At 54.2% G+C, this 57134-nt stretch carries 54 protein-coding genes, 1 tRNA gene and 1 pseudogene (1 of these 56 running past the window's edge); 25 read left to right on the forward strand and 31 right to left on the reverse strand.

Going from position 1 to position 57134, the window contains the following annotated elements:
* The 3 genes from RHK62_RS07625 to RHK62_RS07635 all read left to right on the forward strand — a co-directional run.
* Positions 1 to 897: hypothetical protein (locus RHK62_RS07625; RefSeq protein ID WP_310453528.1), on the forward strand; the 897-nt coding region annotated here is incomplete at its 5' end.
* A gap of 155 nt (positions 898 to 1052) precedes the next feature.
* Entirely contained in the window at positions 1053 to 2066 is a 1014-nt protein-coding gene (locus RHK62_RS07630; protein WP_302679130.1) for a zinc-dependent alcohol dehydrogenase family protein, read from the forward strand.
* Between the two features lie 14 nt (positions 2067 to 2080).
* Complete coding sequence (locus tag RHK62_RS07635; RefSeq protein WP_302679131.1) at positions 2081 to 2437, forward strand: hypothetical protein; 357 nt, start codon at positions 2081 to 2083, stop codon at positions 2435 to 2437.
* A 1-nt stretch (position 2438) separates the two neighbouring features.
* On the opposite strand, the gene RHK62_RS07640 is transcribed toward RHK62_RS07635, so the two are convergent.
* Complete coding sequence (locus tag RHK62_RS07640) at positions 2439 to 3590, reverse strand: trypsin-like peptidase domain-containing protein (RefSeq protein WP_310453529.1); 1152 nt, start codon at positions 3588 to 3590, stop codon at positions 2439 to 2441.
* Between the two features lie 74 nt (positions 3591 to 3664).
* On the opposite strand from RHK62_RS07640, the gene RHK62_RS07645 reads away from it, so the two are divergent.
* The 3 genes and pseudogenes from RHK62_RS07645 to RHK62_RS07655 all read left to right on the forward strand — a co-directional run.
* Positions 3665 to 3859, forward strand: coding sequence for a hypothetical protein (locus tag RHK62_RS07645; protein WP_149817974.1), 195 nt, complete (start codon positions 3665 to 3667; stop codon positions 3857 to 3859).
* Positions 3860 to 3862: 3 nt separating this feature from the next.
* On the forward strand, positions 3863 to 4357 hold the full coding sequence (locus tag RHK62_RS07650; protein WP_206201544.1) for a hypothetical protein: 495 nt from the start codon (positions 3863 to 3865) through the stop codon (positions 4355 to 4357).
* 226 nt (positions 4358 to 4583) lie between these two features.
* A pseudogene (locus tag RHK62_RS07655) lies at positions 4584 to 4895 on the forward strand (transposase); the annotation flags it as partial.
* 114 nt (positions 4896 to 5009) lie between these two features.
* Here RHK62_RS07655 and RHK62_RS07660 read toward each other — a convergent pair.
* The 3 genes from RHK62_RS07660 to RHK62_RS07670 form a co-directional block, all read right to left on the reverse strand.
* On the reverse strand, positions 5010 to 6608 hold the full coding sequence (locus RHK62_RS07660; RefSeq protein WP_310453530.1) for a radical SAM protein: 1599 nt from the start codon (positions 6606 to 6608) through the stop codon (positions 5010 to 5012).
* Positions 6609 to 9272, reverse strand: a complete 2664-nt coding sequence (topA, locus tag RHK62_RS07665; RefSeq protein ID WP_206199462.1) for a type I DNA topoisomerase — start codon at positions 9270 to 9272, stop codon at positions 6609 to 6611.
* Positions 9273 to 9579: 307 nt separating this feature from the next.
* Positions 9580 to 10092 (reverse strand): inorganic diphosphatase, encoded by a 513-nt coding sequence (locus tag RHK62_RS07670; RefSeq protein ID WP_149821614.1) that lies wholly within the window; start codon positions 10090 to 10092, stop codon positions 9580 to 9582.
* 129 nt (positions 10093 to 10221) lie between these two features.
* On the opposite strand from RHK62_RS07670, the gene RHK62_RS07675 reads away from it, so the two are divergent.
* Complete coding sequence (locus tag RHK62_RS07675) at positions 10222 to 11628, forward strand: type II CAAX prenyl endopeptidase Rce1 family protein (protein ID WP_310453531.1); 1407 nt, start codon at positions 10222 to 10224, stop codon at positions 11626 to 11628.
* On the opposite strand, the gene RHK62_RS07680 is transcribed toward RHK62_RS07675, so the two are convergent.
* The gene (locus RHK62_RS07680) at positions 11596 to 12372 is read right to left on the reverse strand and encodes an SDR family oxidoreductase (RefSeq protein ID WP_310453532.1); all 777 of its coding nucleotides are present in this window, start codon (positions 12370 to 12372) and stop codon (positions 11596 to 11598) included. The genes RHK62_RS07675 and RHK62_RS07680 overlap by 33 nt on opposite strands.
* 67 nt (positions 12373 to 12439) lie before the next feature.
* Between RHK62_RS07680 and RHK62_RS07685 the strand changes: the two genes are divergently transcribed.
* On the forward strand, positions 12440 to 13330 hold the full coding sequence (locus tag RHK62_RS07685; protein ID WP_206199465.1) for an alpha/beta fold hydrolase: 891 nt from the start codon (positions 12440 to 12442) through the stop codon (positions 13328 to 13330).
* Here RHK62_RS07685 and RHK62_RS07690 read toward each other — a convergent pair.
* The 8 genes from RHK62_RS07690 to recN all read right to left on the reverse strand — a co-directional run bounded on the left by RHK62_RS07690 (position 13327) and on the right by recN (position 21166).
* The gene (locus tag RHK62_RS07690; RefSeq protein WP_302677839.1) at positions 13327 to 14280 is read right to left on the reverse strand and encodes a heme o synthase; all 954 of its coding nucleotides are present in this window, start codon (positions 14278 to 14280) and stop codon (positions 13327 to 13329) included. The genes RHK62_RS07685 and RHK62_RS07690 overlap by 4 nt on opposite strands.
* Positions 14281 to 14297: 17 nt before the next feature.
* Positions 14298 to 15218, reverse strand: coding sequence for a heme A synthase (locus RHK62_RS07695; protein WP_399378062.1), 921 nt, complete (start codon positions 15216 to 15218; stop codon positions 14298 to 14300).
* A 145-nt stretch (positions 15219 to 15363) separates the two neighbouring features.
* Positions 15364 to 15933, reverse strand: a complete 570-nt coding sequence (locus RHK62_RS07700) for a hypothetical protein (protein ID WP_310453534.1) — start codon at positions 15931 to 15933, stop codon at positions 15364 to 15366.
* 63 nt (positions 15934 to 15996) lie between these two features.
* The gene (gene csaB / locus RHK62_RS07705; RefSeq protein WP_310453535.1) at positions 15997 to 17016 is read right to left on the reverse strand and encodes a polysaccharide pyruvyl transferase CsaB; all 1020 of its coding nucleotides are present in this window, start codon (positions 17014 to 17016) and stop codon (positions 15997 to 15999) included.
* Positions 17013 to 17735, reverse strand: a complete 723-nt coding sequence (locus tag RHK62_RS07710; RefSeq protein WP_310453536.1) for a CbiX/SirB N-terminal domain-containing protein — start codon at positions 17733 to 17735, stop codon at positions 17013 to 17015. The genes csaB and RHK62_RS07710 overlap by 4 nt, the downstream gene beginning before the upstream one ends.
* Positions 17705 to 18973: a histidine--tRNA ligase gene (gene hisS / locus RHK62_RS07715; protein WP_302677843.1), complete on the reverse strand. Its 1269-nt coding sequence runs from the start codon at positions 18971 to 18973 to the stop codon at positions 17705 to 17707. The genes RHK62_RS07710 and hisS overlap by 31 nt, the downstream gene beginning before the upstream one ends.
* A 41-nt stretch (positions 18974 to 19014) precedes the next feature.
* On the reverse strand, positions 19015 to 19380 hold the full coding sequence (locus tag RHK62_RS07720; protein WP_206199471.1) for a resolvase: 366 nt from the start codon (positions 19378 to 19380) through the stop codon (positions 19015 to 19017).
* Between the two features lie 67 nt (positions 19381 to 19447).
* A complete protein-coding gene (gene recN / locus RHK62_RS07725) occupies positions 19448 to 21166 on the reverse strand; it encodes a DNA repair protein RecN (protein WP_310453537.1) in 1719 nt (572 codons plus the stop codon).
* A 154-nt stretch (positions 21167 to 21320) separates the two neighbouring features.
* On the opposite strand from recN, the gene crtR reads away from it, so the two are divergent.
* Genes crtR through RHK62_RS07740 form a run of 3 tightly spaced genes read left to right on the forward strand, consistent with a single transcriptional unit; the run spans position 21321 to position 24473 of the window.
* Positions 21321 to 22205 carry a beta-carotene hydroxylase gene (gene crtR, locus RHK62_RS07730; protein ID WP_399364977.1) on the forward strand — a complete coding sequence of 295 codons (885 nt, stop codon included), beginning with the start codon at positions 21321 to 21323 and terminating at the stop codon, positions 22203 to 22205.
* Positions 22206 to 22219: 14 nt separating this feature from the next.
* Positions 22220 to 23179 carry an ABC transporter ATP-binding protein gene (locus tag RHK62_RS07735; RefSeq protein ID WP_302677845.1) on the forward strand — a complete coding sequence of 320 codons (960 nt, stop codon included), beginning with the start codon at positions 22220 to 22222 and terminating at the stop codon, positions 23177 to 23179.
* Positions 23180 to 23234: 55 nt separating this feature from the next.
* A complete protein-coding gene (locus RHK62_RS07740; RefSeq protein ID WP_310453538.1) occupies positions 23235 to 24473 on the forward strand; it encodes an endo-1,4-beta-xylanase in 1239 nt (412 codons plus the stop codon).
* 2 nt (positions 24474 to 24475) lie between these two features.
* Here RHK62_RS07740 and RHK62_RS07745 read toward each other — a convergent pair whose 3' ends face one another.
* A complete protein-coding gene (locus tag RHK62_RS07745; RefSeq protein ID WP_310453539.1) occupies positions 24476 to 26128 on the reverse strand; it encodes an aldehyde dehydrogenase family protein in 1653 nt (550 codons plus the stop codon).
* A gap of 151 nt (positions 26129 to 26279) precedes the next feature.
* On the opposite strand from RHK62_RS07745, the gene sufC reads away from it, so the two are divergent.
* Both sufC and sufD read left to right on the forward strand, forming a co-directional pair.
* Positions 26280 to 27062 (forward strand): Fe-S cluster assembly ATPase SufC, encoded by a 783-nt coding sequence (gene sufC / locus RHK62_RS07750; protein ID WP_286626523.1) that lies wholly within the window; start codon positions 26280 to 26282, stop codon positions 27060 to 27062.
* Complete coding sequence (gene sufD, locus RHK62_RS07755; protein ID WP_310453540.1) at positions 27059 to 28345, forward strand: Fe-S cluster assembly protein SufD; 1287 nt, start codon at positions 27059 to 27061, stop codon at positions 28343 to 28345. The genes sufC and sufD overlap by 4 nt, the downstream gene beginning before the upstream one ends.
* Here sufD and RHK62_RS07760 read toward each other — a convergent pair.
* The 12 genes from RHK62_RS07760 to RHK62_RS07815 form a co-directional block, all read right to left on the reverse strand.
* Positions 28342 to 28965, reverse strand: a complete 624-nt coding sequence (locus RHK62_RS07760) for a Crp/Fnr family transcriptional regulator (RefSeq protein ID WP_302677847.1) — start codon at positions 28963 to 28965, stop codon at positions 28342 to 28344. The genes sufD and RHK62_RS07760 overlap by 4 nt on opposite strands.
* Positions 28966 to 29050: 85 nt before the next feature.
* Positions 29051 to 29563: a flavodoxin FldA gene (fldA, locus tag RHK62_RS07765; protein ID WP_302677848.1), complete on the reverse strand. Its 513-nt coding sequence runs from the start codon at positions 29561 to 29563 to the stop codon at positions 29051 to 29053.
* A 333-nt stretch (positions 29564 to 29896) separates the two neighbouring features.
* Positions 29897 to 30445 (reverse strand): PepSY domain-containing protein, encoded by a 549-nt coding sequence (locus RHK62_RS07770; RefSeq protein WP_310453541.1) that lies wholly within the window; start codon positions 30443 to 30445, stop codon positions 29897 to 29899.
* A 51-nt stretch (positions 30446 to 30496) separates the two neighbouring features.
* Positions 30497 to 31171 (reverse strand): Fe2+-dependent dioxygenase, encoded by a 675-nt coding sequence (locus RHK62_RS07775; RefSeq protein WP_310453542.1) that lies wholly within the window; start codon positions 31169 to 31171, stop codon positions 30497 to 30499.
* A gap of 128 nt (positions 31172 to 31299) precedes the next feature.
* A complete protein-coding gene (locus RHK62_RS07780) occupies positions 31300 to 31521 on the reverse strand; it encodes a hypothetical protein (protein ID WP_206199482.1) in 222 nt (73 codons plus the stop codon).
* A 138-nt stretch (positions 31522 to 31659) separates the two neighbouring features.
* Positions 31660 to 33063, reverse strand: coding sequence for a HAMP domain-containing sensor histidine kinase (locus RHK62_RS07785; protein WP_310453543.1), 1404 nt, complete (start codon positions 33061 to 33063; stop codon positions 31660 to 31662).
* Positions 33017 to 33706: a response regulator transcription factor gene (locus tag RHK62_RS07790; RefSeq protein ID WP_149818035.1), complete on the reverse strand. Its 690-nt coding sequence runs from the start codon at positions 33704 to 33706 to the stop codon at positions 33017 to 33019. The genes RHK62_RS07785 and RHK62_RS07790 overlap by 47 nt, the downstream gene beginning before the upstream one ends.
* 50 nt (positions 33707 to 33756) lie before the next feature.
* A complete protein-coding gene (argJ, locus tag RHK62_RS07795) occupies positions 33757 to 35016 on the reverse strand; it encodes a bifunctional glutamate N-acetyltransferase/amino-acid acetyltransferase ArgJ (protein WP_206199484.1) in 1260 nt (419 codons plus the stop codon).
* Positions 35017 to 35097: 81 nt separating this feature from the next.
* Positions 35098 to 35685, reverse strand: a complete 588-nt coding sequence (locus tag RHK62_RS07800) for a Uma2 family endonuclease (protein ID WP_302677852.1) — start codon at positions 35683 to 35685, stop codon at positions 35098 to 35100.
* Positions 35686 to 35691: 6 nt separating this feature from the next.
* Positions 35692 to 38727: a phosphoenolpyruvate carboxylase gene (gene ppc / locus RHK62_RS07805; protein WP_310438346.1), complete on the reverse strand. Its 3036-nt coding sequence runs from the start codon at positions 38725 to 38727 to the stop codon at positions 35692 to 35694.
* A gap of 102 nt (positions 38728 to 38829) precedes the next feature.
* A complete protein-coding gene (locus tag RHK62_RS07810) occupies positions 38830 to 40329 on the reverse strand; it encodes a DUF3352 domain-containing protein (protein WP_310438345.1) in 1500 nt (499 codons plus the stop codon).
* 26 nt (positions 40330 to 40355) lie between these two features.
* The gene (locus RHK62_RS07815) at positions 40356 to 41360 is read right to left on the reverse strand and encodes a phosphoribulokinase (RefSeq protein ID WP_149818046.1); all 1005 of its coding nucleotides are present in this window, start codon (positions 41358 to 41360) and stop codon (positions 40356 to 40358) included.
* Between the two features lie 210 nt (positions 41361 to 41570).
* Here RHK62_RS07815 and RHK62_RS07820 point away from each other — a divergent pair, with 210 nt between their 5' ends.
* The 5 genes from RHK62_RS07820 to RHK62_RS07840 all read left to right on the forward strand — a co-directional run bounded on the left by RHK62_RS07820 (position 41571) and on the right by RHK62_RS07840 (position 44223).
* Entirely contained in the window at positions 41571 to 41753 is a 183-nt protein-coding gene (locus RHK62_RS07820) for a 50S ribosomal protein L32 (protein ID WP_024124949.1), read from the forward strand.
* Between the two features lie 3 nt (positions 41754 to 41756).
* Positions 41757 to 41930: a hypothetical protein gene (locus RHK62_RS07825; RefSeq protein ID WP_149818048.1), complete on the forward strand. Its 174-nt coding sequence runs from the start codon at positions 41757 to 41759 to the stop codon at positions 41928 to 41930.
* 24 nt (positions 41931 to 41954) lie between these two features.
* Positions 41955 to 42737, forward strand: coding sequence for a 2,2'-beta-hydroxylase CrtG (gene crtG, locus RHK62_RS07830; protein ID WP_206199488.1), 783 nt, complete (start codon positions 41955 to 41957; stop codon positions 42735 to 42737).
* A 71-nt stretch (positions 42738 to 42808) separates the two neighbouring features.
* The gene (locus tag RHK62_RS07835; RefSeq protein ID WP_302676411.1) at positions 42809 to 43594 is read left to right on the forward strand and encodes a hypothetical protein; all 786 of its coding nucleotides are present in this window, start codon (positions 42809 to 42811) and stop codon (positions 43592 to 43594) included.
* Between the two features lie 110 nt (positions 43595 to 43704).
* Positions 43705 to 44223, forward strand: coding sequence for a (2Fe-2S) ferredoxin domain-containing protein (locus RHK62_RS07840; RefSeq protein ID WP_206199490.1), 519 nt, complete (start codon positions 43705 to 43707; stop codon positions 44221 to 44223).
* On the opposite strand, the gene RHK62_RS07845 is transcribed toward RHK62_RS07840, so the two are convergent.
* Positions 44200 to 46437 carry a heavy metal translocating P-type ATPase gene (locus tag RHK62_RS07845; protein WP_310453544.1) on the reverse strand — a complete coding sequence of 746 codons (2238 nt, stop codon included), beginning with the start codon at positions 46435 to 46437 and terminating at the stop codon, positions 44200 to 44202. The two genes, RHK62_RS07840 and RHK62_RS07845, sit on opposite strands and share 24 nt — an antisense overlap.
* A 138-nt stretch (positions 46438 to 46575) precedes the next feature.
* Between RHK62_RS07845 and RHK62_RS07850 the strand changes: the two genes are divergently transcribed.
* The 3 genes from RHK62_RS07850 (at position 46576) to RHK62_RS07860 (ending at position 48191) form a co-directional block, all read left to right on the forward strand.
* Positions 46576 to 47175 (forward strand): Uma2 family endonuclease, encoded by a 600-nt coding sequence (locus RHK62_RS07850; protein WP_302677856.1) that lies wholly within the window; start codon positions 46576 to 46578, stop codon positions 47173 to 47175.
* A gap of 94 nt (positions 47176 to 47269) precedes the next feature.
* Positions 47270 to 48052 carry an ABC transporter permease gene (locus tag RHK62_RS07855; protein WP_206199492.1) on the forward strand — a complete coding sequence of 261 codons (783 nt, stop codon included), beginning with the start codon at positions 47270 to 47272 and terminating at the stop codon, positions 48050 to 48052.
* A gap of 67 nt (positions 48053 to 48119) precedes the next feature.
* A tRNA-Thr gene (locus tag RHK62_RS07860) sits at positions 48120 to 48191 on the forward strand.
* Positions 48192 to 48236: 45 nt separating this feature from the next.
* On the opposite strand, the gene RHK62_RS07865 is transcribed toward RHK62_RS07860, so the two are convergent.
* Both RHK62_RS07865 and trxB read right to left on the reverse strand, forming a co-directional pair.
* Positions 48237 to 48992 carry a sulfite exporter TauE/SafE family protein gene (locus RHK62_RS07865; RefSeq protein ID WP_302677857.1) on the reverse strand — a complete coding sequence of 252 codons (756 nt, stop codon included), beginning with the start codon at positions 48990 to 48992 and terminating at the stop codon, positions 48237 to 48239.
* A 19-nt stretch (positions 48993 to 49011) separates the two neighbouring features.
* Complete coding sequence (gene trxB, locus RHK62_RS07870; RefSeq protein ID WP_302677858.1) at positions 49012 to 50373, reverse strand: thioredoxin-disulfide reductase; 1362 nt, start codon at positions 50371 to 50373, stop codon at positions 49012 to 49014.
* A 113-nt stretch (positions 50374 to 50486) separates the two neighbouring features.
* On the opposite strand from trxB, the gene smc reads away from it, so the two are divergent.
* A complete protein-coding gene (smc, locus tag RHK62_RS07875) occupies positions 50487 to 53993 on the forward strand; it encodes a chromosome segregation protein SMC (protein ID WP_310453591.1) in 3507 nt (1168 codons plus the stop codon).
* Positions 53994 to 54114: 121 nt separating this feature from the next.
* On the forward strand, positions 54115 to 54741 hold the full coding sequence (locus tag RHK62_RS07880) for a DUF3747 domain-containing protein (protein WP_310453545.1): 627 nt from the start codon (positions 54115 to 54117) through the stop codon (positions 54739 to 54741).
* Between the two features lie 2 nt (positions 54742 to 54743).
* Here the strand turns inward: RHK62_RS07880 and smpB are convergent, their stop codons facing one another.
* Positions 54744 to 55202 (reverse strand): SsrA-binding protein SmpB, encoded by a 459-nt coding sequence (gene smpB / locus RHK62_RS07885; protein ID WP_206199497.1) that lies wholly within the window; start codon positions 55200 to 55202, stop codon positions 54744 to 54746.
* Between the two features lie 103 nt (positions 55203 to 55305).
* Between smpB and RHK62_RS07890 the strand changes: the two genes are divergently transcribed.
* Positions 55306 to 55932, forward strand: coding sequence for a bifunctional 4-hydroxy-2-oxoglutarate aldolase/2-dehydro-3-deoxy-phosphogluconate aldolase (locus tag RHK62_RS07890; protein ID WP_310453546.1), 627 nt, complete (start codon positions 55306 to 55308; stop codon positions 55930 to 55932).
* On the opposite strand, the gene RHK62_RS07895 is transcribed toward RHK62_RS07890, so the two are convergent.
* Positions 55877 to 56575 (reverse strand): DUF1997 domain-containing protein, encoded by a 699-nt coding sequence (locus tag RHK62_RS07895; protein ID WP_310438341.1) that lies wholly within the window; start codon positions 56573 to 56575, stop codon positions 55877 to 55879. The two genes, RHK62_RS07890 and RHK62_RS07895, sit on opposite strands and share 56 nt — an antisense overlap.
* A gap of 149 nt (positions 56576 to 56724) precedes the next feature.
* On the opposite strand from RHK62_RS07895, the gene RHK62_RS07900 reads away from it, so the two are divergent.
* Positions 56725 to 57134: the 5' end (the start) of a glycosyltransferase gene (locus RHK62_RS07900; RefSeq protein ID WP_310453547.1), read on the forward strand. It continues 1663 nt past the right edge of the window; the window shows 410 of its 2073 coding nt (coding positions 1-410); it begins with the start codon at positions 56725 to 56727; the stop codon falls past the right edge of the window.

Genomic DNA, 57134 nt, shown 5'->3' on the forward strand with positions numbered 1-57134 from the left:
ATTGCCAAGCGGATTTTTATTCCACTTGGATGGCTTTCGACACAAGTGGAAGTGGTGTTTAGCATCTTGGAGCACGGGAAAATTCCTGAGAACTTTTCGCTTGAACGGACTATTTTATACAAAGGCGATCCAATGGATGACTTAGACCTTTCCACGCTTGCCGAAATACTGCACAAATTTTATACCCGAACGCCACGTTCTTTACAGGATGGTATTTTTAGCATCCTAACTAATCCCAATCTCTTGGTAGAGTTTTCCGACAACTGGAAAGGCCTGTTTTACTTGCCGTTAGCCTTTCACGGTTTTGACCTAGCGCCTGCCTCTCAACCTGCACCTGCCCCTCAAGTGCATTATGACCGGGTCAAAACCGCATCAATTCAAGCTGCTACTACTAGCAGCGGCTCTCGTGCCGTTTACCACGTCGACTTAGAACCCTTGGCGTTGTGCGTATTTACGCAATCTAAGACTGCTCACTCCAAAGTTTCTAAGCTGCGTGAGCGCTTAATTGCCAAGCGGATTTTTATTCCACTTGGATGGCTTTCGACACAAGTGGAAGTGGTGTTTAGCATCTTGGAGCACGGGAAAATTCCTGAGAACTTTTCGCTTGAACGGACTATTTTATACAAAGGCGATCCAATGGATGACTCAGACCTTTCCGCGCTTGCCGAAATACTGCACAAATTTTATACCCGAACGCCACGTTCTTTACAGGATGGTATTTTTAGCATCCTAACTAATCCCAATCTCTTGGTAGAGTTTTCCGACAACTGGAAAGGCCTGTTTTACTTGCCGTTAGTCTTTCACGGTGTTGACCTAGCGCCTGCCCCTCAACCTGCACCTGCCCCTCAAGCGCTGGGATTCTTTCCCAGCCGAATTAATGGAAACACTTCCTCCTAAAAGGGGGCTTCAGGGGGGGAGATCAGTGCCTGAACCTGAGGTGGCAAGCAAGGTCGCGGAACCAGTAACAAGCATCCCTGACCTTTAGGGCGGGCAGTGTGTCAAAATTGGTGTTAAGTCGTGCACCCAGCGGAGTCAACGGAAACGCAGCAACAATGAAAGCCGTTGCCATCACAGAATTTGGTGACCCCGATGTTTTAGCGCTGCGGGAGATGCCTGAGCCGCAGATTCAAGCTGCCAATGAGGTGAAAATTCAACTGCGGGCGGCCAGTGTGAACCCCATTGATACAAAGCTGCGACAGCGGGGAACATTTTTTCCCGATCGCCGGCCCGCCATTCTCGGCTGTGATGGCGCAGGGGTGGTCGTGGCTGTGGGTGCAGCGGTGCAGCGGTTTCGCGTAGGGGATGAAGTTTATTTTTGCTATGGGGGCTTGGGCGATCGCGGCGGCTGCTATGCCGAATACACCGTTGTTCCTGAAGTTGCCGTTGCCCACAAGCCCAAAACCCTTTCCTTTATTCAGGCCGCTGCCTTGCCCCTAGCAGTGATTACGGCCTGGGAAGCCTTGGGCGATCGCGGGGCAGTCCCACCTTTGAATGTCCTCTCCACCGCAAAAACCGTTCTCATCCATGCCGGGGCGGGCGGGGTGGGGCATCTCGCTATTCAACTGGCGCGGCGATCGGGGGCAACAGTTGCCACAACGATTAGTTCCGCAGCCAAAGCCCGTTTTGCTGAACGTCTCGGAGCCACCCTTGCCATTAACTACACCACCAGTGATTGGGTACAGGCAGTCTTGGACTGGACAGAGGGCAAAGGAGTTGATTTTGCCCTTGATACCGTTGGTGGTACCACCTTTAGCGACACCTTCAAAGCGGTGCGTCCCTATGGCACCCTCGCCACCCTCTTGGAACCCGCCGCCGATACGCCGTGGAAAATTGCCCGCCAACGCAACCTCTTGATCCAACTCACACTGATGCTGACGCCGCAACTCATGGGGTTGAGTGATGCCCTTGCCCATCAGGGCAAAATCCTTGAGCAGGTGGCCACCCTCGTGGATCGCGGCGAACTAGAGGTTGTTGTCGATAAAACCTTTCCCCTCGGTGCAGCGGCGGATGCCCATCGCTATCTCAGCCAACGCTTGGTGCAGGGTAAGGTGGTACTCGTCCCATAATTGGGGATTTTCTGATGGTTGCTCAGATTCTTGCCGCCCTTCTCATCGGGCTGGAACAGGCTCAAGGGGTGCCGACATGGCTCAGCCAAACGCCCCGCAGTGATGTTTATCGGGTTTGCCGCATTTTTAACGGACGCCTTAGCTATTGTGGCCGTTGGTTCACAGGGGAAACGGTGCTGTTGCAGAACAACTTCTATCGCACCTGCCGCATCTTTAATGGACGCCTCAGTTATTGTGGCCGTTGGTTCACAGGGGAAACGGTGCTGTTGCAGAACAACTTCTATCGCACCTGCCGCATCTTTAATGGGCGCCTCAGTGACTGTGGTCGGTGGTTCACGGGGGAAGCAGTACTGTCGGAGCCTCGACGCTAACTTATTCTGGCTGCGAAGAGGGATACAATTCTGGTGGCATTGGCTCCGGTTGCAGGCTCACGGTTTGCCGGCGATCGCCCCGTTGAATCTCTAAGGTAATGGTCTGCCCTAGCTTTGTTTGCTCAACCACGCTTTGCACCTGTTGCGGGGTGGGTTGATTGAGATCGTTAATTTTGGCAATCCAATCTCCCACTTGCAGACCCGCTTTAGCCGCCGGCGAATTGGGGGCAATACCAACGATTAGCGTCCCTTGGGTTTGATTCAGTGTCCAGTTGGGCTGATCTTGACGGATTTGGGCAGCCACTTCTGGCGTCAATTGCACCATGCGAATCCCCAGATAGAGGTGCTGGGCGCGCCCCGTAGTAATAATCTGTTCAGCAATGCGATAGGCCGTATTGATGGGAATGGCAAAACCCAGGCCCTGCGCTTGGGAAATCACGGCGGTATTGACGCCCACCACTTGACCAGCAGCATTCAGAAGAGGGCCCCCGGAATTGCCCGGATTAATCGCCGCATCCGTTTGAATGAAGCTCACCCGCTTATCGGCAGCGCCAATTTCATTACTGGCACGCCCCGTTGCACTAATAATGCCGGCGGTTACGGTGTTACTTAGCCCCAAGGGGTTACCGATGGCGATCGCCCACTCGCCCGGGACAAGGGTATCCGAATTCCCCAGCTGTACGGTGGGTAAATTTTCGGCATCAATTTGAATAACAGCCACATCCGTCAGGGAATCTGCACCCACCACCTTGCCATCATACTGGCGACCATCGGGGAGCGTGACTCGCACGGCACTGGCGCCTTCCACCACATGGGCATTGGTCATAATCTTGCCATCGGGGGTAAATATAAACCCAGAGCCTTGACCTTGGCGCAGCGGCACATCTGGTATTGGAAAAGGATTGAGAAAACTATCCTCTTGACTGCGGGGCAGTCGTAGGGTATCAATGCTCACCACCGCTGGCCCTGCCTCAGCAACCACCTTGGCAATGAAATTCTCCCCCGCATTGGGTCGCTCCGTGGGGGCAAGGGGAGGCAGAGACGCCTCCGTATTAGGGGTGGGGGAGTTGCGATCGGGCAAACGCAATGGACAGCCCGTCAGTGCCACAAGGGCGATCGCCATCCCAACGAGACTCAACCGCGTGCGAACCATACTCAACTCAACTCGGCAGCAGATCCACTCTAGCCTTATCCTGAAAATAGTGAGTTTGTCGAACCTCTGCTGGCATGCTGACTGTGATTAGCTACCTCGAACAGCCCATGACCTTTGATAGTTTCTTTGGACCTGTGACCCTGCAGCCCGGTCGCAATGAAAATGTCGATGAGCGGCGCTGGCGCAACTGCAAAACCCACAATGCTGACCTGCAAGCGCTGCTCAAAAAGGGGCTTATTGTGGTCGAAGACGTGGGGGTCAGCTCATAGGCCATGACGGATGCAGTCGCTGCCCTCTTTCAGCAAGGGCAACAGGCCTTCGAGCGGGGAAACTACCAACAATCGATTGCTCTTTTAGGACAGGCGGCGGCGCTGGCGGAGGGAAATGCGGTGCGATCGGGGGAAATTAGCCTCTGGTTAGTCACGGCCTATAGTGCTGCTGGCGATCAAGGGGCTGCCGTCAGCCTCTGCCGTCAACTCCAACGACACCCAGATCATCACACGCGGCAGGAAAGTCGTCGCTTGCTGGCGATTTTGGAGGCTCCCCAACTCAAACGCCGTCCGGAATGGTACAGCGAAATTCCCGACCTATCCCATGTGGGCGATCGCGCCTACACGTCCCCCTACAGCCGTTCCCCGAAAAAGCCATCGGCTGCCACCCCAAAACCCCAAGAACCACCGCCCCCTGCTACGCCTTTACCGAATGCCTTCATCTGGCTTGCCCTCACGGGCTTGGGCGTGGTCACACTCTTGGCAGCTTGGCTATAGTAAACTTCCCACCGACTAAAGTCGGGGGCTTTCAGTATCGGAATTTAGGAACACATGGGTAGAGAGCCACGGCAAGGAAACGCTGGTGTCTATCGATGAGAGGGGGTTTGACTCTCGAGTGGAGTGTGAGTATGGGTGGTCAGCGCGAGGCGAACGAATTGATGGAGAGCGAGCGGGGAAGCGTCAGAAAAGAGAGAGTTGAGTCGCAGGACGGTATAGATACCAGAAAGACTTCATCGCCCCAATGCTGTTTTCAGGATATTTGAATGCGTTAGGGTTTGTGAGCTGGCTGAGTCAGTACTGTTTGCCGGCATTAAAGAGACCTTCGTTGTTGATGATGGATAATGCACCGATTCATCCAAAAGGGGCGATTCAGGCAGTGGTGAAAGCGGCGGGTCACGAGGTGTTATTTTTACCGAAATACTCTCCTGATTTGAATGTGATTAAGCACGACTTCAGTGCGTTGAAGCGATCGCGGATGTATGCAGGGTCAAACAGTTCGATTGATGAGGTGATTCGCAATTGTTGTGCTGGATAATGTCTTATTCTTTATTGGAATAACTATATTTGCCCACTTGTGCATCAGTGGAACCAACAACGTGTCTTTTCATCCGCCTAAAGTCACTAAAGAGGGGTATCAGCGCAGACCGGCCTAGGCGATCGCGCGCTTCAGATGCTTTTGCAGGGTTTGAGTGGGCAGGCCACTCTGGAGATGCTGCCACGGTAAGATCGTCTCCTCTGGCCAATGGGCAGTGACGTAGGCTTCAAAGTCGGGCAACTGGCCTTGCAGTTCCTTAAACGCCCGCCGATAACTGCCCAAGGAAGTGCCGTAGTGGCGTACCTGCTCAAGCAGGGGAGCAAGCCGGCGATCGCCCCGCGAAATTAAAGCTTGAATCAGCGAGTCATTATAGGATTCAGGACGAAACTCAATCCCCAATTTGGCCAATTCTTTTTTCAGGAACTTCAGGCGTTTTTCGGCCACGGGTTGCACGCCCCACCACTGAAAAGGAGTATGGGCCTTGGGCACAAAGGTACTACAGCCAAGGGTGAGTCGCAGGCGCGGCGCTGTTTTTTTCAATTGGCGAAAGAGATCCACCGTAGCTGCAACATCGGCATCGGTTTCTGTGGGCAGTCCCACCATGCCATAAAACTTTAGCCCCTTGAGGCCGCCGGCTTGGGCATGGCTGGCAGCGGCAAGAATCTCCTCAGTCTCAAGCTTTTTGTTGATCACTTGGCGCAGCCGCTCAGACCCCGTTTCGATGGCGATCGTCAGGGATTGACTGCCCCGTTGACTCAAGAGTTGGGCAAGGGATGCAGTGACCGTATTTGTGCGCACAGACGCTAAACTCACCCGCACATGGTCAAATTGTGGTTGGCCTAGATGCTCAATCAAGGCGGGAAATTCGGGATGCTGGGTAATCGAGGCACCCAAAAGCCCTAGGCGATCGGTGACCGCTAGCCCCCGCTCAATGGCAGGAATCAGTGTTTCGAGACTGGGCGTGCGAAAGGGCAAGGTCAAATAACTGGCCAAACAAAAGCGACATAGCTCTGGACAACTGCGCACCACCTCCACCATGTAAATCTTTTCCCAAGCGGCGAGGGGGGTGACCACCGTTGAGGCAGCAAGGGTATTGCCGCGATGGACTTGTTTGGTCACTGTGGCGGGTACCGTGGGCTTTCGGGGTTCAATTCCTTGAATCGGGCCTGTGGCACTGGCATAACTGACGGCATAAAGACTGGGGACATAGAGGCCGGGCACTTGGGCAAGGGCTTCCAACTGTTGCGATCGCGGGGCAGCGCGCACCTGTGCCATGGTCGTCAAAAACGGCTCAAGGAGGGGTTCGGCATCCCCCAGTAAAATCACATCGAAAAAGTCGGCAAAGGGTTCGGGATTGGCCGTCAGCACTGGACCACCGCCAAAGACCAAAGGATGGCGATCGTGGCGATCGCGCTGCCAAATGGGAATGCCCAACTGCTCCAACAGCGCCAGTAGATTGCCGTAGTCCAACTCCCACGAGAAGGAAAAGCCCACCAACTGCGGATCCCGAGGCAGTGGCTCCTGCACATCGGTAAAGAGGCGACTCACGGCCACATCAGGACGGCTGGCCAGTTGTGCCCACACTAGTTGATACCCTAAGCTGGTGATCCCAACGCTGTAGGTATTGGGAAAGCCATAGATGACCCGCAGTGCCTCTGGCCGCGGGCGGGATCGCTCAAAAAGGAGGGTTTCAGCAGTAAAGGGGGAATTCACCTAGGTTTCCGTTGACTTACGGCGGCTGGTTTTTGCGGTCTTGGTGGCCGTCTTTGTACTGGTCTTTTTGGTGGTTGATTTTGGTTTCGGGGCAGTGGCTGTTGCGCTGCGGCGGGTTTTCTTCGGTGCTTTCTCCGCCAAGAGGGGCAGGGCTTGCTCAAGGGTCATGGTCTCTGGACTCACCCCCTCCGGTAGTGAGGCATTCACCTTACCGTGGTTGACATAAAGACCATAGGGACCATCAAAGACTTGCACTGGCTCGCCATCCTCTGGGTGAGTCCCCAACACCGCGAGCACCTGCTTCTTGGCACGGCCACGACTGGATTTTGGGGTTGCCAGTAGCTCTAGGGCACGCTCTAGGGTAATCGTATAGACATCATCCTCCCCCTTGAGGGAACGATAGTCCTTCTCACCGTCGGGGTCATGGACAATGTAGGGGCCAAAGCGACCTTGATTGGCCTGAATCAGCTTGCCCGTTTCGGGATGAACTCCCAATGTGCGGGGCAGCGACAACAGCGTAATCGCCAAGTCTAGGGTAACTTCGTCGGGACTGACCCCCTTGGGTAGAGAAGCTCGTTTGGGTTTTGGATTGGCCGCTGTGGCTTCCCCCAACTGTACATAGGGGCCAAAGCGTCCCGTGAGTAAGAAGATCGGTTCCCCGGTTTCAGGATGCACGCCCAGCTTGTCGGGACCCTCTAGTTTTTGGCGAATTAATTGCTCCACTTGTTCGCGGGTGAGGCTACCGGGAGTGGCATCTTGGGGCAAGGAGGCTTTAATGGGTTCGCTGCCATTGCCATTTTGATAGACGACAAAAGGACCAAAGCGACCCACCACCACTTCGGCATTCAGTTCTGGCAGGGCGATCGCCCGGGCTTCTGTGGACTCAATTGTGCGCTCCCGCTCTTTGACCTGCTGCTCAAGGCCATTTTCACCCAAGTAGAAGGATTCAAGGTAGGGCTGCCACTGCACCTCCCCCGTGGAAATATCATCAAGGGTTTGCTCCATCCGCGCCGTGAAGTTAATGTCCACTAAGTCGGGGAAGTATTTCTCCAGCAGTGCCGTAACCGCAAAGGCAGTAAAGGTGGGTTCAAGGGCATTGCCCCGCCGAATGGCATACTCGCGGTCTTGGATCGTGCTGATGATCGTGGCGTAGGTGCTGGGACGCCCAATGCCGGCTTGCTCGAGGGCTTTGACCAGGCTGGCTTCGGTGTAGCGTGGCGGCGGCTGGGTTTCGTGACCGACACTTTCAAGGGCTTGGCAGCGGAGAATATCCCCCACCTGCATCAGGGGCAGCATCACCTCTTGGCTTTCAAGGGCGGCATCGGGATCATCCGACCCTTCCACATAGGCACGGAAAAAGCCGGGAAAATCAATGCGTTTACCGTGGGCACGGAAGAGGGCATCCCCTGCCGTAATCGAGACCGTTAGCAGGGTGACGCGGGCATCGGCCATTTGTGAGGCCACTGTGCGCTTCCAGATCAGGTCGTAGAGTTCCAGTTCCCGATCCTTAAGGCCAGTTTCTTGGGGGGTGCGAAACTGACTACCCGCAGGGCGAATCGCTTCGTGGGCTTCTTGGGCGCCCTTGGTTTTGGTGGTGTATTGGCGCGGCTGGGGCGACAAAAAGGCTTTGCCATACATGGCTTCCACACAATTGCGGGCAGCAGCGATCGCCTGTTCCGACAGATGCACCGAGTCCGTGCGCATATAGGTGATATAGCCCTCTTCATAGAGCTTTTGGGCAATGCGCATCGTCTCTTGGGCGGAGAGGTGCAGTTTGCGGTTGGCTTCCTGTTGCAGCGTCGAGGTGGTAAAGGGGGGAGCCGGTTTGCGGGTTTGTTGGCGCTCCTCCTGTTCAGTGACCGTCCATGTTTCCGTCAGCAGGCGATCGCGCAGGGCATTGGCCGCCGCCTCATCCAAAAGCAAGACCGCCTCAGGGTTGCGCACCTGTCCTGTAGCAGGATCAAAATCATTGCCCGTGGCCAAGCGTTGACCGCCGACACTCACCAAACGGGCTGGAAAGAGGGTTCCCCGTTGATCCAGCGTGGCCTTGAGATCCCAAAATTGCCCCTTGCGGAAGGCCAGCCGTTCCCGCTCCCGTTGCACCAATAGACGCACTGCCACCGACTGCACCCGCCCCGCCGACAGATGGGGAGCAATTTTCCGCCACAGCAGGGGCGACAGGGTATAGCCCACCAAGCGATCGAGGATACGCCGCGTTTCTTGGGCACGCACGAGTTGTTGATTGACATCGCGGCAATTGCGCAGGGCTTCTTGGATGGCCTCTTCCGTAATTTCATGGAAGACCATGCGCCGCACGGGCACCTTTGGCTCCAACAGTTGCAGCAAGTGCCAACTAATACTTTCCCCTTCGCGGTCTTCATCGGTCGCAAGCAGGAGTTCGTCAGCAGTTTTCAGTGCGGTTTTCAGGTCTTTGACAACTTTTTGCTTGTCCTTAGGCACAATGTAGAGGGGTTCAAAGCCAGCAGCGACATTCACCCCTAGGGTTGCCCACTCCTCCCCCTTGAGTTCAGGGGGCACATCAGCAGCGCTGCGGGGCAGATCACGAACATGACCCATCGAGGCTTCAACGCGATAGTCCGGGGGCAGAAATTTGCGAATGGTACGGGCTTTTGTCGGGGATTCAACGATGACAAGGGTGGACATAGCAGATGCTGCGGGATGGGTTTTTCGGCACTCTCAAGTTTAGCGATCGATCATAGAATTGTGTTCTCCCACCGTATCATGGGGAGCAAGGAGAAGCACTTCTTATATTGATAAGCCTAGCCTAACCAATAGGCGATGCGGAGAATCTGTTTAGTCAGCATAACGGTTTTTTTGCCCGTGAAGTCTCTTGCCGCGTTGTCTTTCTTGCCGATGGCCAAATTATTGAGGAAGGATCGCCCCAAGAACTGTTTCGTCGTCCGCAACAGGAGCGAACCCGCCTCTTTTTAGAGCCTGTGCTGGTAAGATACTAGCCCTTGTAGGCCTTGATGCATTTTTCAACAAGGGGCTGCACCGCATCCACATCCTGCCAGCCAAGAATTTCAGTCACTTTCTTTTGCAGATTCTTGTAGGTACGGAAGAACTCAGCGATTTCTTCGAGGCGGTGGGGCGCAATGTCCTTGAGGGACGTCACCTCAGCATAGCGAGGATCATCAACAGGCACACAGAGAATTTTCTCGTCGCGATCGCCACTGTCAATCATCTCCAGCATGCCAATGGGACGGGCAGGAATCACACATCCCGGAAACGTCGGCTCATCCATGATCACTAGACCATCGAGGGGATCGCCATCATCCGCCAGTGTATTGGGAATGAACCCATAATCATAGGGATAGGTCACCGCCGAATAGAGCACGCGATCGAGGGCAAAGACGTTCATTTCCTTGTCAAACTCATATTTATTCCGACTGCCCCCCGCAATTTCCACCAGCACATTGACAACACCCGGCTTGGGTTGGGCAGGAATACGGCTCAGATCAATACCCATAGAATCATGTCCACGCAACAAGTCTCCATTTAATCGAGATCGGGACATTGAAGCAAGCACTGAATTGATCCCTTGGGTCGCTTTCCGCTAAGGTTTTGGGGAGTCCCTTGTCAGCTTTGCCCTATGTCTCTAAAGCAGTTGGTGCTTGCAGCCCTCAGTGTCGTGGTCGCTGCCCTCATGACGGTGTCGTTGCTGGGCAGTTATTTAGAACCCCAAACCCAAGGGCAAATTAACCTATTTCAGACCAATTTGTCACTACAAGCCCGAGAATGGCAGGGTCTGGGAGATGCCACAACCCGCGATCGCCTAGTGGGCAATTTAGAAGCTGCCATCCAAGCCTACGAAGCGGTGCTGGCAACCCCCACACCGCAAAATCAGCCTCTGCGTCTGCAGTTGGGACTGCTCTATGCTGAAGCAGGGCAGCGCGATCGCGCCCTCAACACATGGCAACTCCTCATTAATGAGGCTCAAGGGACAACCCGCAGTACCGCAGAAGTGCTGATGGCTTTGTGGGCTGATTCCCCCCAACTGCTTCCCGATGGGGAAACGTTGATTAAAAACACCCTTCAAGGCTGGTTTCGCGATCGCGCCCTCGAACGCCTCTATGAACTGCAACAGCGATCCGACGCCCTGATGACCTTGACCCGTGCAGAACAGCAGCGCGCCCAAGCAGCCTTCTATCGCCTTGCCCTGATTGGCACAACTCCTCTGCTAGGAAGTTTGATTGGGATTGTTCTTTGGATTGTCTGGATCTATCAACACCTGCGCCGCCGCCAGCACGGGAACACTCTGCCACCCCTGACCCCCGTGACATGGGGCTGGGAAACCCTCTGGGAAGGCATGGTAATCTGGTTTACTCTCTTTTTTGCCATTAGCTTGGTGCTCATGCCCTTGGTGCGCTCCCTGATTGGCATGGGACTGCCGCTGCGCTCTGCGATGGCTCAAACGCTGTATGCCTTAGTGAGCTACGGGATGATGATGGTTGCTGGCTTGGGCTGGCTGTGGTACTTTCTGCGTCCCTTTGGTAAGCGCCCTGCAGATTGGTTATGTTGGCAAGGGGGGTTAGGGGGTGCCTTGCGTTGGGGGGTCGGCGGTTATTTGGCGGCACTGCCCTTAGTCGTGGTCAGTTCGCTGATTAGTCAAGCCCTGCTGAAAAATCAAGGGGGCGGCAATCCTTTACTGGAAATTATTTTACAAAGCCGCGATTACACCACCTTTGCCCTACTCTATGTCATGGTGGCAGTGATGGCGCCCTTCTTTGAGGAGATTCTCTTTCGGGGATTCTTCTTTCGTTCGGTGCAATCCTATTTGCCCCTCGGCACTGCCATGGGGGTGACGGGACTCCTCTTTGCCATTGCCCACCTGAATTTAGCCGATCTATTGCCCTTGACAGTTTTGGGAACCGTGCTCAGCTACATCTACTGGCGATCGCAAAATATCGGTGCAGCCATGATTCTCCACAGCATCTGGAACAGTGGCTCCTTTTTGGGCTTGCTCCTATTGAGCGGGGGGACGGAAGCGGGGTTCTAACTGCTGCACCAACCACTGGCGGGGCACCAACCGACCAGCAAGGGCAAGGAAGCGATTGGCGGGCTGACCGGGAATGACCGTGGCCACATCGGTTTGCAACGCCGCAAGGGTTTCGGCAACCACCTGTTCGGGAGTGTCCTGCCGGGCAATGAGAGCCGAGTTGCGGGTCATATCGGCACGCTCAAAGAAGTTGGTGGCAGTGGGTCCGGGACAGACGGCAAGTACCCGAATACCCAAGGGTTTAACTTCTGCCCACAGGGCTTCGCTGAAGTGGCGAACAAAGGCTTTGCTGGCGGCATAGACGGCGAGATAAGGCAGGGGCTGAAAGGCAGCAATGGAGCTAACGTTGATAATCGTGCCTTGACGACGGGGGCGCATTTCTTGGAGCACGAGATGGGTGAGTTCTACTAGCGCTGTGATGTTCACTTGGAGCATGGCTGTCAATTGCTGGCGATCGCGCTCGTCAAAGGCCCCATAATCGCCAAAACCAGCATTATTGACTAATACATCCACCGTTAGTCCTAGGGATTGAATCTGTTCATAGAGGCGGAGCGCCGCATTGGGTTCGCTAAGGTCTTGGGGAATACCTACAACCGGTACTTGGGTGCTGAGCTGCGTCTTTAGCTTTTCTAGGGTGTCGAGGTGGCGACCAGTGAGAATCAAAGCGTGCTGGCGATCGGCCAAGGCTTGGGCAAAGGCCTGCCCTAATCCCCCCGTTGCCCCCGTAATCAGTGCGGTTGCCATAAAATAAAATTGTTACGAAACTTAAAGATCGCTATTCTAAAAGTAATACATTTCGGGAATGGGCAGAATGACCTCTACGCTTTCAGCCACCGCAGCTTTTCCCACCGCAGATTGGACTTGGCGTGGCCATCACATTCGCTACAGCGTCAATGGCAGTGGTGCCCCAGTGGTGTTGGTTCATGGTTTTGGTGCCTCTATTGGTCACTGGCGCAAAAATATCCCTGCCCTCACCGCCGCAGGTTACCGTGTTTATGCCCTTGATTTACTGGGTTTTGGTGCTTCGGCAAAGCCGGATTTAACCTACAGTTTGGATCTGTGGACCGAGCTACTGGCGGACTTTTGGCAAGCCCACATTGGGGAACCCGTGGTTTGGGTAGGGAATTCCATTGGTGGTCTGCTGTGTCTGATGATGGCGGCTCGCTATGGCCACACCTGCCGTGCGGTGAGTGTTCTCAACTGTGCCGGGGGACTCAACCACCGTCCCAATGAACTGAATTGGATGCAAAGCCTCTTTACGGCCATCTTTCGCACCTTGGTTGCCTCTCCCGGCATTGGTCATTTGATCTTTAACCAGATTCGGCAGCCGGAGCGCATCCGCAAAACCCTGACCCAAGTCTATGCCAATCCCGACGCCATTACCGATGAATTGGTGGAACTACTGCATCGACCCGCCATGGATGCCGGCGCCAAGGAAGTGTTTGCCCGTGTGATTTCAGCACCGCCGGGACCGAAAATTGTGGATTTGCTGCCAGAAATTCAAGTGCCGATTCTGGTGCTCTGGGGTGAGGTGGATCCTTGGACGCCGGTGTCGGGGACTCAGCACTTTGCAGCCCATCAAGATCGCTTGCCGATTCGCATTGAGCGACTGCCCAATACTGGCCACTGCCCCCATGACGATCGCCCGGAGCTGGTGAACCCGATCCTCATTGAGTGGTTGCAACAGTTGGGACACGCCTAACTCAAGAGGCAAGCAAGGGCATCGAGGCTTTCTGGCAACTGGGGCAAGAGAATGCGATCGCCGACCATGGCAGCACACAGCAGCATCATATAGAGAATCGAGAACTTAAAGAGGCTGCGTGCCTGTTCTTTGTCCTCTGGGGCTTGGGTCAACTGCCACGCGCGGTAAATAAACCAACTACCAAGGGCGATCGCCACCACACCATAGCCCCAGCCCACGACACCACAGGGGTAGATTAACAGCAGACTGGTGGGCACCAGTGCCAAGGTGTAGAGAAAAATCTGCCGTGCCGTGACGCGATCGCCGTTAACCACCGGCAGCATCGGCACCCGCACACGGGCATAGTCCTCTTGAATCAGCATCGCCAACGGCCAAAAATGGGGCGGCGTCCAGATAAAGATAATGGCAAACAGCACCCAAGCCGCCCAACTCAGTTCTCCCGTCACCGCTGCCCAACCCACCAAGGGGGGAATCGCCCCAGCCGCACCGCCAATCACGATATTTTGCGGCGAAGACCGCTTCAGCCAGTGGGTATAGACTCCCACATACACCGCAATTCCGGCCATAGCAAGGCAGGCACTCAGGAGATTGGCAAAGACCGCCAAGAGGCTAAAGGCCGTTGTTGCCAAGAGCACTGCTAGAAACACCGCTTCCCAAGGAGCCACCCGACCCGCTGGCAAAGGGCGATGGCGCGTCCGCTCCATAATGGCATCAATATCGCGGTCATAGAGACAGTTGATCGTATTCGCTGCCGCCGCTGCACAGGCACCACTGACAAGGGTTATTAGGAGCAATTGGGGAGCCACCCGACCTTGGCTTGCTACTTCCATTGCTGCCGCAGTTGTAATCAAAAAGAGCAGAATTAAGCGCGGTTTGGTGAGTTGGACATAGTCCACTAATTTTGTCGAGAGATCCCCCGTTGAGGAGGAAAGTCTGGCTAGGAATGTCATGCGAGCCTCAAGATCGTTCAAAATTCATGCTTCAGGGAACCAGCTTGGCGATCGCGCCATGCCAATGTGGAAATGGCAACCAACACCCCCAAGAGGGTGGCGCCAATCATTTGATGGGCAACGGTGAGTGCCGGCACCTGTAGCTTTAGTTGTAGGGTGCTCCAGCCCAAGGCTACTTGCAGAGCCACCACCGGCAGAAGCGAGAAACTCAGTTGCCGCAAGAGGGGAGCCGAGGCTGGGCTACGCCAAGCAACAATCACCACCCCTAAAACGCTCAGGGTGGCTGGGACAACACCGATCAGATGGCTATTGAGGACTACACACAGGCGATCGCCATAGAGGCACTGCTGCACTGCCCACTGCGAAGACACCAAGCCCCCTAACAAACTTTGGCCATAGACACATAGCGCGGCAATCACTGCGGCAATCCGCAACCAACGGGCGCTCCCCGTACCCCGAAAGGGAGCTAAACCAACGGTGATGGCTGCCAAAAGGCAAAAGAAGAGCAGTCCTGTGCCCAGGTGAGCGGTAACAATTTCAAAGCGCAGCAACTCAGTCACCGTCAGGCCACCGAGAATCCCCTGCACAATCACAAGGCACAATGCCGCCGCAGCAGCAGAGGGCACCCAAGGGGGCAGAGCTTGCCGCCAAGCCACACTCAATCCTACAAAGGCGATCGCCATCAGCCCTAAACTGGTGGCCAGCAGGCGGTGAAACCACTCTAGGAAGATTTGCAAATCCATTTGCGGTACCAGCGTGCCAAAGCACAACGGCCAATCGGGACAGGCTAAACCGGCATCCATCACCCGTGTGGCACTGCCCACCGCCATCAAAAAGAGGGTAAAGACCGTCATCAGCAGCACGAGGCGAAAAATCCACTGGCGACGGGCACTGGGATCACTGCCTAGGGTCAAGGGTGAGACATGAAAAGGCCCCAGCACGGATTTTTCCTCGACAGCAACAACTTCTTCATGGTAAAGAAGCTAAGGGGGAGATCAGGGCTGGCGTGAAAATCTATAGCTTTTCTTTAAGTTTTCGCTAGAGTATAAATTTTTCTTGCATTTGATTGCCGAGTTTGAAGGTCTAAAACGATGGCTCTCCGGCACTGGGTTGACGCTGCAAAAAGTGGAGAAAATCCAAGAGTTCTTCATCGCTCAGTTGCTGGCGCGATCGCTTGCCATAGCGTTGCAGCAAACAAGCCCGCCCTTCGGCCTCTGTCCATCCCAAGCGTTTCATTTCCACGGTAGTTTGGGCAATTTCATCCGCTAAATCCACGGGTTCGCGCTTAGGGGGGGGCTTCTCGCTAGCCGGTTTGACCGCTGGCTTACTGCGGCGGGAATTGGCAGGAGTGGTGGGTTCCAAGAGCAGATCAGTATTGCTGGCCTCTGACCAAGGAGCTGCCTCGAGGACTGCGGGGGTGCGGGGAATCAGTTCCGCCTCCGTTTGCACAGGGAGGTGAATACCGAGAAGTTGCAGGGCACGCTGGCGAGCACTATCTTCCGCCTGTTCTAGGGTGGGGGCAGCAGCCATCCCCGTGGCTAGAATCGTGTCGCCCACAAGGAGGGTGGTTTTGACAATAAAGAGGCCGTCATGGATTTGCAATAAATCACTGACAATGCTGCCGGTGGGATAGCGGCGGTGGAATTCGCTCATGGGGTTGCCGCAATAAAACGACGCATCGAGTTGATCTTATCCTATCCTTGCTGAAGAGCTGGCCTAGAGGAGATTCAGTACTGCCTTGTGAACCGCAGCCGATTGCAGGTAGGGTTGATAGTCGGGCACGGGGGCTGTGAAGGTGTGTTGCCATTGGTGGATCAAGGCAGTGGGGTCAGGGGGCAATGCTGCTAGTTCAACCCCCGCCATACCCGTATCGGCCATGAGGTAACTCACCTTGGGATCATAACTGAGGGCAAAACAGCGACAACCCACACTAGCCGCCATGATCAGGGCATGGAGGCGCATGGCGATCGCCCCCGCCGTTGTCGCCAACAGTCCCTTCATCTCGCGGGGATCCTCACAGGACACGAGTTGCGTCTGCTCAGGGACTAATGCCCCATAGAGATCCTCAGCCAAGGGCAAATCCTGTTGGGGCTGAAAGGGCAACAGCAAAAGCGGTACCCCCGTCTCTGCCTGCCACTGCCGCAAGGCCATTTTCAGAAGCTGCCAGCGATCGCCCGTGAGGTGTCGATGGGGACGTAAACACACAGCAATGGGTGCCTTGTCCTTGGGAGGTAGCACAGGACGGGCTGACATCAGCCACACGGGATCGGCACCCTGTTGATGGGGAATGCCCCACTGCCGCAAGAGAGCCGCTGACCCAGAATCGCGCACCGTGACTGCAAGACAACGCCGCAGAAGGGCCCGTGTCCACCAACGATAGAAAGGCGATCGCAGAGGGCCAATCCCCTGTGCCCAAGCAATAGTGCGACAGCCAAAGCGCTGTGCAAGGGTCATCAAACCAAGGTAATAGAGGGGGCTGCGCCAACTGGTGACATCCTGAATGAGGCTCCCACCACCCCAAATGAAGGCTTGGCTCTGTTGTAGGGTGCGCAGCACCTTTGGCCACTGGTGGCGATCGCAGGTAGCAACGCCATAGCGGGCTGCTGTGGCTGTAGGATTGCCGCTGAGGACAACCGGTGAAACGTGGGGCGGCAACTGTTCGAGGAGCGTTGCCAAGAGGGCTTCATCCCCGGCATTGCCATAGCCGTAGTAGCCACAGAGAAAGACTTGACTCATGCGACAGGCTCCACTAGCGGCACTGCCTGAAGAATGTCTTGAAGAACGTTGATCAAGGCGGAGGTGGGTTGAATGGCTGGCACCAAGGAAACAGCGTGGTGGGGATACCTGACTTGCCATGTCGCCAGTTGGCTGTGAACCTGATCAACGGTTTTACCGCCAAAGAGAAAGTAGCCATAAATTTTGCTACTGGTATACCCCTGAGCCATCCGCGTCTCAAGGGCATGGTCTAAACTTCCCACTTCGGTCAGCAGCGCTGGACGCACACCACAGGTCTGACACAGTTCCTCAAACCAAGGGTGAACTTCAGGCCGACGACTGCCGTGGCCAAGGAGAATATCGGCGGCTGCATCGGCGATCGCCTGCCGTAACCACGCTTGAAACAGGGGTTGCCCCCCTAAGAAGGTCAATAGTTCTAAAGGTAAAGGCGAGTCAGTACTCGCGATCGCCTGCGGCAGATCCACCACCACATGGTTGCCCGGTAGTAAAAACAGGGGTAGGATGACTACCCGCTGAGCGCCTTGACGTTGCGCTTGGCCACTGAATTCCTGAATCTTGTTAGGTAGTGGTTCTTCCTCAAGGGTGCCCCAGCCCACCATTCCTAGGCGGGTGAGTTGCTGACACAAAAAGGCCATTGCCGCCTGTGGCTCAGGGGCAGGACTGCCGTGGCTAATGAGAAAATAGGCCATCATGATGGGGCAGAAAAGCGCGATCGCCAAGTTTCGCTCAACAGTTCCTGTTGCGGTACCAAGACCTGTTCCCCAGAGGCCAGCCACTTCAGCTGTACTGTGCCATCGGCCGCTTCGCTCTCGCCAATCACCAAACAAACGGTGGCACCGACGCGATCGGCGCGTTTGACCTGTTTACCAAAGGCACTGCCGCTGAGATCCATTTCTACGGTATAGCCTTGATGCCGCAATTGCTGTGCCAAAATCAGGCCTTGGCGTTCGGCAGCTTTGCCACGGGTCACCATATAAAGGTAGGGTTGATCACGCGGCGGCAACGGGCGATCGCGCAGGAGTAAAATCAACCGTTCCAGTCCCATCGCCCAACCAATGGCGGGGGTGGCAGGTCCCCCTAATTCCTCAACCAAGTGATCGTAGCGACCGCCGCCACAGACGGTTCCCTCGTTGCCCAAACGCAAATCCTGAAATTCAAAGGCGGTATGGGTATAGTAGTCGAGGCCGCGCACAAGGGCAGGATTTATCTGGTAGCGGATGCCCAGATCCTGCAAGAGGGATTGCACCTGCTCAAAATGGTCGCGCGATCGCGGACTGAGATAGTCCAACAGCCGCGGCGCTTCCTTCACAATCGCTTGGGTGTGAGGGTCTTTGCTATCGAGAATGCGCAGGGGGTTGCGGTGCAGACGCTCTTGGGAATCGGGGTCTAACTCTGCTTTGTAGGGGGTGAGGTAATCCACCAAGGCCTGACGATATTCACTGCGATCCTCGCGATCGCCCACGGAGTTGAGCATCAGGGTTAACTCCTTCAGTCCCAAGGCCTGCAAAATATCTAAAGCCACAGCAATGACTTCGGCATCGGCACGGGGATCGGCACTGCCTAAAACTTCCACCCCCAACTGGTGAAACTGGCGATAGCGACCGGACTGTGGCCGCTCGTAGCGAAACATGGGCCCTAGGTACCACAGGCGTTGGACGCCCCCTTGGCTGTGCAAACCATGTTCAATATAGGCGCGCACCACCCCCGCCGTGCCCTCTGGCCGCAGCGTCAGCGACCGTTGAGCGCGATCGCTAAAGGTGTACATTTCCTTACTGACAATATCGGTGGCTTCGCCAATGCCCCGCTCAAACAGAGGGGTTTGCTCAAAAATGGGAGTGCAAATTTCGCGGTAGGCAGCGCGATCTAAAATCTGGCGAGCAATGGTTTCTAAATACTGCCAATAGACCCGCTCAGCGGGCAAAATATCGCGAGTTCCCCGTGGTGCTTGCAAACCCATGTGTGGTCAATGCGCAAATGAAACAGACGTATTATACCTGCCTAGCTTCCTAGTAACTTCTCCACCCGCTCTAGAACCTCGCGAATGTGCTTTAATTCCCCGAGAATTTCCTTGAGGAGATCATCTGTCGGATTGGGGGGCGTGGTTTTTAATTCCACTTGGAGGGTAGTAATGCCCATCACGTCACGGGCAAAACGAGCCACTTCATTGGGGTGAAACAGCAGTGGTTCACGACGGCTTTTGCGATGCTCTGGATTGAGGCGTTGGGGATCAAAGGGGGGATTCATGGTTTCATGATTGGTGTTGACATAACGATAAATAGACGCACGGGAGCGGCGGAGAGTTTGCTGCACTTGATCAATGGTCATTAACTCATCCCCCCCGGCAGGATAGGAAGAACGCTGCATTGAGAACGGCCAAACGGTAATGTTGCTATCAAACTTATTTTACTGTAAGGATATGGACATCAAATCGTTAGGTTTTCATGCTAATTCCTTTGGCGTTAGGCGGAAAGGGGCGTTGTTGCTGTGCCAATAGGCCACTGGCAAATGACAGTGCCATTGCCGAGCGATCGCCCCCCGCTAAATCCGCAAGAGCCTGGACACGTGCCTCACTGGTTAAGTATTGCACACGAATTACCGTTGTGGCGGTACTGGGATCAATGTCCTTTTGCACCAAATAGTGATGATCAGCCGCTGCCGCAATCAAGGATTGATGGGTAACGCACAACACCTGATGGGTTTGCCCCAATCGGCTTAAACTCTCGGCGATCGCCCCCGCGACGCGGCCAGAGACCCCGACATCAATTTCATCAAAAATTAGCGTTTTCGGTGTTTGCTGTGTCGTCAAGCAGGTCTCCAACGCCAGTAAAAATCGGCTCATTTCACCGCCAGAGGCCACCTCCCCAAGGGGTTGCAGGGGTTGACCGGGGTTGGCGCTCCAGAGAAAGGTAATCTCATCACTGCCGCTACTACTGGCTTCTGTGGTCGTCAACTGCACAGTAAAACGGGCTTGGGGAAGTCCAAGGGGGCAAAGGTGGGTAAGGAGGTCTTGTTCGAGGCGTTCTGCCGCCCTTAGTCGTAATTCGTGAAGTTCAGCACTGGCTTGTTCAAGGGCCTGCCGCAGTTGGGCAACTTCTGCCGCTAGGCGCTCTTGGCTGATGGATTGTTGACTCAGGGCTGCTAATTCTGCTTGGATGCGATCGCGATAGGCAATAACACTGGCCAAATCAGAGCCATACTTGCGACACAGGCGTTGTAATTGGTGAATGCGCTGAGCTAGGGCATCGAGCGTAGCTGGATCCGCATCGAGGCGATCAGCATAACTGCGCAGTTGGCGGGCGGCTTCTTCGGTGTGGGCGATCGCCCCCTCTAACAATTCGCTCATCGGCTGAAGCGCTGGATCCCAGTCGACAATGGATTGCAGTGCCCCTTGGGCTTGCGCCAGCAACGTCACCACACTGGGTTCCCCTTCGTAGAGGAGGTAATAGGCCTGTTGGCTTTGGCTTTGCAGTTCCTGCACATGGCTGAGGCGTTGGTAATCCTGTTGCAATTGGGTCAGTTCTTCAGGGTCGTCTAGGGCAGCCGGCAGCAGTTCTTGCAGTTGAAAGTGCAGTAAGTCGAGTCGCTGGAGCCGTTGCTGTTCCTGAGCGGCAAAATCCTGCAATTCCCGTTGCCGTTGTTGCCATACTCGGTAGGCGTCTGCCACCCGCTGCCGCTGGCTCATTAAGGCCTCGCCCCCATAGCGATCGAGCCAATCCCGCTGTTGAGAAGCGCTGGCCAGTTGCACTGCCTGTCCTTGAGCTGTCAGGCGCACAAGGTGCCGCCGCAATTCCTGAAGTTGCTGGCGATTCACTAGCACACCATTGACCCGGCTGCGACTGCGAAAGGTTTCCCCCTTGAGACTAAACTCGCGGCTACAGATCACCTCATCCCCTTCAGCATCAATTTCTAGGGTGGCCAGCCAGTCTCTCACTGGGGGGGTCAGGGTGAAAATAGCTTCGATACAGCCCTGCTCTGTCCCCGATCGCAATTGCCGCGCCGAGAGCTTCCCCCCAAGGAGAGCATCAATGGCATCGAGGAGAATCGACTTGCCTGCCCCCGTTTCCCCCGTGAGGACATTCAACCCCCGCTGAAAGGTCACCTCTAGCTCCGCAACGAGGGCAAAGTTCTGAATCCGCAGCGTTTGTAGCATTGTGGCTCCACTAGAGCAACGGTTCTAGGGCCATCCTTGAGCAAAGGGCGGTGACCCACTTTTGGGATCGTGCGACTTGATTTTGTACCGCTGATTAGCCTACATAGTATGAAGGTAACATTTTGCAACAATGTGAGGAGCGACCGCGCGGATGATCACGGAGGCAGCGATCCCGGCCACGGTTCCCAAGGAATTTTTAGGTCCACCAGTGGGCTTTAATCCCACTTTAGTGATGTTTTTTGCCGCATTTGCGATCGCCATTCTATCCACTTGGGGCTACTTTCAGGGTCACTGGCCGGGCTGGGTCTCATTTGTGGCCAATATGCTGGCCTTGCACCTCATGGGCACAGTAATCCACGATGCCTCCCACAATGTTGCCCACAGTAACCGCATCATGAATGCAATTATGGGTCATGGCAGTGCCCTGATGTTGGGCTTTGTTTTCCCTGTCTTTACGCGGGTGCACATGCAGCACCATGCCCATGTCAATGATCCCGAAAACGATCCCGACCATTATGTTTCCAAAGGGGGTCCCCTGTGGCTAATCGCGCCCCGCTTTTTCTACCACGAGGTTTTCTTTTTTAAGCGGCAGCTTTGGCGGAAGTACGAACTCCTAGAGTGGTTTCTCAGTCGCTTGACGCTGGTGGGCATTGTCACCTTTGCGGCGCTTAATGGCTATTTAGACTACGTGCTCAACTATTGGTTTTTGCCCGCTGGGGTGGTGGGTCTGATGTTGGGGCTATTTTTTGACTATTTTCCCCATCGTCCCCATACCGAGCGCGATCGCTGGCACAATGCGCGGGTCTATCCCAGTCGCCTCCTGAACATTCTCATTTTTGGCCAAAACTATCACCTCATCCATCACCTCTGGCCGAATATTCCTTGGTACAAAGTGCAGCCGGCCTACTACGCCGTTAAACCGCTTCTCGATGCCCACGGCTGCAAACAAACCCTTGGTATATTGGAACCAGGGAATTTCTTGCCCTTTCTCTATGATGCTTTGGTGGGTTTGCATTTCCATCGCCCTCGTTCTTCCTGAGGTGAATCTCCGATATGCTGGCTGACGCTGCGGGCGATCGCCCCCCTGTGGTGGCGGTTGAGAACTTACAAAAGTCCTACCGTAGCGGATTTTGGCTGCGGACGGTGCTCACGCCCCTCAAGTCTGTCTCGCTGCAAGTGCACCAAGGGGAAACCTTTGGCCTGCTGGGACCCAATGGTGCCGGTAAAACCACCCTGCTGAAGATTCTCTTGGGGCTAGTGCAACCCAGTGCAGGGCAGGGTACGCTGCTGGGACATCCCTTGGGCGATCGCGCTGTGCGACAGCGGATTGGCTACCTGCCGGAAAATCCCTACTTTTACGACTATTTAACCGCTTGGGAGTTTCTAGAGTTTACGGCGGGACTCTTTGGCCTCAGTGCTGCCACCCGCAAGGAACGCATTCCTCTGCTGTTGGAAATGGTGGGCCTCAACCTCAAGGATGCCCGCAAAAAGCAAATGCGCCGCTACTCGAAGGGGATGGTGCAGCGGGTAGGATTGGCGCAAGCCCTGATTAACGATCCCGAAGTGGTCTTTTTGGACGAACCCATGTCGGGTCTCGACCCCCTTGGCCGCTACCAAATTCGCGAGATCATTCTTTCCTTAAAACAGCAGGGCAAGACGATCTTCTTTAATAGCCATGTGCTGGCGGATGTCGAGGCCATTTGCGATCGCATTGGTATTTTGGCGCAAGGGCAATTGATTTGCGCAGGCGGTGTGGATGAACTCCTTGGCAGTAGCGAAGCTTATCACGTGGTGGGCAAAGGCGGTCATGTGGATGGCCTTCAGGAATGGCTCTATTCCTTAGAAATTCAGGGCGATCGCTGGCAAGGCGTGATCAAAATTCCCCTCCAACGCTTCCTCACCCTCGTTGAAGAGATGGGCGGCAAAATCCTCCAACTGCGCCTTGCGCGCCCCACCCTCGAAGAGTTTTTTGTCGAACAACTGCGTCAACAGGGGATTCAAGTGACCCATTAGGGAGCTTGGGATAGCGACAATCCGTCTGAAGCTCTAGTGATCTAAGGGTTGATTCATGCTGAACTGGCGCCGTTTTCTCTGGTTGAGTTGCTTGGCCGCTCTTTTAGTGGTTGCCTGTGGTACCTCTGCCTCTTCTGTGGCCACTGATGCCCTCAGCCAGCAAATTGAGCAATTGCGACAGGCGCCCCTCACCGTCGTTGTTGAGAATGGCCAAGGCCGTCCGATTCCCCATGCCCGCATCCAACTGCTGCAGCAAAGCCATGCCTTTCCCTTTGGCATTGCCCTTGACACCGAGATGTTTCGCCCCTCCCCACCCGCGGCTGCGCCTTGGTACAAACAAACGGCTCAGGCAAACTTCAATGCGGCGGTTCATGAAAATGCCCTCAAGTGGTATCAATTGGAGCCAGAGCAGGGCAAGCTGGACTTTACCATGGCTGACACCATTTTCAGCTGGGTGCAGGCCCAAGGCTGGCCAATGCGGGGGCATACCCTTTTTTGGGAAGTAGAGCAGTTTAATCCCCCATGGCTGAAAACACTGCCACCAGAGCAATTGCGCGCAGCGGTGAAAAACCATGCCATTGCCGTGTGTCGCCACTATCGCGGTCGGATCAACGAATTTGATGTCAACAATGAGATGCTCCATGGCAATTTTTTCCGCAGTCGCTTGGGTGAGGGCATTGTCAAAGAGATGTTTGCATGGTGCCGTGAGGGCAATCCCGATGCGATTCTCTATGTCAACGACTACGGCATCATTGAGGGCGATCGCCTGAATGACTATGTTGAGCAGATTCGTCGTCTCTTGGCGCAAGGGGTTCCCCTTGGCGGGATCGGTATTCAAGCCCATCTGGAATATCCCTTGGATGAGGCCAAAATGCAGCGTGCCCTCGATACCCTCGCCCAGTTCAATCTGCCCTTGAAAATTACCGAAGTGAGTGTGAGTTTGGCGGACGAACAACAGCAGGCCCAGACCCTGCGCCAAATTTACCGCATTGGTTTTGCCCACCCCGCAGTCAAGGAAATTTTGCTTTGGGGCTTTTGGGCGGGGAACCATTGGCGTCCCCAAGCCGGACTCTATCGCCAAGACTTTTCCGCCAAGCCAGCGGCGATCGCCTACCGCAAACTCCTTTTTGAGGACTGGTGGACAAGGGTGACGGGTCAAACCAATGCCCAAGGCCAATGGCAAGGACGCGGCTATCTTGGTCGGTATCGCCTAACAGTGACAGCCCAAGGCCAAACCCGCACACAGGAGTTGACACTGCCTCAAGGGGGGAAAACCGTCACCGTTCGGCTATGAGCCTAGCCCCGCATCGCCGCCATCAAGAGGGACAGCCAACCCAAGGGATTGCCGCCAGCGTAAATGTCCATGACCGCCTGCGCCAGTTGGGGTAGGCTGCGATGGCCATAGAACCAAGGGGGCGTGACCGGTAACTGGAAGGGAACACGAACCACGGCTTTTTCGGGATAGTCAAACAGGAAGCTATTGTGAACCACGCCCACCCCAGAACCAATGGCCGCTGGTGTATGTCCAGGAAAGGCTCCCCAAGGGGTACAGCCCAACCCATAGGCCAAGGAAACCCATGCATTGATGGCAATAGAACCATAGCGCAGTTGGGCGATCGCCTGTTCCAGCACGTCTGCATAGCTGGCCTCAGTACGCGGATCAACGATTAGACTACAGCCGAGGGTACCCCAGAGCCACTCATTGACAAAGGGCACGGCAGTGGTGAGGTAGGCGGCGGCATCGCTAACGGGCAATTGCACCTCTGCCAACAGACCACAGAAGACCTCCTCTTGGAAAATGCGGGGATTGGCCGTGGGGGTGAGGCCTTCAATCAGGGTCCAGGGAATCGTGCCTTCGACAGCGGGACTCAGCACTGTGGCTTGGGGATAATCCGCCAGAAACGACTCATAGCGGGCGATCGCGCCCGGATAATAGGCAGGGCGAGGGGGAATCGCTTGCAGTTGTGCCTTCAGGGTGTTGAGGAATGCCTCTCGCTGCGGCCATCCCGCAGCCGTGACGAGGATTTGCGCCCCAATGCAGTTAAAGCTGGCGTTATGGACAAGGGCACTGGCCACTTGGCGGGCTTGGTAGGTCAGTTCTGCTGCTGTCCATTCGCCGGGAACGATCAACAGGGGAGTGACATTTCCCAATTCTGCTGTCACGGGTTTGGTTAGCTTCCGTTGTTGGCGGGCTTTGCGGATGGCCTGTTCTGCAGCGGTTTCCCCCCAAACTAGACGATTGTAGGTGTGGTGGGACCCAGTAATATGAATGTGCTGCGTCAATGGATGATGGCAGAGGGCTTCCCCTAGGGCGGCATCTCCTTCCACAATCTCAAGGAAACCCGCCTCAATTAAGGGCGCACAAATCTTGCGAAAACACTCCGTCAAGGGCGCCAAGAGGGGATTCATCTTCAGTAGTGCCACTCGATTGGCCGCCACCAGTTGATAGAGGGCATCCGCCAAGCACAATGATGTGATATTGCCCGCCCCCAGCACCACAGCGACCCCCGGCGGCGGTGGGTTACGGTAAGCACTGCCCTGACTTGGGGGTTGATCGGGTTGGAGCCAAACTTCAGCTTTCACCCCAAACCAAAGTAAACGCTCTTGCCAATTGCGCGGCAGAATGTCAGCGATCGCCTGACCACTGGGGGCAGTTCGCCAGCGCGGCACTGGAGGAGTTGCCTCGTGACGCAAGGCATGGAGATAGTGATCGAGCTTGAGAATTAAGCCCAAAGGGCCTGTTGTCCATTCTTCCCCTGCCCAAACCCCCTGGGGGTCAATACCTTTGATTTGACAGGCCAAGGTCACCCATTCTGGAGCATGGCGACGGGCAAGGGTCTTCATGGCTTGAAGATAGCCCATGCGCTCTCGCGGTGCGAGGCATTGCCAGCGGCTGGCCTGCTGATGGAGGCGTTCCAGTTCGGGAATGGTGGTTGTTGAGAGTGTCATAAAAGGTGGTTGATTTTCTCCTGTGGGCATGGTTTGACAGCGGTGCCGGTGTACTGTTGTCGTCAATACTCCTCTGCCAAGAAACTCAATCGCGATCGCCAGCCCGCTGCGCTACATTAAAAAATTATGAACGATGCAAGGGAGGTAAGGCGTGATTCGTCCCGACAGCGAAGTCATTTTAGAAGTTCGAGAGTTAACGGCCAGTGTGGAGGACACCCCCATTCTCAAAGGCCTGAACTTGACGATTCGCGCTGGGGAAATTCACGCCATCATGGGGCCCAATGGCTCCGGCAAAAGCACCTTCTCCAAAATTCTCGCGGGTCATCCCGACTACACCGTAACTGGTGGCGAAGTGCTCTACAAAGGCAAGAATCTCTTGGACTTGCCCCCTGAAGAGCGTGCCCGTGAAGGCGTCTTTTTGGCGTTTCAATACCCCCTTGAAATTCCGGGGGTGAGCAATCTCGACTTTTTGCGGGTGGCCTACAACGCCAAGCGCAAGCATCAAGGTCTCGAGGAACTGGATGCCTTTGACTTTGATGATCTCGTGCGACAGAAAATTGAACTGGTGAAGTTGGATGAAGGCTTCCTCAATCGCGGGGTGAATGAGGGCTTCTCTGGCGGCGAGAAAAAGCGCAACGAAATTCTGCAAATGGCTCTGCTGGAGCCGACTCTAGCCATTCTCGATGAAACCGACTCTGGGCTTGATATTGATGCCCTGCGCATTGTTGCCAATGGGGTCAACCAACTGACTCGTCCCGATAACTGCATTCTCCTGATTACCCACTATCAACGGCTGCTGGACTACATCGTGCCTGACTATGTCCATGTGATGGAGGGGGGTCGGATTATCCTCACAGGGTCGAAGGAACTGGCCCTAGAACTGGAAGCGCGCGGTTATGACTGGGTTCGCGAAGAGGAGGGGGCTGTATCATGACCATTACAGTCAACGCCAATTCCGATCAAGCGGATCTGCCCAAGGCCAGTCGCACGAATGAACTCAATGATCTATTGAACTGCGCACCGCCCCCGCGCCATGCTGAGTTAGAATCCCTGCGGCAAGCGGCCCGCGATCGCCTCCATGAGCAAACCTTGCCCACCCCCCGCGATGAGGATTGGCGCTTTACGGATTTATCGGCTGTACGGACGCGATCCTTCCAAGCCCCCATTGCCCCCCTCAATCCAGAAATTGTTGCCGAAGTGCGGCATCTGCTGTGCGAGCGCAGCTTTCCAACCGTTGCCCAAATTGTTCTGATTGATGGCTATTTTTGCGGAGAACTCTCCCGTGTGAATGCCGCTGGGGTTGAGCTATTGCCCCCTTCCCTACCAGCGATCGCGCCCCCAGAGGTCTTTAGTGATCTCAATACCGCCATGCTTGCGGATCGGGTTTGTCTGCGTCTATCGGGGACTCTCCCTGAACCTGTGGAGGTGTTCTGTGTCAGTAGTCGGCAGCAGCAGAGCGTTGTTTCACCGCGCCTCTCGGTTGAAGTGGCTGCCCACGGTCAAGCTACCCTAATTGAACGCTTTTTGTCCCTCACGGGCGATCAACAGTTCACCAACAGTGTCACGGAACTCTCCCTAGGCGCCAGTGCCCGCCTGCGCCATGTGCGGATTCAACACCAATCACCAACGGCGATTCACATTGGCTGTACAGCGGTGTGCCAAGCCCAAGACAGTGACTACGAGGGGCACGCCGTTGATTTGGGGGGATGCTTGAGCCGCCACAATTGGCAGGTGCAGATCCAAGGCAGTGGCAGCCAGACAATCCTGAAGGGACTGGCGATCGCCATGGATAGCCAAATTATGGACACCCACTCGGCAGTGTTCTTTAATGCTCCCCATAGCGGCAGTGAACAGATTCACAAGTGCATTCTTGGCGATCGCGCCCACGGCATTTTTAATGGCCGTATTGTTGTGCCACAGGTTGCCCAACTAACCGATGCCAGTCAACTGAACCGCACCCTGCTGCTTTCGGACAAAGCGCGTATTGATACCAAGCCTCAATTGGAGATTGTTGCCGACAACGTCAAGTGCTCCCATGGTGCCACGGTGAGTCAACTGGCCAGCGAGGATCTGTTCTATCTGCGCAGTCGGGGTCTAGAGGTGAGCCAAGCGCAGGATTTGCTGGTCAAGGCCTTTGCCCTTGAACAAATGACGGATCTTCAACCCGAGCCCCTGCAGCAGGAAGTGGAAGCGGCGCTCTTGGCTAAGCTACACTAACCCCTGTTCTTTGGGCAGCATGAATCTTGGCCAAGAAGAATCAGGTGGCGATCGCGCCCCCAGCGGAGCTGCTGTTGCTGACGCAGTTGGTGGAGCAAGCGGGTTACGGTTACCCGAGTAATGCCTGTGTAGCGGGACAGTTGGGCATGGGTGAGCCGCACAGGGAGACGAACACCCGCGGGGGTGCTGACGCCAATCATTTGCCCCAAAACCACTAAAACTTCATACAATCGCTGCACAGCAGTGGGATAATGACCGGCCTTCAGTAACAGATCACTGTAGTACTGCCGATACTGTTGCCCCTCGCAAATGAGGCGTGGTAAGTGGGCAGATGCGTGTACCTCAGCGGCCGTAAATGAGAGGAGGCGACTTGGGCTTAGCGCCTGTATTTCATAGCAAAGATCAGGGGAGCCACAAACGGCCATTCCCGCCGTCCCTAACCCAATAAAACAGAGGTTGCCGTCGCTGTCGACGAGGTTGATCTCAATAATCCCTGTTTGAATCAGCCAAACACGCTCCCGCAGCACGAGGGATGCATTGCGGCCTAGCTCAAAAGCTGGGTAGGCTTTCGCCACAGTTGTGGCTGGATCAATAGGTGTGTAGAGGGGGACGGACATCATTCCCATACCCAAAAACGGAATGATTACTATTATCAAAATTCAAAAGAGAGGCAACCCCGCATTCACTGAGTTGCCCCAAAACCGTCTAGAGACCAAACTCTTGCTTGAGTTGTGCGACCCACTGCTGAACGCGTTGATCCGTAAGATCGGACTGGTTGTCTTCATCAATGAGTAGACCCACAAACCGATCTCCCCGCAGCGCTTGGGAGGCATTGAATTCATACCCCGCCGTTGACCAGTATCCTACCGTCTCACCACCCCGTTCACTAATTTTTGCCTCAAGAATACCAATGGCATCGCCAAAGTTGTCAGCATAGCCCACTTGATCTCCTGCGCCAAAGTAGGCCACTTTTTTGCCAGTGAAATCAATGCTGTCTAGCTCCTCGTAAAAGCCCTCCCAGTCGGCTTGAAGTTCGCCCACATTCCACGTTGGACAGCCGATAATCAGACGATCGTAGGCCTCAAAGTCAGAGGGACTTGCTGATGCTATATCATGCAGTTCTACCACCGCAGCATTGGCAAAGGCGGACTGGATTTTCTCTGCAATCATCTGGGTGTTGCCAGTTTGGGTTCCATAAAATAAGCCAATTGTTGCCATCGATAACATCCTCGTAAATTTTTGCTGGCGTTCTCCTAGGATGTTCTGGGGCGATCGGCAGGATTGGGGAGCCTGTGAACACTGTCGTGCTCCCCTATTTATTATTGCAAATTTATTTCAACTGGAAACCTGTTTTAGAAGACTCGCTGTTGATCGTCCAAAAATTTCGAGCCTCTGTTCAGCACCGATTGTGCCCTCAATGGAGTCGTCGTAGTTGGCAATCAAAGCTCCCTTGTACTGAAGCAGCTATGGTCAAGAGGCCAACCAAGGGCAGAAGGTTCTTAGGAATCTGAGTAAGCGATCCCCACCATCTAGGCGGTGCTGCTGGCGAGATCACCCGAAGCGCTTACCGCGCATTTTCCAGCCCGTTAAAAACATCAGGAGCAAGACGCCACTGAGCGCCAAGATGTAGAGAGGCTTGAAGACGACACCCAAATAGGCTCCTTCATGGATCTGGAGTAAGACAGCCAGCTGCTGTTTTGGCAAATGCAGCCACTGTTGACTCAAGTGGTAAGCAACTCCTGTGATGGCACTCACCAAAAGCGGCAGCAAGACAACAATAGCTCCATACTGATGGATGAGTCTCAGGCTGCTGCTTGGCTGAGCCAGCCGGTGGTACTGCTTGAGTCGTCTGGGATTGATTAACCTAAAACCACTGACGGTCAGTACGACCACCCCTAAGCCCAAGCAGAGCACATAGAGCAAACTGAAGGACTCCCCCAAAAAGGCGCCCGTATGGATTGTCATCATCAATTTGCCAAAGTCTTTGGATAGTCCTAACCAACTGCGACCCAACCGATAGGCCAAGCCTGTCCACATCGTTAACCCCAAGGGCAGCCACAGCGCGATCGCGACTTGACGATGCAGTTGACGTATTTTCATTCTCACCCGTCTCCATTCAACTCAGTAGATTCCTGAAAGGAATACCTTGGCTTAAACATCTGCCCATTTGCGCAGTAAATTGGCGTGCACCTTGCAGAGCAGGTCAAACTCAATGGTTTTCCCCTGTTTTTCAAAAATGCTGCGGCGAACAGTATCCAGTTCAAACAGCAGTTCTCGTTCCAAAGGATCGCGAATTAAACTTTGCACCCATGTGACTGCTACAAGGCGAACACCCTGACTCACTGGTTCCACTCGATGCAAAAAGATGGCTGGATACGCAATCATTGAGCCCGCAGGCAACCTAAAGGACTGTTCGCCCAAACTGGTATCGAGAACCAAGGCTCCCCCTTCATAGGTACAAGGATCACTCAGAAAGAGGGTGAGGGACACATCAGAGCGACTTAACTGCTCACCGCTACCCATTAGGGCATTATCCATGTGGCTGCCATAGACCATGCCGGGTTCGTAGCGGCTAAAAAGGATGGGACGGATGACCTTAGGTTGTACATAGGCTTGGAAGAGATGATTTCTTGTTAAGGCTGCAAGCACGATTTCTGAAGCCAGCGCATACGCCTCACTGTCTTGCGCCAATTGTTGATTGTCTTTAACCGTTCTTGCATAGAGCCCGGCAGTCAATTTGCCATCTACAAAGACCCCTGACTCAAGGATGGCATTTAGGCGATGCAGTTCTTCAGAGGTTAAGACTTGATGGACTTGCAGTAGCATTGGCTTGCTTTCCTAGGGACTGACCCATAAAGACAACAACTTGGGGGGAGGAAAAACAAGGTTGACATCCTCCCCGGCCTGAAGGTTGTAGATTCCTCACCTCGGAATTCGGACTTCCTGCTCTAACTTTACGAATGGGAATAGGACCACCAGCGTCGGCGTCGATAACGACCCTCTCCACCTTCCTCGCCTTCGCCCCATTCACCTCCTTCGGCCATCAGGTAAATGCTGGAGCCAATGGTTCGGTTTTTCGTAGCAGCGACAGCAGAAGCACTGGCAGCCGGCGCTGGGAACTCATAGGACACCCCTCCCTCTTCATTACCGGCACTGAGATTGCTGCAACTCGCCATTGTGCTTGCCAATCCTAGGGAGACAAATAGGCAGAGGGCTTTTGAACCGTAACTATTCATAGGTTGCTCCTTGTTCAATGGGCTTTTACCCCATGATTGTGCTCAAGAAAAGTAACAATCTAGGGAAGGTTGCTGTACTTAGGAGCGGGCGAGGAGCTTGACTGTAAAGGTGGTTCCCTGATGCCGCTGACTCTGGACGTCTACCGTGCCCCCATAGTGCTCAACCAGCGCCTTCACCACTGCTAAACCTAACCCTGAGCCTTGGGCATGGTACAACTGTGCCTCCTGAGAACGCCAAAAGCGATTAAACACTTGGCAGATGTCTTCGGGAGGAATACCGATGCCAGTATCCTGAACCTCAACAATCGCAAACGCCCCCCTTTTTTTGAGGTTAATGGTTACAGCCCCATGGCTAGGGGTATAGTGAAGCGCATTATCCAAAAGATTGCTAAAAATCTCATAAATTTGTTCAGGATTGCCATAGACATAGGCATTGGTATCACAGTGATAGGTCAGATGAATCTGTTTTTTCTTAGCGCGATCGTACTGTAGCTCAACGAGTGACTCCAATAGCTCATCCAAGTCAACATTGACCCATTGACTCTGATCAAGTTTATGATGATCCATACGCGCTAGAAGCAATAGCTGATTGATCAAGGTATTCATCTGGTAACAGGCGGATAAAATTACTTTGAATTTATTTGATTGGGATGGTTCAAGATTCTTGGAGTATTGCTCTAGCAAGGAAATCGAAGATTGAATTGCCGTTAGGGGATGTCGCAATTGATGGGAGGCATCTGCAGTGAATTGTTTTAATTGATTGAGTGAAATGAGAATCGGTTGAAGACTTTGATTAGTTAACCAAAATGCTGCCAAAAGCGTAATCATACTAATGCCGAGGATATTCAATAGAAAGATAGATTTTAAGTATTCTAGCTCCCGATCTAACTCAGCGGTTGATTCTATGACACAGACATAGCCAATGGCTTGGCGATGAGGCTCCATTTTGTTTGCTCTGGCATATACCGGCAGAAAGAAATAGCGATATTGATCTTCTTTGACAATTGTTCCAGCGTCAGAAAGATGATTCGGTATACTCACTTTGTCCATCCTTCTGCCTTCATAAACAATTAATTTCTTATCCTTGTCATACCATTGAACACTCTGAGAAAAATGACTGGGGAAGTTTGTCATGACTTCATAGACAGACTCAAAATAATACTTGCCCATTAATTGAGAAACTGTAATTGGTTGCAAGTCTCCTGAAACATTTTTAGGAACATACCCTTTATATTTTGGTTCTTTCTTTAACTCTTCATACTCGTGCTGCAGGATTTCCAAGATATTTGCAGACTGGGTGCCTACTTCTTTTAGATGATCGTCGAGTTGATTGTAGCGGTGATAAACAATCAGAGAGTAAATTGAGAATGAAGAGATAGATAAAATTCCAGTAATCACCAAAAAGTATATAAAAAACAGGCGATGCCGCAGATTGCTAACTCGGCGATTCAAAGTTGGGATTAAGCCGATAGCCAAAACCATAGACAGTTTCAATAAAATTAGGAGGAGCCCCGCCTGCGTTTAGTTTGTGCCGCAGTCTCTTTAAGTGTACTTTAACGGCTTCTTCCCCTGGCACTTCCTCTAATGACCACGCATGATCGATAATTGCTGAGCGGCTAAGGATGCGACTGCCGTTACGCAACAACACCTCCAAAATGGCATACTCTTTGGGGGTCAGCTGGAGCTCTTGGTTGTTATAGGTGACTTTGGCTTTGTCTAGATACAGGGTGAGGGCGCCCCACCTAAGAACAGAGGAAAATGGTAACGACTGACGCCTCAGTAGGGCACGTACCCTGGCCAACAGTTCAGCCAGATCAAAGGGCTTGACTAGGTAGTCATCGGCGCCGGCATCAAGACCCATGACTTTGTCAGTACTGGTGTCTCGAGCCGTTAGGATCAAAATAGGCAGCTGGTAGGCTCTCTGGCGAAGGATTTGGCACAGTCTTAGGCCGTCCATGCGCGGTAAGCCCAGATCTAAAATCAGTAGGTCAAAGGCAGTGGCCTCTAAATACTCAAGAGCTGATTCGGCATCATGTACCACTTCAGGGGTGTAGCGCTGATGGGCTAGGGATTCGGCAATTAAGTTGGCGATGGTTTGATCGTCTTCAACAATTAAAATTTTCATTAAGGCCGGCGGCGTGGGGACACCCCTGTGTTCGTTGCCCAGCTGTAGGACTAGGTGGTGTACTCGGCATTAATTTTAACGTAATCATAGCTGAGATCACAGCCCCAAGCGACACCTCGACCACTGCCATGACCAATACTGACTTCAATCACCACCGGCTGTTCGAGGGACTGCTGGCCACTGGGATCGCTACTAGCGGCGGCTTGATTGACTAAGTAGGCATTGGCAGCGGCGCGATCGAAGGGTAAGGGTTGACCTTGGCGCATCATGGCAATTCCCCCAAGGGAAATGGCCAGATTACTGGCATCAAAGGGCACCCCAGCGCGGCCAGCAGCGGCGGCAATGCGTCCCCAGTTGGGATCCCGTCCATAGATGGCTGATTTGACGAGCATTGAACCCGCAATGGTTCTGGCCACTTGACGGGCAGCGGCATCATCACTGGCACCACTCACCTGAACTTCAATGAGACAGGTCGCCCCCTCGCCATCACGGGCGATCGCCTTGGCTAAATGGACACAGACCGCCGTTAACATTTCCTCAAGGCGGCTGGCTGCTGCGCCCGGCGCCGTAATCGCAGGGGTGCGCGATTGTCCATTGGCCAAAGCAATCACACTGTCATTGGTGCTGGTATCGCCATCAACGGTAATTTGATTGAAGGAGCGATCGCAGGCACGTTGCAGCATCTCCTGCCACAGAGGGGGCGACACAGCAGCATCACAGGTAATAAAGGCCAGCATCGTCGCCAGATTCGGGTGAATCATCCCTGACCCCTTGGCCATGCCACCAATGCGAATGGGCTGCCCCTCCCACTCGGCTTCGAGGGCAATTTGCTTGGGCACCAAGTCTGTGGTCATAATTGCCCGCGCCGCGGCATCTCCACCTGCATCACTCAAGTTCGCTGTCAGTGTCGGTAGAGCTTGGCGCATTTTCTCAAGAGGAATGGGTTGACCAATGACCCCCGTCGAAGCCACGAGCACCATCTCTGGACTTACCCCCAAGGCCGTTGCCACCATATCTGCTTGGGCGAAAACCGCCTGCCAGCCCTGTTCTCCCGTAGCCGCATTGGCCTGACCGGAATTACACAAAATCGCCTGCGCTGTTCCCTTCGTTTGTAACCGCTGACGACAGTAGGTGACAGGTGCCGCACACATGTGGTTTGTCGTAAATACCCCAGCGGCGATCGCCGGCACATCGGAAACAATCAAGGCCAAATCCAGTGCCCCCGAAGCCTTCAGTCCTGCCGCAATGCCCGCAGCTCGATAGCCTTTGGCGGCAGTCACACCACCCGTAATCTGTTGCCAGTGGCTCATAGCGTCGTCAATAAGAGAATCGTTGCGATTATATCAAGGGTCTTTCCCAAAACAGCCACTATTAACGGTTTTTGCAGAAGTCTAGGGGAAAATACGACTCAAGGGGAGCCGTTGTTCAGTGATCGGCAGGGCGATCGCTCCCGTCGCGGGCACAATTCGCCGATTCAAATACCCAAAGGTTGTCGGTGTAATTTGCGCTGGTTCACTATAGGCTTCGAGAGTGCGATCCACCAAGTTAAAAAGCCAGTAGTGGGGAATCCCTGCCTCGGCATAGAGCATCAATTTCACAGCGCGATCGTACTCTAGGGAAGAGTCCGCCACCTCAATTAGCAATTGCACTGCCGCTGCTGTCGGATGCGCCGTGGCGTAATCATCCTCCCGATTGTCAACAAGGGTAATGTCTGGCTCAGGTTCACTGTGATCTGCAATTACAATCGGCGATTGACAGCGTAGGGTTGCCCGCTCACCCACCATTGGCATTAAGACCCGCAGGAGTCGGGTGATACAGGTTTCGTGGGCTGTCCCCTTAGCCGCCATCTTAATCAGTTCCCCCCGCACTAATTCGATGGGATCATCCTCGCCCAAAAAGCCGAGTTCAGCTAAACGGTGATAGTCCTCAATGCGGAAGTGCAGCGGGGATGGTGTTAATGTGCGAGTCGTCGGGTTCATGATTGTTTAGCCCGTATTGCGCATACCTGCCGCCACACCATTGATCGTCAAGAGAGCGCCCCGCAGCAACTCACCCCGGCCATAGCGGGAGCGGAGAATCGCCCCAGAGGTGGTTTGGCTGTTGTGCTGGCGTAGCCGTTTCAGGAGAGATACTTGCAGGAACCCCAAGGGAACAATGGTGCGATTGCGCAGTTGCACCGATCGCTGCAGGGCGGGATCGCCATCGAGCAGCCGCTGATGGCCAGTAATCGTGAGCACCAATTCCGTGGTCAGGCGATGTTCCTGAGCAATCTGATCGTAGAGGCGGAAAAAGGCTTCACGGTTTTGGGGTTGGCTGAGTTCTTGGACATAGTAGCGGGCAATCTCTAGATCCACTTTGGCAAGGGTCATCTCAACTTTGGAGATCACCATGCGGAAAAAGGGCCATTTGTAGTAGAAGTAGCGCAACAGGGAGAGATGCTCAGCGGGTTTTTCCTCAAGGAATTCCTTCAGGGCAGTGCCCACACCATACCAAGCCGGCAGCAGGAAACGGGTTTGCGTCCAACTAAAGACCCAAGGAATTGCCCGCAAACTCTCAAGGGTTTTCTTACCTCCCCGCCGCGTGGGTCGGGAGCTAATTTGCAGTTGGCTAATTTCTTGAATCGGAGTAACTTCGTTAAAGAATTCAATGAATTCTGGCTGCTCATAGATGAGATGGCGATAGCATTGGCGCGATCGCGTGGCCAACTCCTCCATAATCTCGTGCCAAGGCTCAATTTCATCAATACTACTGCGCAGCAAACTCGCTTGGATCACCGCTGTCGCCACTGTTTCGAGGTTAAAGAGCGCCAATTCCGGCAACGAGTATTTAGAAGCCAGCACCTCGCCCTGCTCCGTAATCTTGATTCGTCCTTTGATCGTTTGCTCTGGCTGTGCCAAAATGGCTGCGTAGGCAGGCCCACCCCCCCGTCCCACAGAGCCACCCCGGCCGTGGAAAATCCGCAGTTGGAAGCCAAAGTTTTCCGCAATTTTTTGTAGCCGTTGCTGTGCTTTATAAATTTCCCAGTTGCTGCTGAGGAAGCCCGAATCTTTGTTGCTGTCGGAATACCCCAGCATCACTTCCTGTAAAAAGGGAGTGCTATGACTGCCTAGATAGCTGTGGCAAAAGGGGAGAGAAAATAATTCCGTCAACACCGCTGGGGCGTGCTTGAGATCCTCAACGGTTTCAAACAAGGGAATGGCCTGAAGGGTACTTGTCCCGGTGGCTGGGTCGAATAGCCCCGCCTCCTTGGCAAAGAGGAGCACCTCCAACAGATCGCTGACCTCGTGGCTCATGCTGATGATGTAGGTATTGCACAAATCCGTGCCAAACTCTTGCTGAAGTTGCCGCACCATGCGGAACGTTTCAATGATTTCATTGGTGCGATCGCTAAAGGGGAGTTCCCCCGGAATCAAGGGGCGACGGGTTGAGAGTTCACTGAGGAGCCAGCGAGTGCGTTCCGTTTCCGACAATTCCGTATAGGGACAGGGGAGAATGCCCAAATAGGCGGTAATTTCATTAAGCGCCTCAGCGTGACAGGTGCTTTCTTGGCGAATATCCAAGGCTGCCAAATTAAAGCCAAAAACCTCGACTTGGCAAATCAAATCATCCAGTTCGCGGCAGGCCAGTCCCGTTTCCTTGAGGTTGCGCTGAATTAGCAGCAGCTCCGCTAAAAAATCTTGACCATGGCGATAAAATTGACCGCTGTTGAGATCTTCGGCCTCATGGCGGCGAATACAGTAGGTTTGCAGCGCTCGGTTGCGATCGCGGGTATTTTGCAGCCGTTTGAGCACATAGGTGAGTTTCAGACGGTAGGGTTCCTGCCGATAGCGCACGGCATACTGGTCATAGACGCTAGGGAGTTGCCGTTGATCCTGCTCAAGGGAATCCAGTAAATCCGGCAGCACATCACACCAGTGCAGGGACAAACTCAGCAGATTGATCAACCGCTCAACGGACTTAATATATTCCTCAAGAACTAGGTTGCGCTGATAGCAGGCGGTTTGCCACGTTACTTCTGGTTTGACGTAGGGATTGCCATCGCGATCGCCCCCCACCCAAGAGCCAAAGCGACAGAAGCTGCAGCGGGGTGGCTGTAGCTGGGGAAAGGTTTCCTGTAGGGCTTGCCCAAGGCGGCGATAGAGCTTGGGAATAACAGCAAAAATCACCTCCTTAAAGTAGTGCAGGGTGTATTCCACCTCGTCGAGCACTTCGGGCTTAAATTGGTGCAGCTCATCGGTGCGCCACCAGAGGCGAATTTCCTCCATCAGTTGTGCCCGCAGGGTTTGGGCATCCCAATCCGTCAGGTGCGGAGAAGCCCCCTCTAGCACATCCAGTTGCTCGAGTAAGCGGGCAACCCGCCGCTGCTTATCACGAATCGTTTGCCGCACAATCTCTGTCGGGTGAGCGGTGAAGACCAGCTTAATGTCCAGTTGATCCAGCAGCTTTTGAATATGGCGCGGCGGTACATTCAGTGTATGCAGCCGCGGAAAAAGCCAAGCAAAGGAACCATACTGCTGAGTGGCGGGAATGGCTTCGTAGAGACTATGCTCTAGGCGTTCACTCGGTCCACTGCGCACATCCGTTGCATTGGCAGCATGATGGGGCAAGGGAAAGCCTTCACCACTGACACCGGAAATCGGTTCACTCATGACACTGCGGCGGCACAGTCCCTCTTGGGCAGCTCGTTCGCGATTGTATTGTTGCTCGTAGTGCTGCTCGACAATGTTGATAATTTGAAAGTAGAGGTTAAAAGCACGCGCTGCTCTGATCGCTTGATTAAGTTCGAGGGATTCAATGACCTTCAGCAGTTCCCCTTCTGGGGCATGGAGCGCATGGCCTTCTGGCGAAGAGAGAGCACCCAAGCGCCGCAATAGATCAACCAATTCTTGACCGGATTCTGCCGCCAAGACATCTACCAAGACCTCTTCCACCAGTCGCAAACGTGCCTGTAGGGTGCGGGCTGCTAAACTTTCACTTTCAATCAAGCGATCGCGATTGGTCGCATCGAGGACTGATGTCATATTTACCCCAGTCTGCAAAGATAATACTCCCTACTTTACCCAATCCTGAGCCAGGGCAGTACAACAATTGATAACAGGCGTATTAAGGATTTGTTAACAGTTCTAATCTTTTTTGCTGCTGAGAATCAGTTCTAGGTGTTGCAAGCGATCGCGCACGCCATAATTCACCAAAGTCATGCTTTGCAGACGTTCCAGCCAGCCGGCACTGATGCCATTGAGATACTGAAGTAGCGGCCAACGCTGGCTCAAGGGAGCAAATAGCTCTGGCCAACGGGCATAGACCAACCCACGAATCCCTTGCCGCTGTCGCAGGAGGTTCTCCGGCAGCCAAGACACCTTTTTGTGCTGGCTAGGGAACAGTACCGATAGGGAGGAGGCCAAGATCAGGCGATCGCCCCGTTGCTCATAGGCCGCGGCCACATCAGAGACCAAGCCTTCACTGGTCTGCGGGTCAAGAATTAATTTCACCCAAGCAGTGACGGGTTCTTTATTCAAGACCAATTGATTCACCTCATAGCCATTGGCGCGGGCAAGATCATCCAATTGTTGCAGCACAGTTGCCGCCTCTGGGGTATTGCGCGTCTGCCACCACCATTGCCACTGTTCATCGCCTTGGCGCCAAAGGGCAAGGCTAAAGCGATCGCTGGCCAAGGGAAAAATTTGCCTCGTCACGTCCAAGGGTATCTCTCCTGTCAAATCCCGCAGCAGTTGGCTGGCAATCTCATCCCCTTGGGGCGTTCTGCCAAAGCGGTAGTCTGCCAAAGCCTTGGTGAGTTGGCTATAGCCCTCTGGCAAGTGGGAACCCGCAACCACCACCGTCGGCAGCGGTTCTTGGGCACGGCGGAACTCAAGGTCAAGGGGATCAGCAGCTAGTGTCGGATCACTGGTGCGGTGCAGCAGCGTTTCCAGATGCAGCTCGTTGTTTTGCGCCTTCACGGCCAACAGCAGGCGATCGTAGGTGGGTGCCAGTTCACGATCCTCACGACTTAGGGATTGCAGGTTGGCATAGTAGAGGGCCGTAGGTTGAGCGTCTAATTGAGATCGCGCCGCTTGATAAAAGCTCAAACCCGCCAGATTGCCATCCCCAGTCACCGCTGACCCCAAGCTAGCGATCATGGTCTCCACATCGGCAGCGAGGAGCAGGCGATCGCCCAGTCGTGCCGTCACCAAATCCTTACCCACTTGGAGGGGGATATTTTGATAGACTTGCGCCTCAAAAGGATGGCTCTGCCAGTAGGTCTCTAAGAAAGCCGTTGCTGCATCTGGCCGCTTCAGGGGCAGAACCCACAACTGCCGCGGGGATGGACACACTTCAGAACAGGGGAACTGGGCAACCGTCACCCCTTCTCCCACCCAAGTACTAACCTCAGACCACGACCAACCCCAATGAGCCAGTTGGGATACCCCAAAACGCTCCCACAAAAAACGCAGCGGATCGCTACTGGGACGTTGATTGAGCTTGAGGACACTCTGGGCTTGGCGGGGGACAAAGATCAGGTCATCGCTATCGGCAGCGAAGGCTGGCTGGCCACAGGTGAGAACCAACCAGCAGAGGATAAAGACCAAAAACGATGACCATAGCGATCGATGGTGCGGTTGCATCAGTGCCCTCAATGTGGCAAGCCAAATTAGCGGTTGGTGACAGTGGCCACATCCCGCGAGGTCAAGCGCTCATAGGTCGCCCGCATTTTCAGCCCCGTCAGCACTTGGAACAGACCTGAACCATTGTCAGAACCCGGATAGTCACGGTGCTTCAGCAGCAGTTCCGTCATTTCACCATAGTGCTTGGTGGAGGTGTTGCTCAGGTGGCTTTCGATGTAGATCAGTTCATCGAGTTTTTCAAAGCGACCGTCCACTTCTAACACCGAAACGGGGTGACCATAGTATTCATCAGGCCCGTAGCTGAGGCGGATGCCCGGATAAGAGCAGGTGAGCTTACGACCGCAGGGAATCCAAGTAATCGTGGAGCCTTCATCAAAAAGATAGACTGGCTCAAAGCCGGGGATGCCTTCCCGTTGCAGCATCCGTACCCGCAGGATATTGCCGACTTTTTCCTCTTTGACCAACTGGGTCGGCAGAATTTGCAAGACCACGTCAGCGTACTGCTTTTGGGGATCGATATAGGCCATGAAGTCGGGGCGACGGGCATTGATGGAGGCAATCACGTCTTCGTAGCTGTGACCCCGCTCGGCCATGTCGCGCTTGATCTTCCAAGCAATTTTTACATCGTCGCTGATGTCGAGATAGACACTAAAGTCAATCAGCGATCGCACCCGTTCATCGTAAAGGGGATGCAGCCCTTCAATCACAATCACGTGGTTGGGATCAACCCTCTCTGGCGGGTCAATCGTCCCCGTTTCGTGGTTGTAGATGGGTTTCATGATTGATTCGCCATTTTTGAGAGCCTTGATCTGCTCATACATCAGATCAAAGTTGTTGGCACGGGGATCAAGAGCCGTAATCCCCGTTTCTTTCCGCTGCTTGCGATCCAGACTGTGATAGTCATCCAAGCAAATCACAGTCATAAACTCTTCGCCAAACAGATCGGCCAGTCGGCGCAAAAACGTTGATTTACCACAGCCGGAGTCTCCAGCAACGCCGATGAGAACCACACGGTCTGGCTTACTGCTCATAGCTGACGATTCCCTTTGCTCGTAGAAGTGGACATCCCCTGATGGGGTGGTTCAGTATTCCCTTACTGATATTACAAGGGTGGTGTCCCTCTGTGATAGTTTTTTGGTCAAAAAGAGGAACATTGCCCTCCATAGGGGGGAGCGGTGGTTGCCCTAGGGAAGCGTTTGGGATACACTAGTAGATTGCGAAAGTTAGTCCTAGGGATCATCATGGCCTGCCCCAAGAAGAAAACCTCGAAGTCCAAGCGCAGTATGCGTCGTGCGGTCTGGAAGCGCCAAGCTGCCCTTCAAGCGCAACGTGCCCTTTCCATTGGCAAGTCTATTTTGACCGAGCGCGCCCAAGGCTTCTACTTCCCTGAAGCTGAAGAAGAAAACGAAGACGAACAGGAGTAATCCATGGCCACTCCCACGGAGCCAAGCCGCACCCCAAAACTGGAAACCCCCAAGTACGGCTTTAATACTTTTGCTGAGCGGATCAATGGTCGTGCTGCTATGGTTGGTCTTGTGGCTCTTTTGTTATGGGAATATTGGACAGGAGAGGGCTTGCTCCACTGGTTGGGCTGGGTCTAGGGGACGCATTTAGCACTTTTTTGCATGATTCCCTACAACCTCAGTGACCCCCGCCTCTTTGGCATTATGGTTGGGGTCATGTTTTTGATGGTGGTCAGCCGCCTCGTTCTGGTGGCCGGCTTTTTTTCGCTTGTATATGTGGTGGCTCGCTGGACGCCCCTGAGGAAACGGCGGGTCAATTTGCGCCCCTACCAGCGGGGACAGTTTTGGCAGGAGTTTGGCTGGTCGTTGGTGACAGCGGCTATTTTTGCGTTGGCGGGGGCGATCGCCGCAGTGATGTGGCAGCGGGGCTGGACAGCGGTTTATCTGGAGTTAAATTCCCTCTGGGACTATATTTACTTTCCCTTGAGTATTGGCCTTGTGCTGCTGCTCCACGAAACCTATTACTATTGGCTCCATCGCTGGATGCACCAACCGAAAATTTATCGCCGTGTCCATCGGGTGCATCACCATAGCATTGTGGCCTCGCCCTGGACGGCCTTTTCCTTTCACCCGTGGGAAGCGCTCCTACAGGCCATTTTCCTGCCGCTGATTATTGTGCTTGTGCCGCTGCACCCCTACGCGATCGTGATTCAGCTCAGCCTGATGACGGTCTCCAGTGTGATCAACCACCTGAATTTAGAGATTTATCCCTGTGGCTTTGCCGAGCATTGGTTGGGGCAGTGGTTGATTGGCGCCACCCACCACAGTTTGCACCATAGTCAGTTTCGCTGTAACTATGGCCTCTATTTCACCTTTTGGGATCGCTGGCTGGGGACAGAGAGCCGCGATTACCTTCCCCTGTTTCGCGATCGCACCCAAGGCTGAAGAAAGAATGAATTCTGCATAGGCCAATTGGCCAAGGCGTAGGACAGTTCGTCTAGTTCAGTGGCAGTGAGATGGTCAAGGCACTTTCCTTTCCGATGATGGCGGAGCGGCAACATCCTTTAATTCAGCCGCTACTCACTTGGTCTGATGAAGCACTGATCAAGGCCTTTCAGGAGGAGCGCGATCGCGGCTGCTACTTTGTTGCTCTGTATTGTCGCTATGCCGCCCTTGTCTATAGTGTGCTGCAACACCACGGGCGATCGCCCGTACAAGTGGACTATCTGTTTGCTAAGGTGTGGCATGGGCTATTTTTTAGCCTTGACCGTTTGGAATTTACTCCTGAAGGGGTGAAAATTGGCGATGAGGAAGCTCGCTCCCTGCGCAATTGGATTGTCAACCGCACCGCTACCCTGATTCAAGAGGAACTCCCCGGCATTGAGCACATTACCTATGTCCTGCAGGATGCGCCACCGCCCCTTTGGTGCTACTTAGAAGCCAGCCTTGCCTACTTGAGTCCCCTGAGCCGCCTCGTGCTAGTGACCACCCAAACCTTTCACTGGAACCTTGAGCGCGTGCGCGCCTATTTAGAAGTTCAAGGGGAAACCTACAGCCTTGAGGAACTCAACCAGCATTTAGAAGAGGGGCTAGTACGCATCGCGGAGTATCTGCCGCCGGATATTCGCCAAATTTACTTAATGCCCGATCTCGCTTCAGAGGAACCCCCCACCGTTCAACCCACTCTCGAAGAACTCTTTCCCAATAGCGTTGAGGAAGTGGGCACCCACCTTGAGAGTAACCCGACGGACGCTAGTATTGATAACCTACTGGCAGAGTGGGAGCGGATTCTCTCCAGCTAAGATTATTTTTCCACAGGTGAATCTCACAACGATCTGGGATGCCCCCAAGACCGTCCCTTGTATGCTAGACTCAATTTGTTGAGAAAAATTTCTAACAAGGTTTGACGTTCATGGGTCTGGGTGTTATTGATTTGCCGACATTTTCCCTTGAGGGCACTGTCGAAGCGGTCTTTTATAAGAAGGGGCGACCCAAAGTCGTGATTCTAAAAACCGCCACAGGAACGGTCTGGGTTAAGCTAGAAAAGTCTCTGCGCCGTGAGTTAGCGCAACCCCCCAAGGTGGGCGATCGCCTGCGGTTAGAGGGAATGATCAGCGATAAGTACGATGGCTGGGTCAAGCAATACAAGGCCAGCCATTTAGAATTTTTAGCAACGGCTCAACCCGCAGCGGCAAAGCGTTCTCAGCCCTGTAAGGTGCTCATTTGTCAAAAATCCTCCTGCTGTCGGCGGGGTGCCAAGGAACTCTGGCAAGAACTAGAGGCACAACAGCTCCCCATTGCCCTGAAGGCGACGGGCTGTATGGGGGAATGCAAACGGGGACCCGCGGTGGTTGTCCTGCCCCACAAGAAACGGCTGACCCGCGCCAATGCCCAACAGATTCGCGAGCTAGTTTGCTCGACTGAGGCTTAGGGAATTCAGGACAACGGCAATCGAACTCACAGCCATACAAGCGGCAGCAATTCCGGGGGTGAGACTAAGACCCCATAGGGGTAATCCAACACCGGCTGCAAGGGGTAAACCGACGATATTGTAGGCCACTGCCCAAAGAAGATTCTGCTGAATTTTGCGGAAGGTGGTGCGGCTAAGGCTTAGCACAGCGAGCACATCCTCTAGATGATTGCGGGTGAGGATAATATCCGCTGCTTCAATGGCCACCTCTGTACCCGTACCAAGGCTAATCCCCACCTGAGCTGCCGTTAGAGCTGGCGCATCATTCATGCCATCCCCGACCATGGCCACGGTTTTGCCTTGGGCTTGCCAACCTTCAATAAGAGCCAGCTTTTGTTGCGGTTGGAGGTCTGTGTGAAGATGGGTTGTGGGTAAGCCTAGTGGTTCTAGGAGTTGCTGTGCGGCTTTGGCCGTGTCTCCCGTCAGCACATGGATCGCATAGCCTTGGGCTTGCAGGGCTTGAACGGTGCTCACTGCCTCTGGGCGCAGGCGATCGCGAAAGGTCACAACGGCAATCAACTGGCGATCGCAGGCCAAGGCCACATGGGTTTCCACTTCTAGGGAAGGGCAGTCAACCCCCTGATCACGCAGCCAACTGAGGCGACCCGCCTGATAGTAATGCCCCTCAATCCAACCGCTGATCCCCAGTCCGAGGGCAGTTTCCACCTCTGTCACCGTTGCTAGCTCTGTTGTCTGGCCGGTCGCAGCCCACGCCTTCTGAATTGCCACTGCAAGGGGATGGCGACTCTCGCGCTCTAAACTGGCTAGCAGATACAGCACCTCTTGAGAGGAGTGATCGCCATAGAGGTTGATCTCGGCCACTGCCAGTTCACCGGTCGTCAGTGTGCCCGTCTTATCAAACACAATTGTGTCCAACGTCTGACTGCGCTCAAGAACATCACTACCTCGAATAATTAAGCCTTTGGCAGCGGCGTGACTGGTGCCCACAAGCAGCGCGATCGGGGTGGCAAGGCCAAGGGCACAGGGACAGGCAATCACCAGAACACTCAAGGCTAGCTTTAAGGGCAATAGGGGTGTGCTATTGGTCATTTCTGGGAAGAAATGGGGGGCGATCGCGCTCCAAAAGAGAGCCGTTGCTGCCGCCAAGGCTAGCACCCCATAGCTAAAATAGCCGGCCACCCCATCCGCCATTTGCTGCACCGGTGCTTTGCGATTTTGTGCCTGCACCACGAGGTCTAGAATCTGCCCCAAAAATGAGGCACGACCACAGCGTTCCACCCGTAGGGTAACGGCAGCACCAACATTGCGACTGCCCGCCAGAACGGATGCCCCCACCCCCTTGGCCACCGGTAGAGATTCCCCTGTGAGCATGGATTCATCCACCAGGGTTTCCCCGGTCACAATCGTGCCATCGGCAGGAAAGGGTTCTCCAGCATCTACCCACAGCCAGTCCCCGACTTGGATACGACTGACGGGAATGGGCCAGCGATCGCTAGCGGTCAAACTGGGTTGCCATAGCGCCTGTTGTGGCTGAAGCGCAAGGAGGGATCGCAAGTCCCGTTGTGCCTGTTGACGTACCCGTTGCTCCAGCGATCGCCCCAGCAAAATAAAGCCAAGGATCATCACCGGTTCATCAAAGAAACACGCCCAGCCCAAGGCCGGCCAGAGCCACGCCACCGTACTCGTGAGGTAAGCCCCCAAGGCGCCAAGAGCCACCAGCGTATTCATATTCGGGCGACGTTGGAACAGGCCCATCATTCCTTCCCGCAGAATTTCCCACCCCGGTAGGACAAGGGCAATGGTTGCTAGCCCCCAATGCCAGATCATTGCCTCTAACATGGGCCAGTGCCCCGGCAGCAGATCAATCCCGTGGCCGACACTGGAGAGAACAAGGAGCACAAGGGCGATCGCCAACCTTGGCAAAGAGGTTTCCTCAGAGGCCGTGGGCAGTTCCAAAAGGGCATTGGCTTCTGCGAGGGTGGCTTGAAAGCGACCTTGGTTTAGGCTCTCGACAATGGCGCTGGGGGTCGTCTCAGCGGGGGAATAGGTGACAACGGCGGTTCCCGTGACCAGATTGACTGCCGCAGCATCTACGCCCGGCTGCTCTTTTAACTGATTTTCCAGCGATCGCACGCAGCCAGCACAACGCAAGCCGCTCACCCGCAGGATGGCTACCTCAGGGGCGTGAGAATCAACACTTGAACTTAGGGACACGTCGCACCCTCTCCAAAAAGAACTACGTTCAATCTCCTAACTGCGTCCCCACCGCCTATTGTGGCACGTTGGCTTTGGGATGTCAGGGAAAGGGCGAGCTATCCTAAAGAAGTGAGGTTTTCACGAGAAATACAGAGAATGGTGACTGCCAAGGAGACGGGCGATCGCTATTTCACACCAGAAGAATACTTCGCGTGGGAAGAGCAGCAGTTAGAAAGACATGAGTTGATTGATGGTTACGTGTATGCGATGGCGGGTGGTACAAGAAACCACAGCGATATTGCTGGTAACTTTTTGTTAATTATTAAATCCCACTTACGGGGTAAAGGCTGCAAAACCTATACTTCTGATTGTCGCGTGAATATTTTTGAGACATCGAATTTTACCTATCCCGATCTGAGTGTCACCTGTGACGATCGCGATCGCCAGAGTCCCTTTTTCATCACTTATCCCTGTCTGATTGTGGAAGTGCTCTCACCCGCCACCGAAGCCTACGATCGCGGCAAAAAGTTTGATCTCTACCGTCGTAACCCCAACCTCGTGGATTATGTGCTCGCTAGCTCAGAGGAAATGGCGATCGACATTTACCAGAAAAATGAAGGGGGGGATTGGCTGCTGCGCTGCTACCGCGCGGGCGATCGCGTTGAGTTGAGGAGCATTGACCTCAAAGTGCCTATTGAACAGTTTTATGAAGACGTTGACCTCTCTGCCCCCGCCGTAGATACCACTGCTCCGTGAAACAGCAAGCGGCTCTCCCTATGAACGCCGAGGCTATCGAAAAAGCAAAATTGGGTATTCTTTGAGAGGAGAGTAAATTCAAGGGGTACCAGACATGTTGCCGTTAACGGTGAGTCGCCTCTGGACAATTAGCCGTAATGTTTTCAATGAAACCCTGCGGGAGCGGGTTCTTTACGTCACTGCTGTTTTTGCCATTGGCCTCGCCTTGGCGGTTGTGATTTTGGGACAGGTGTCAGCAGGCACCCAAGACAAAATTAGCCTTGATGTGGGGATGGCAGGAATTTCCCTCTTTGGCTTGCTGATTGCTGCCTTTGTCGGGGGTGGTCTGCTCAATAAAGAGATAGAAAAGCGCACGATCTTAGTGATGTTGGCGAAACCCATCAGTCGCGCGGAATTTATTATTGGCAAACATTTGGGTCTATCGGCGGTTCTGCTGGTACTGGTAGCACTGATGACGCTGATTCTGTTTATTCTGATGAGCTTGAATCAGTTTGCCTATCCCGCAGGACCTTTGATGGTGACCTCTTTCTACATTGCGCTGCAACTCGCCCTCTTGACGGCAGCCGCTTTGCTCTTTGGCAGTTTCACCAGTTCCCTGATTGCCACGCTGTTAACGGTGGCACTGTACTTTATGGGGCACTTTAGTCAAAACTTGGTGATCCTCAGCCAAAAGATGGAGAGTGATGCCGTACGGCAACTGATGCAGTTTCTCTATCTGATCTTTCCCGATTTATCCCGCTTGGATTTTAAGAATACAGCGGTCTATGGCATGCTGCCCTCTGTACCAGAACTCGTGGCCAATGCCTTCTATGGCGTGATTTATACGGTAGCACTGCTGGCGATCGCCACTTGGATTTTCTCCCGTCGCAATTTTTAAGAAAAACCCACCGCCCCGCTGTGCAATTGCTCCCCCAATGGGCTATGATAAAGCTCTGGGAATTTTTGCCCGTGTAGCTCAGTGGTAGAGCACACCCTTGGTAAGGGTGAGGTCACGAGTTCAATCCTCGTCACGGGCTTTGTTTGACCAACCTCAGGGAATTTCCCATCTGCGGTGGGGGCATTTATCGCTGTCGCTGCCAGTAAATGAGTGCCAGCACAACAGCCAAAAGAACCACTGTACGGCGTAACAGCAGCGGGTTAACCGCACGGGCAAATTTACCCCCCAAAAGTCCGCCAACAATGGCAGCGATCGCCATCCCCAAGGCAACGGGCCACACCACCTCCCCCGATACAACAAAAAATGCGGCAGCGGCAACATTGATTCCAAAGGCCAAAATGTGCTTCAAGCCATTGAGGCGCGTCAAGCTTTCCCCGAGAACAATGCCCAGCACGGCGAGTAGAATCACACTCACCCCCGCGCCAAAATAGCCGCCATAGACCGCCGCTAAAAACACAAGGGGAATAGCTCCCACTTCAGATACGGCTGGCGCACTGATTCGCCGCAGTAACCAAGCCCGCACCTGCTCCTGAATCCCCAAGAGGACGGCGGCCAAAAGCAGCAAATAGGGAATCAAGGCATTAAAGAGTGCCTCGTTGGTGTGCAACAGTAACATTGCCCCTGTGATGCCCCCGGCCACCGCACTGGGAAAGAGCCAACCAAGGCGCCGTTGCTGACCCTTCAGATCCTGCCGTTGCGCCACTGTCGCCCCCAAGTAACCGGGTACCAAAGCCACCGTGCTCGTGAGATTGGCAACCACTGGCGGCAAGCCGATCGCCACCAAGGCAGGAAAACTAATCAGTGTTCCCCCACCGGCAATGGCATTGACAAAGCCCGCCGCCAGACCTGCAACGGTCAGCAGTCCGATCTCGCTGATCATGCCCCTGACTAGCTAGAGCCTAAGCAAGGTAGCGTTGGATGGTCTCGCGGTACTGACTCTTGGGTTTCATCCCCACGATCACTTCTAGGAGTTCTTTGTTCTTGAAGAGTTGAATCGTGGGTGTACTGGTAACCCCTGCTTGCTCGGCGATCGCGCTATCTTCAGTAATGTCAATTTCAATGAGCTGTACTTTGCCATCGAATTCGTCCACCAGTCGATCCAAAATCGGCTTGAGGGTGTGGCACGGGCCACAGGTAGGCGAGACATATTTCACCAGCAGCAGGCGATCGCTCTCGTGGAAAAGCTTGCGCAAGGCATAGCTACCCCGATGCTTAATGGCCTTGGGATCAAACGCCTGTTCTGGGGAGGTCGTAGGTTTCGTCGTTTCTGCGGGTTTGGTTTCGGTTTCCGTTTGGTGAAACTCCTGAATCAAACCCCGCGCCGAGAGCCAGCGTTCCGCATCAAGGGCGGCCATACAGCCACTGCCTGCCGCTGTTACTGCTTGGCGGTATTCATGGTCTTGAACATCCCCTGCGGCAAAGACCCCTGCCACATTCGTTTGTGTCCCGTGGTGGGTGACGATATAGCCCACACTATCCAATTCCAGAAAATCTTTGAAGAGTTGGGTGTTGGGGGTATGACCAATGGCGTAGAATAGGCCGCGCACCGGCAGGACGGATTCTTCCCCTGTGGCTTTATTGATAATCCGCAGACCCGTCATTAAATTGCCATCGCCAAGGATTTCCCGTGCTTCAGTTTGCCAGTGAACCGTAATTTTAGGATTGGCAAACACGCGATCCTGCATCGCCTTACTAGCGCGCATTTTGTCACTACGCACAAGAAGATGGACGTGGGAGCCATATTTAGTGAGATAGACTGCTTCCTCCGCCGCACTATCACCGCCGCCAATCACCGCCAACTCGACATCCTTGAAAATCGGCGTTGCCCCATCACAAATGGCACAGGCGGAGACCCCCTTAGTCCAATACTGCTCTTCGCCGGGGAGATGGAGTCGTTTGGCCGTGGCACCCGTACAGATAATGACGCTGTGGGCATAGACCTGCCGCTCTGCTGAGCTAATGAGAAAGGGGCGTTGACTAAAATCCACCTGAATCACATCTTCAGTGACCATTTCTGTGCCCCAGCGCTCTGCTTGCGCCTTCATCCGTGCCATCAGTTGCGGCCCTTGAATGCCTTCCGGAAAGCCGGGAAAGTTTTCCACTTCGGTGGTGGTCATGAGTTGTCCCCCCGGCAGCCCCCCAATTTGATAGCCTTCAAACATAAAGGGCTTGAGGTTGGCGCGAGCGGCATAGATGGCTGCTGTGTAGCCCGCAGGGCCAGAACCAATAATGACAACGTTTTCAATCCGTGGCGGTGTCATGGCTAAAACAAACTCGAAACGACTATGAGTTATTTGATTTTAGCTTGATTTTCCGTGGCAAACAAGGGAAGCATCTTTGGGCATAATGAAACGGTTAGGCACGCTCCTTGGCTGTGTATATCAAGCAGTTAGAACTCACGAATTTTAAGTCCTTTGGCGGCACAACCGTGATTCCGCTGCTGCCGGGGTTTACGGTCATTTCAGGCCCCAATGGCTCAGGGAAGTCGAACCTCTTGGATGCGTTGCTGTTTGCCCTTGGCCTTGCGGGGTCTAAGGGGATGCGGGCAGAACGATTGCCAGATTTAGTGAACCATAGCCAAACGCGGCGTGGCCATAGTGTGGTCGAAACGCGAGTCACGGTGACCTTTGCACTAGATGCTGAAACGGAATGGCGCGTGACGCGGCGACTGCGGGTAACCAAGCAGGGCACCTATACCTCGACCTACGCGGTGAATGATCAACCCTGCACGCTGAATGAACTGCACGACCAGTTGCAGGCATTTTGTATTTATCCCCAAGGGTATAACGTGGTCTTGCAGGGGGACGTCACCAGTATCATTTCTATGAATGCCAAGGCACGGCGGGAAATTATTGACGAATTGGCGGGGGTGGCGGATTTTGACCGCAAGATTGCCCAAGCTCGCGAAAAATTAGATACAGTCAAGGAGCGCGAAGAACGCTTTCGCATTGTTGAGCAGGAATTGATTCAACAGCGCGATCGCCTGCAACGGGATCGCCTGCAAGCGGAAAAATATCAAGCCCTACGGCTAGAACTGCAAGAGCGAGAGCAATGGCTGTTGGTGCGCCAATGGCAAGCCCAGGAAGCGCAAAAGGTGCAACTACAAACACAGATTCAGACGCTACAAAAAGAACAAGCCCAACGCCAAGAGCAACTGCAACAAAAGGCACGGGAGATGGCAGCGGCAACCGTTACCCTAGAACAACTCAATCAACAGGTGAAAGCCCTCGGCGAAGAAACGTACCTCCGCCTGCAAGCAGCGTTGGCGGATCTCCACGCCCAACAGCGGCAGTGTCAACGCCAGCAAACAGCCTACCAACAGCAGCAGGCACAGTTGGCAGAACAACTCCAGCAACGGCAAGCCCAGTACCACAGTCAACGGTTGCAGCAACAGCAACTTACTCAAGAGTTAGAACAGCAACAGGGCGATCGCCCCCCCTTAGTGACAGCCGTTGCCACCAGCCAAGCCACCCTCGACGCCCTACGGCAGCAAGCTCAGGAGTTGAATACGGCAGCCCAAGCTTGGTTTCAGGAGCACAGTCGGCGACGGCAGCGGATTGATGCCCTGATCCACGAACTGGAACCGAGTCGCAGTGAACTCTCTCGCCTTCAGGAGCGATCGCAACAATTGCGGCAACGGCAGGGGGAATTGCACCAAGCGGCCACCAGTTTAGAAGCTCAACAATTGGAATTGCAAGACGCGCTCACAAAAGCTGCAGCAGCAGTCCAACAAGAGGAGCAGCAACTACAAAACCTCGCCCAACAACTGGCCACAGCTCAGCAACAATTGAGCTTAACAGAAGAAACCTATCAACGCCTTGAGCGAGAACAGCGCCAAAAGCAGCGAGAACTGGATCAACTGGAAGCACGGCAACAGGCGGTTCAGGAAAGCCAAGGGAGTTTTGCGGCGCGGCTCATTTTAAGTGCTGATCTCCCCGGCGTGTTTGGGCTGGTGGCACAGCTCGGTCAAGTGGAACCCCGCTATCAACTGGCCTTGGAAATTGCGGCCGGGGCACGCCTAGGCAATATCGTTGTGGCGGATGACAGTGTGGCGGCAGCAGCGATCGCCATCCTGAAGCGGGAACGGGCTGGTAGAGCGACATTTTTGCCCCTGAACAAGATGGCACGTCCCAAGACCCTACCCCTTATCTCCTTGGCAGGCTGTATTGACTATGCCTTGAATCTTGTGACCTTTGAGCCGCAATATGCCCCCATTTTTGCCTACGTGTTTGGCAGTACCCTGGTCTTTGAGAGCCTTGAGGCGGCGCGACCCTACCTAGGGCAATATCGGATGGTCACCCTAGAGGGAGACTTGCTAGAACCCTCAGGGGCAATGACCGGGGGTAGCTATAGTCGCACAAATACCCTCCGTTTTGGTCAGGGGGCCACCCCCCAAGAATCGGCAGAAGTCCAACAGGTGCGCGATCGCCTTGGGGAACTGGAACGCCTGTTAGATCGCCTCATTCAAGAGCGCACGCAAAAACAGGGGAGAGTGAATGAGCTGAGCCAAGCCCTGAGTGACGCCCGCCAAAGCCATCGCGATCGCCAGCGGCAATGGGAGCAACTTCAGCAGCAACAGCAGCACCTCAACCGCCAGCAAGCAGACTTAGCGCGCCAACAGCAGCACCTTAGCCAAGAGTTAACTGCAACAGAGACTGAACTCGCGCACCTAGAGGCTCGTCTTCCTGAACTCGAAGCAGAACTCGCCGCCGAACGCCTTGCCCTCAATGCCCTTGAAGCCAATCCCAGCCATCAGCAGTGGCAGCAGCTTCAGGAACAAATTCAGGCACAGGAAAAAATTCACGCCGACCATGTGGCCGCCCTGCAAGCAGTGGATCAAGCCTTGGGCGATCGCCACCGTCAACTCGAGCAACTAGCACGAGACCTAAAACAAACAGAACAGGAGATTCAGCGACTGCACCAAGCCCAACAGGAGACGCTTTGTCAGCAGCAAGCCCTCGATCAGATGCTTGGGGACTTAGCGACGCAAACTCAAAGCACGCAAACTGCCTTGAGGGAATTGGACGCCCGCCTTGGCCACCTCAAGGGCGATCGCGATCGCCAAGACTACCAACTACGACAGCAGCAAAAGGACTACCAACAACTGGAATGGCAATACCAAAAAGCCAGCGACACCCTCACCACGCTGCAAGCCCAACTTCAGGAATTCAGCACCATCGAGGCACCCCCTTTACCCCAGCCATGGCCGGAAGTGCCCGCCAATCTCTCCCTCAGCGACATTCAACAGCAGTGCCAAGCCCTCGAAAAACGGCTGCGTGCCATGGAACCCGTCAATATGTTGGCGATTCAGGAATTTGAGGAAACACAAGGGCGGCTTAATGAGCTACAGGAGAAGCTCGCCGTTCTAGAAGCGGAGCGCACGGAGATCCTACTGCGGATTGAGAACTTCACCACCCTGCGTCAGCAGTCCTTCCGTGAAGCTTTTGATGCCGTCAATGCCAACTTCCAAACCATTTTTGCCACCCTCTCCGATGGCGATGGCTATCTGCAACTGGAAAGTCCTGAGGATCCCTTTGCCGGGGGTCTGAATCTGGTGGCACATCCCAAGGGGAAACCCGTACAACGCTTGGCCTCAATGTCGGGGGGTGAAAAATCCCTCACGGCCCTCAGTTTTATCTTTGCCCTACAACGCTATCGCCCTTCCCCCTTCTATGCCTTTGATGAGGTGGATATGTTTCTCGATGGTGCCAATGTTGAGCGCCTTGCCAAAATGATTCAGCAGCAGAGCCAAGAGGCGCAGTTTATTGTTGTCAGTCTGCGGCGACCAATGATTGAAGCGGCTCAGCGTACGATTGGCGTCACCCAAGCGCGGGGTCAACATACCCAAGTGATTGGCCTCGATTTGACCGCTCACCATTGATGCCTAACGGTGGCTGAAAAATAATTCCTAGATTTTCGATAGTTGATCGGCGTGGATCGTAGAGGAACAGTAGAATCCATTTAACTGTCAAAACCTCCGAGTTCTGCTGAGGAGTGTCCCTATGAAATACTGGCAAAAATTTGGCCTGAGCTTACTGACGGTGACCTGTTTGGGAACAATTGCCCCTCGACCTGCCCAAGCCAATATGTTTACACAAACGGAAGTGGATCAAAGCCGCTATGTGGTGATGGCTGTGCCCCTTGCCCGCGGTGGCTATCGCCTCTTAGTGGTGGAGCAAATTAAGGATACTCGTCCCTGCTGGAGTGAGTCGGGCAGCAACCCCGTGGTGATTGACCCACTGTTGACGACGTTTGACTTTACGGGCATTTGTGGGCGGGCTACGGATAGCAATGGCTACTCGATTCGGGTGGCGCAACAGGATTTAGGGTTGCAGTATGGTCTGCGCATTGAACAGGGGGATGGCGAGTTACTCCTTGTTGGCAGCAGCAATCGCGGTGGCCCACGTATGGTCATTGGCCGCACCCACGGTATGCAGGAAGGGCAATTTCTCAAGTTTCATCTGGAACCCACTTGGCGGCTAACGCGGCGCACCTATGAGGGGCAAGTGCTGGGTCATGTGTATTTCACCAATGACTCTTGGGAAGCAGCAACCGGGAGTATCCCTGCCCCTGCAACGCCCATCGGCACGGAAACCAACATTGATCCCATACCCACTCCCCAAAGCTAGGTTTACCGCTGCTTCATTGCCCGCTCCATCTCCCGTTTATCTTGGCGCTGCTTGAGGTCTTGGCGTTTGTCGTGGAGCTTCTTACCACGGGCTAGCCCTAGGGAAACCTTGACCCGCCCATTTTTTAGGTAAAGCTTCAGGGGCACAAGGGTTAGCCCCTTTTGTTCCACCTTGCCCACTAGCTTGCGAATTTCCTGTTTGTGGAGAAGGAGCTTGCGATCGCGCAGGGGGTCATGGTTGTAGGATTGGTTAGTGCTCTCATGGGGCGAAATGTGCACATTCATCAACCAAACTTCACCATTGCGGATGCGGGCAAAGCCATCCCGTAAATTCACCTTGCCAGCCCGAATGGATTTGACCTCAGTGCCAAGTAACACGAGACCACATTCATAGGTTTCCAGAATTTCGTATTGGAAGCGCGCTTGGCGATTTTCACTCAGGACTTTAACGCTATCACCCATTTGAGACTCACAAGGGTATTGCCAATATACCGTAGTTTAGGGGTAGGCGGAGTTTTCATCTTATCACTGCCCTCCCACCCCCCTGCTCAATGGTTATGACGCTATGCCCAAGCCGCAGCAGTTAGCGTTTTTGCAAGGCCTGCCTTTGATTGCAGTGGTGCGTGCTGCTCATCCTACTGCAGCGATCGCCCACGCTCAAGTCTGTATCCAAGCGGGCTTCACCTGCCTAGAGGTGACTTGGACAACCCCCGATGCTGCTGGCGTCTTGCAACAACTCCGTCAAGACGCTCCCCACTGCACCATTGGCGCTGCGAGCCTGCAAAACCCAGAAATGGTTAAAGGAGCGATCGCTGCTGGCGCACAATTTTTAGTGACCCCCCATACAGCCCTAGAGGTGGTGCCCCTCGCAAAGGCGGCCAATTGTCCTCTGATTTTGGGGGCATTAACGCCAACGGAAATTCTCCAGGCGTGGCGGGCGGGGGCAACGGCAGTGAAGGTTTTTCCAGTGATGGCGGTGGGGGGGGCGAGCTATTTACGCGCCTTGCGACCCTTGTTTGGCGAGATTCCCCTCATTCCCTGTGGCGGTATTGGTTGGGGGGATGTGGTACCCCTCTGGAAAGCAGGGGCGATCGCCATCGCTATGGGCAGTCAACTGGGTACGGATGTCACAATGCTCAAGCAGCAGGTGAACCAGGCTCGTCAGGCGTATCAGGCACTGACGCAGGGGTAAGGGTGCGCACCCGCTCAGCATGGAATCGTTTGCGGCGCCAGCGTTTGCCCAAATCGAGGCCAATGGTTTTGTGGAAATCATCCTGCACCTTTGCCGTGAGGCGGTAGGACACTTGGCGGACAATTTGAGCCAAGACGCGATTGCCTGTCCCTTGAATCAGGCCATGGGGCAAACGGTAGATAAACCGCGGAAAGTACATTTCCACCCGCAAATCCAGTTCCCAATTGACCCGCGTGTAATCAATGACATTCAGCGCCAACAGGTCGCTATCCGTCTCAGGGGTGGCTCGCATCGGTACCAAGGCCATGGCCGCTTGAAAATTCACCTCATAGTTCAAAAACGGCTGTTCGGGCACAGGAATTGTTTCAATGCGATAGACCCCCTGCTCTTGGGGCAGTAGGTGCAGTCCAATTTTGGGTTCCACTTCATAGCCATGGGAACCATAGCGGCCAATGGTGAGAATGTAGCCATGCTTGCCCACAGGTTCTGTTTTCATGGGATGGGCGCAGCGGTGAAACCATTCTTGGTGATTGTTCAAATAGGTCTCGTAGCGTTGAACGGGCGCATAGACTTCCATCCAGCCTTGGAATTGGTTGTGAAAAATAAAGGGGGGTAGCTTTGTCCCCTCTTGGGCATCGGTCATAGTATTAGATCAGCATTTGGTGATTTTGATCCTGACATACGGCTGGGGGCGATCGATCGCTACTGCGGGGAACCTTGGAAATATTGTCCCTGTCCAATGGTTGGTTTACATTTCGTTACATTACTATTCAGTTGCTTGAGGCTCCAGCGATGCCCCCTGTCCCTCCTTGGCTCGCCATTGAACACTTGGACAAGCCGTGGATTTTTTGGCCATTGTGCTTGATGGTGCTTCTCAGCAGTATTGTTTTGCGCTGGGGGAAAGTGCAGCAGCAGTGGGCGCGGGTCATTGTCGTTGGCAGTTTAATGGCCGTGATGCTGCATTATCTGCTGTGGCGATCGCTCGCTACCCTCAATCTACGCACTCCCCTAGAGGCCACCTTTAGCCTACTCCTACTGGCGATTGAAGGTTTTATGATGGCGGGCTATGGCCTGCAACTCTACCTCCTCTTGCACATTAAAAACCGTCGCCCTGAAGCCGATGCTGCTGCCCTTGCGGTCAAAAGTGGCCACTATCAGCCTTGGGTGGATATTTTTATTCCGACCTACAATGAACCCCTGAC

Origin of the sequence: Thermosynechococcus sp. HY213, from assembly GCF_031460975.1 — a bacterium.
GTDB lineage: Bacteria > Cyanobacteriota > Cyanobacteriia > Thermosynechococcales > Thermosynechococcaceae > Thermosynechococcus.

Excerpts from the sequence above, each read along its gene's own strand:
- ppc (WP_310438346.1), bottom strand. The coding sequence starts at position 38,727 with ATGACATCAGTCCTCGATGCGACCAATCGCGATCGCTTGATTGAAAGT.
- RHK62_RS07720 (WP_206199471.1), bottom strand. The coding sequence starts at position 19,380 with ATGCAGCGTTCTTCCTATCCTGCCGGGGGGGATGAGTTAATGACCATT.
- RHK62_RS07825 (WP_149818048.1), top strand. The coding sequence starts at position 41,757 with ATGGCCACTCCCACGGAGCCAAGCCGCACCCCAAAACTGGAAACCCCC.
- RHK62_RS07835 (WP_302676411.1), top strand. The coding sequence starts at position 42,809 with ATGGTCAAGGCACTTTCCTTTCCGATGATGGCGGAGCGGCAACATCCT.
- sufD (WP_310453540.1), top strand. The coding sequence starts at position 27,059 with ATGACCATTACAGTCAACGCCAATTCCGATCAAGCGGATCTGCCCAAG.
- csaB (WP_310453535.1), bottom strand. The coding sequence starts at position 17,016 with ATGAGTCAAGTCTTTCTCTGTGGCTACTACGGCTATGGCAATGCCGGG.
- RHK62_RS07850 (WP_302677856.1), top strand. The coding sequence starts at position 46,576 with ATGGTGACTGCCAAGGAGACGGGCGATCGCTATTTCACACCAGAAGAA.
- fldA (WP_302677848.1), bottom strand. The coding sequence starts at position 29,563 with ATGGCAACAATTGGCTTATTTTATGGAACCCAAACTGGCAACACCCAG.
- RHK62_RS07680 (WP_310453532.1), bottom strand. The coding sequence starts at position 12,372 with ATGGCAACCGCACTGATTACGGGGGCAACGGGGGGATTAGGGCAGGCC.
- RHK62_RS07865 (WP_302677857.1), bottom strand. The coding sequence starts at position 48,992 with ATGATCAGCGAGATCGGACTGCTGACCGTTGCAGGTCTGGCGGCGGGC.
- RHK62_RS07880 (WP_310453545.1), top strand. The coding sequence starts at position 54,115 with ATGAAATACTGGCAAAAATTTGGCCTGAGCTTACTGACGGTGACCTGT.
- trxB (WP_302677858.1), bottom strand. The coding sequence starts at position 50,373 with ATGACACCGCCACGGATTGAAAACGTTGTCATTATTGGTTCTGGCCCT.
- RHK62_RS07775 (WP_310453542.1), bottom strand. The coding sequence starts at position 31,171 with ATGCTACTGCAAGTCCATCAAGTCTTAACCTCTGAAGAACTGCATCGC.
- RHK62_RS07635 (WP_302679131.1), top strand. The coding sequence starts at position 2,081 with ATGGTTGCTCAGATTCTTGCCGCCCTTCTCATCGGGCTGGAACAGGCT.
- RHK62_RS07700 (WP_310453534.1), bottom strand. The coding sequence starts at position 15,933 with ATGAGCGAATTCCACCGCCGCTATCCCACCGGCAGCATTGTCAGTGAT.
- RHK62_RS07630 (WP_302679130.1), top strand. The coding sequence starts at position 1,053 with ATGAAAGCCGTTGCCATCACAGAATTTGGTGACCCCGATGTTTTAGCG.
- RHK62_RS07645 (WP_149817974.1), top strand. The coding sequence starts at position 3,665 with ATGCTGACTGTGATTAGCTACCTCGAACAGCCCATGACCTTTGATAGT.
- RHK62_RS07780 (WP_206199482.1), bottom strand. The coding sequence starts at position 31,521 with ATGGCGAGTTGCAGCAATCTCAGTGCCGGTAATGAAGAGGGAGGGGTG.
- RHK62_RS07785 (WP_310453543.1), bottom strand. The coding sequence starts at position 33,063 with ATGGTTTTGGCTATCGGCTTAATCCCAACTTTGAATCGCCGAGTTAGC.
- RHK62_RS07650 (WP_206201544.1), top strand. The coding sequence starts at position 3,863 with ATGACGGATGCAGTCGCTGCCCTCTTTCAGCAAGGGCAACAGGCCTTC.
- RHK62_RS07890 (WP_310453546.1), top strand. The coding sequence starts at position 55,306 with ATGCCCAAGCCGCAGCAGTTAGCGTTTTTGCAAGGCCTGCCTTTGATT.
- RHK62_RS07735 (WP_302677845.1), top strand. The coding sequence starts at position 22,220 with ATGCTGGCTGACGCTGCGGGCGATCGCCCCCCTGTGGTGGCGGTTGAG.
- RHK62_RS07895 (WP_310438341.1), bottom strand. The coding sequence starts at position 56,575 with ATGACCGATGCCCAAGAGGGGACAAAGCTACCCCCCTTTATTTTTCAC.
- hisS (WP_302677843.1), bottom strand. The coding sequence starts at position 18,973 with ATGGGTTTGCAAGCACCACGGGGAACTCGCGATATTTTGCCCGCTGAG.
- argJ (WP_206199484.1), bottom strand. The coding sequence starts at position 35,016 with ATGAGCCACTGGCAACAGATTACGGGTGGTGTGACTGCCGCCAAAGGC.
- RHK62_RS07800 (WP_302677852.1), bottom strand. The coding sequence starts at position 35,685 with ATGAACCCGACGACTCGCACATTAACACCATCCCCGCTGCACTTCCGC.
- recN (WP_310453537.1), bottom strand. The coding sequence starts at position 21,166 with ATGCTACAAACGCTGCGGATTCAGAACTTTGCCCTCGTTGCGGAGCTA.
- RHK62_RS07740 (WP_310453538.1), top strand. The coding sequence starts at position 23,235 with ATGCTGAACTGGCGCCGTTTTCTCTGGTTGAGTTGCTTGGCCGCTCTT.
- RHK62_RS07790 (WP_149818035.1), bottom strand. The coding sequence starts at position 33,706 with ATGAAAATTTTAATTGTTGAAGACGATCAAACCATCGCCAACTTAATT.
- RHK62_RS07640 (WP_310453529.1), bottom strand. The coding sequence starts at position 3,590 with ATGGTTCGCACGCGGTTGAGTCTCGTTGGGATGGCGATCGCCCTTGTG.
- RHK62_RS07815 (WP_149818046.1), bottom strand. The coding sequence starts at position 41,360 with ATGAGCAGTAAGCCAGACCGTGTGGTTCTCATCGGCGTTGCTGGAGAC.
- topA (WP_206199462.1), bottom strand. The coding sequence starts at position 9,272 with ATGTCCACCCTTGTCATCGTTGAATCCCCGACAAAAGCCCGTACCATT.
- RHK62_RS07770 (WP_310453541.1), bottom strand. The coding sequence starts at position 30,445 with ATGAAAATACGTCAACTGCATCGTCAAGTCGCGATCGCGCTGTGGCTG.
- RHK62_RS07820 (WP_024124949.1), top strand. The coding sequence starts at position 41,571 with ATGGCCTGCCCCAAGAAGAAAACCTCGAAGTCCAAGCGCAGTATGCGT.
- crtG (WP_206199488.1), top strand. The coding sequence starts at position 41,955 with ATGATTCCCTACAACCTCAGTGACCCCCGCCTCTTTGGCATTATGGTT.
- RHK62_RS07675 (WP_310453531.1), top strand. The coding sequence starts at position 10,222 with ATGTCTCTAAAGCAGTTGGTGCTTGCAGCCCTCAGTGTCGTGGTCGCT.
- RHK62_RS07855 (WP_206199492.1), top strand. The coding sequence starts at position 47,270 with ATGTTGCCGTTAACGGTGAGTCGCCTCTGGACAATTAGCCGTAATGTT.
- RHK62_RS07685 (WP_206199465.1), top strand. The coding sequence starts at position 12,440 with ATGACCTCTACGCTTTCAGCCACCGCAGCTTTTCCCACCGCAGATTGG.
- RHK62_RS07745 (WP_310453539.1), bottom strand. The coding sequence starts at position 26,128 with ATGACACTCTCAACAACCACCATTCCCGAACTGGAACGCCTCCATCAG.
- RHK62_RS07690 (WP_302677839.1), bottom strand. The coding sequence starts at position 14,280 with ATGACATTCCTAGCCAGACTTTCCTCCTCAACGGGGGATCTCTCGACA.
- smpB (WP_206199497.1), bottom strand. The coding sequence starts at position 55,202 with ATGGGTGATAGCGTTAAAGTCCTGAGTGAAAATCGCCAAGCGCGCTTC.
- RHK62_RS07840 (WP_206199490.1), top strand. The coding sequence starts at position 43,705 with ATGGGTCTGGGTGTTATTGATTTGCCGACATTTTCCCTTGAGGGCACT.
- RHK62_RS07810 (WP_310438345.1), bottom strand. The coding sequence starts at position 40,329 with ATGCAACCGCACCATCGATCGCTATGGTCATCGTTTTTGGTCTTTATC.
- RHK62_RS07760 (WP_302677847.1), bottom strand. The coding sequence starts at position 28,965 with ATGATGTCCGTCCCCCTCTACACACCTATTGATCCAGCCACAACTGTG.